This window comes from Cryptosporangium sp. NPDC048952 (assembly GCF_043197895.1).
Classification (GTDB): domain Bacteria; phylum Actinomycetota; class Actinomycetes; order Mycobacteriales; family Cryptosporangiaceae; genus Cryptosporangium.
The window spans coordinates 568,533-625,991 of sequence record NZ_JBICTY010000001.1; the positions used below are offsets into that span (position 1 = coordinate 568,533).

Below are 57,459 nucleotides of genomic sequence, written 5' to 3' on the forward strand. Positions count from 1 at the left end.
CCCACGATCGTCACGCGGCCGGTCGCGGTGTCCGAGGTCGGTGAGGTGCTCGCCGACGTGGTCGAGGCTCCGCCGGCGGAGCGGGCGCCCGACCTGTTCGGTCCGGCGGTGCAGAAGATGCCCGACATGGTTCGTCGCACGTTGCAGGCGCGCGGGGTGCGGGCTCTCGTCATTCCGGTGCCGTTGCCCGGGAAGGTCGGGGAAATGATGCGCTCGGGCCGGATGGGCGGCAACGGCGTCGGCCGGCGCAGCCATGAGACGTTCGACGAGTGGGTCCAGGGGGAACCGAGGAGGGCATGACCGTCTACGGCGTGCACGCGTCCCACGAACAGCTCCACCCGTCCGACCTGCTCGCTGCAGTGGCCAAGGCCGAAAAGCTCGGCTTCACCGCGGCCATGTCGTCCGACCACTTCTCGCCGTGGAGCGCCCGGCAGGGCCACTCCGCGTTCGCGTGGTCGTGGCTGGGCGCCGCCCTGCAGGCGACCGACCTACCGTTCGGCGTGGTCAACGCGCCCGGGCAGCGGTACCACCCGGCGATCATCGCGCAGGCGATCAGCACGCTCGGCGCCATGTTCCCGGGGCGGTTCTGGGCGGCGCTCGGGTCGGGTGAGGCAAGCAACGAGCACATCACCGGTGAGCCGTGGCCACGCAAGGACCTGCGGAACGCGCGGCTGCGGGAGTGCGTGGACATCATCCGGGCGCTGCTCGCCGGTGAGGAGGTCAGCCATCAGGGGCTGGTCACCGTCGACCGGGCGCGGCTCTGGACCCGTCCGGAGGTCGAGCCGGCGCTGGTCGGTGCTGCGGTCAGTGAAGAGACCGCACGGTGGTGCGCGGAGTGGGCGGACGGGTTGATCACCGTCGGGGCTCCCGTCGAAAAACTGCGCCGCATGATCGACGCCTATCGCGACGCCGGTGGGCGCGGGCCGATCAACCTGCAGATCCATCTGAGCTGGGCGGAGACGCACGAAGAGGCCGAGGCGATCGCGCTCGACCAGTGGCGGAGCAACGTGTTCGATCCGCCGGTGTGCTGGGACCTGGACATGACCGACCACTTCGACGTGGTGTCGGAGGAGGTCGGGATCAACCAGGTGCGCCGGGTGGTGAACGTGAGCTCGGACCTCGGACAGCACACCGCCTGGCTCGCGGAGTACGCGGCGCTGGGCGTCGATGGGATCTACCTGCACCACGTGGGGCAGGACCTCGACCCGTTCCTGGACGCGTTCGGGGCCAAGGTCCTGCCGCAACTGGACGTCACCAAGGCCCCGGAGGCCCGCTCCCTCCACGAAAAGCCCGAAGAGTCGACCGCCCCCGGCGGCCTCCAGTCGGGAGAGGGCCCTCAGCCAACAGGCCAGCCTGTTTCTTAGGGGGCGGCCCGCCCAGAACGATGCTGCCAGGCGAGCGCGGACCCTTGAGGATTACCTATACGCGGCGGGTCCGCGCTCGACTGGCCCCATCGCCCTGGGCGGGCTCCAGGTTAGGACTTGCGAGCGCCTTCGGCGCTCGGTCAGCGGCGCGCCCGGCGGCCGCGGTTCGCGTCGCTGCGGCGCGGGGTGGGGGTGGGTGGGAGGCGGCGGGTTGCTGGCCAGTGGACGGTCAGCTCTCCGCCGATGGGGAGGGCGCGCCAATCGGCTTCCGCGCGGCGGAGGGCTGAGACGGCCAGTTCGATGGAGGGGATGTCGGGGGAGTCGGGCCGGGTGGCGAACCATTGCTGGTGGAGCGTGGTGAGCTCGCTGTCCTTCGCATGAGCGGCGGCCTCGACGAACCCGCCGATCAGCTCGGCCCGCTGCAGCCGGTCCCGGTTCGCCCGGATGAGCTGAGCCGACCGCTCCGCGGCGTGCGGCGGACGACGTCCGGACACGTGCTTCATGCTCTGGAACACGACCCCGCCCGCGATCGCGCCCCAGATCCCGTCCTCGATCCGCAGCGCGTCCTCGACCGTGAAGTGCACCAGATCATGCGGAATCGCCGCCGTGATCGGGCCGCCACCCATCCGGTACACGACGTGGTCGTCACGCTCGATCAGAACGTGACCCCACTCGTGGTCCGGCAGCCGTACAAAAGTGACCTTCACCCCTCAATGGTCACCGGCCGAGCAAATCCTTTATGACGCCCAGCAGCCGATCGTCCGCACCGGGCGCCGAGCCCAGGAACAGATGCGGCTCGATCAGCTCCGCCTCCATGACGATCGGCGACCCGGCGTCGTCCAGTACGAGATCGATCCGTCCGTACACCGGAGTCTCCGGTGCAGCCGCCAGCACCGCCTGCGCCACCGCGTGCTCCGCGGCGGTCGGCTCGTACGACTGCACGTCCGGATGCGCGTGCTCCCCACGCACCCCGGTCACCGCCGAAAGCACCGCCCCCTTGACGATCGAGTGGCTGAACTCGCCACCGAAGTAGACGAGCGCCCGCTCCCCGTCGGTCTCGACCCGGTGCTGGAACGGCTGCACCATCGCGGTGTTCCCCTCGGCGTGCAGCCACTCGACGTGCGCGGGCGCCGCCGACAGGGTCCCGCCCCGGAACCGCCGGGCCATGCGCGCTCCGGAGCCGACCGTCGGCTTCACCACGAAGTCGCCGTAACCGGGCAGGGCCACCGGCTCGCCGGGCGCGAGGTACGTCGTCGGCACCGTCGGGACCCCGGCCGCGAGCAGGTCACCGAGGTACGTCTTCTCCGAGTTCCAGTGCACGATCCCGGGCCCGTTCACCAGCCGTGTCACGGCGGCTGTCGCGTCCGCCCACGCCAGGAACCGCTCGAGGTGGCTCGGGTAGTTCCACGTCGACCGGATCAGCGCCAGGTCGAAGTCGCCCCACGTCACCGCCGGGTCGTCCCAGCAGGCCACGTCCGCGGTGAGGCCCGCGCGTTCGGCGGCGGCCTGCAGAACCGGGAGTTCGACGTCCTCGGGGATCGGTAGTTCGGTGGCGGTCACCAAGACGATTCGCATACGTGCGACGTTACGGTGCGGACTGTGAGTGACCTTCCGGACCTTCCCGTGCGCTCGGCGCTGCCGCGCATCGTCGACGCGCTGGAGGGCGGCGGTGCCGCGGTGCTCGTCGCGCCGCCTGGCAGCGGCAAGACGACGCTGGTGCCGCTGGCGCTCGCCGCCCGTGTCGAGGGGCGGATCGTCGTCGCCGAGCCGCGGCGGGTGGCGGCGCGGGCCGCGGCGTCGCGGATGGCGTCGCTGTTGGGGGAGCGGGTGGGGGAGACCGTCGGGTACACGGTGCGCGGCGACCGGAACGTCGGGCCGCGCACCCGCGTCGAGGTCGTGACCACCGGTGTTCTGGTGCGGCGGCTCCAGCGGGACGCCGAGCTGCCGGGCACGAACGTCGTGATTCTCGACGAGTGCCACGAACGGCATCTGGACTCCGACCTGGGGCTGGCGTTCACGCTCGACAGCCGGGCTGCCCTCCGCCCCGATCTGGCGTTGCTGGCGACGTCGGCCACCGCGGCGTCCGAGCAGTTGTCGGCGGTGCTGGGTGGGGCGCCGGTGTTGGAGGTGCCCGGGTCGCCGCACCCGGTGGAGACGGTGTGGTGTCCGCCGCCCGTGCCGCTCGTCGGGCGTTCGGTCCCGCGGTTGCTCGACCACGTGGCGACGGTGGTGCGGCGGGCGCTCGGTGAGACCGCCGGGGACGTCCTGGTGTTCCTGCCGGGGGTTTACGAGATTTCGGCGGTGGCGCGTCGGTTGGCCGGGGTTTCCGTGGTGACGTTGCACGGGCGGTTGCCTGCACGGGAACAGGACGCTGTTCTCCGGGCCAGTGCGGAGCGGCGGGTGGTGCTGGCCACGGCGGTGGCGGAGAGCAGCCTGACGGTTCCCGGTGTGCGGGTGGTCGTGGATGCGGGGCTCGCACGGGTGCCGCGGTTGGATCAGGGGCGTGGGCTCGGGGCGTTGGTGACGGTTGCGGTGTCGCGGGCCACCGCGACGCAGCGCGCCGGGAGGGCGGGGCGGGAGGCGCCTGGGACGGTTTATCGGTGCTGGTCGGAGGCGGATCATGCGCGGTTGCCCGCGTGGCCGGAGCCGGAGATCGCGGCTGCGGATCTGACCGCGTTCGCGTTGGATCTGGCGTGTTGGGGGACACCGTCCGGGGAAGGGCTCGCGTTGCCCGATCGTCCGCCGGCGGCGGCGATGGAGGTGGCGACCGAGACGCTCCGGGCGCTGGGGGCGGTGGACGCGTCCGGGCGGGTGACGCCGCGTGGGCGCACGCTCGCGGGGATGGGTGTGCACCCGCGCCTGGCCAGGGCCCTCCTCGACGGCGCCCCCGCGGTAGGCGACCGCCGCGCCGCCGAGGTGGTCGCCCTCCTGTCCGACGACACCCTCACCGGCAACTCCAGCGACCTGGTCGCGGCGTGGCGCCTCCTCCGCGACGGCTCCGCCGCCGCACTGACACGCCGCTGGCGCGAAGAAGCAAAGCGCCTAGCCGCGTCCGCCGCGGACGCGCGCAGCGGCGCGGATGGCGCGGATGGCGCGCGCAGCGGTGCGGGTGGGGGCGGCGCAGGCGCGGGTGGCGCGCGTGCGCAGAGTGGCGCGGGCGCGGATGGGGGTGGGCGGCAGCCCGGCTCCGGGCTGCCCGATGACATCGCGGCTGGGTTGATTGTGGGGATGGCTTATCCGGAGAGGTTGGGGCGGGTTCGGGTGGGAGGTGGGCGGACCTACCTGATGGCCGGGGGGACCGCGGCGGATCTGGGGGAGGGGGCGGGGCTCGGCGGGGCGCCGTGGCTGGCGATCGCGGTCGCGGACCGGTCACCGGGGTTCGCCAACGCGCGGATCCGGCTCGCGGTCGCGATCGACGAGGCCACCGCGGTCGAGGCCGGGACCGCCCTCCTCACCTCGGAGGACGAGGTCCGCTGGACCGACGGCGAACTGATCGCCCGCACGGTGGACCGCCTCGGAGCGATCCAGCTCGCCGAACGATCACTGGATCCGGACGCCCACATACGGGCGGACGTCGTCCTGAATGGCGTAATCAAAGAAGGCCTGAACCGGCTCAAGTGGGGAACGGATGCGCGCGCCCTGCGGGAGCGCCTGGCGTTCTGCGCCGCGGCCCTCGGCCCGCCGTGGCCGGCGATGGACGACGAGTCGCTGCTGGAACGAGCGGACGAGTGGCTCGCGTCGGACCTCACCGATGTGCGCCGACGCGCGGACCTGCAGAAGATCGACGTGGTCGCGGCGCTGCGCCGCCTCCTCCCCTGGCCGCAGGCAGCACACCTCGACGAACTGGCCCCCGAGCGGATCCAGGTGCCGAGTGGCTCCCGGATCCGCGTCGACTACAGCGATCCGACCGCCCCGGTGCTCGCGGTGAAGGTGCAGGAGGCGTTCGGCTGGGCGCGGACACCGACGATCGCCGGCATCCCGGTGCGCCTGCACCTGCTCTCACCAGCCGGCCGCCCAGTGGCGGTGACCTCCGACCTGGAGTCGTTCTGGCAGAACGGCTACCCGAGCGTCCGAGGCGAACTCCGCGGCCGCTACCCGAAGCACTCCTGGCCCGAGGACCCTACGACGGCCACCCCGACTAGACGGACCCGCTAGCCGGCGGGGCGTAGTCGTCGAGGATGCCCAGCATCTCGGCGAGACTGCGCAGCTCCGCCTCGAACATCGGCCCGGCGTCGGACAGCGCGAACTTGAGCTGCCCGAACACCTCCATCGACACCGTTCCGTAGAGACGGATCCACGAGCTCAGGAACACCTGCGTGACGCCGAGGGGCAGCGGCTGCGGAAAGCAGTCATTCCACTCCTGGAGCTGGGCTTTCAGCGCGGGCTCGATCTCGCCGTCGGCCGGGATCGGAAACGGCCGGGTCAGGAACAGCTCGGTGATCAGCTCGCCGAACACGTTTCCGAACCGCTCACCGGTCGGGTCGACGCTGCCGTCCGGCGGCCGGTCGAGCCCGATCGCCGAGCTGGTGAAGACGAGCGTGAACTCGGCCGGGTACGCGACCGCCCAGCGGCGGAACTCCCGGCTCGTCGCCAGCAGCTTCGCGACCAGGTCGGGTTGGGTGTCGCGGACCTTCTCCAGCGACTCGGTGAGCTCGCCCTTCAGCTGATCGACGAGCGCCGCGATCAGGTCCTCGCGGCTGGCGTAGTAGCGGTACAGCGCCGGTGCGGACATCCCCATCGCCCGCGCGATCGCGCGGAGCGACAGGCCGTCGTAGCCGTCGGACACCAGCATCCGGCGTGCCGTGCTCTGGATCTCGTCGACCGTTTCGGCCCGGAGTCGTTCCCGCCGGGTGAGCGGTGCGGTGGTCATCCGGTGCTCCCTTCTGCGACGCAGGCCCGAAGCCTACGCGAACACCTGTTGTTCCGCGAACGGAAGTCTCTCTGCGAACAGGATTGCTTTAGTTAACGATGTATGCAAGGTTATCAGTCGTACAGCGGCTTACAGTGTTCGCGATGCGATCAGGGATCGCACTTAGTGCCCGAGGGGGCAGTGATGTTCGAGCGGTTGGGACGGACGATGGTCCGGCGCCGGTGGTGGGTACTCGGCCTGGCGGTGGCGTTCATCGCGTTCGCCGGCATCTGGGGCACCCAGGTCTTCGGCAAGCTGGTCGGCGGCGGGTTCGACGACCCCGCCAGTGAGAGCTCCCGCGCGTTGACCCGCGCCGAGGCCGAGTTGGGACGGGACGGCAACGACGTGCTCGTGCTGTACCGGAGCTCGACGCTCACCGCCGACGATCCGGCCTTCCAGCAGGCGGTCACGTCGACGCTGGCTGATCTGCCGTCGGACGTCGTGACGGGGACGGCCACCTACTGGTCGACGAAGAGCCCGACGTTCGTGAGCAAGGACAAGCACTCGTCCTTCGCGGTGATCACGCTGGCCGGTGACGACGAAGAGACGCGTACCGACCAGCTCGAGAAGATCGAGGGTGACCTCGCGGCGCCCGGTCTCGAGTCGGAGGTCGGCGGCTCCACCGCGATCAACCGGGACATCAACGAGCGGGTGTCGGCCGACATCGCCCGTGCCGAGACGCTCTCGATGCCGGTGCTGCTGATCCTGCTCGTCATCATCTTCGGCAGCCTGGCCGCGGCGAGCCTGCCGCTGGCCGTCGGCGGCCTCGCGATCCTCGGCGCATTCACGGCGCTGCGAGGGCTGAGTTACCTGACCGACGTCTCGATCTTCTCCGTCAACGTCGTGACGATCCTCGGGCTCGGTTTGGCGATCGACTACGGCCTGTTCATGGTGGGCCGGTTCCGGGAGGAGCTCGGCCGGGGCCTCTCCGTCGAGGACGCGGTGGCGCGGACCATGGGCACCGCCGGGCGGACGGTCGCTGTGTCGGGGGTGACGGTCGCGGTCTCACTGGCCGGGCTGTTGATCTTCCCGATCACGTTCCTGCGCTCGATGGGTCTCGGTGGCCTCTCCGCGGTGCTGATCGCGATGGTGGCGGCGCTGACCGTGCTGCCGGCGCTGTTCGGGGTGTTGGGGCATCGGGTGGATGCGCTGTCGGTGCGCCGGCTGTTCCGTCGTTCGCGGGCGTCCTCCGAGGTCGAGCACGGCTTCTGGTACCGGCTGGCCCGCAGCATCATGCGCCGCCCGGTGATCTACACGGTCGGTGTGCTCGCGGTGCTGCTGATCGCCGCGACGCCGTTCCTGCGGGTCGAGTTCGGCGGTATCGACGCCAGGGCGCTGCCGGCCGGCACCGAGAGCCGGGTCGTCTCCGAGACGCTCAACCGCGACTTCGTCCAGAACAGCCAGGCTCCGATCGACGCGATCGTGACGTCCTCGTCCGGGCTCGACCAGTACGTGGCGGACGTTCAAAAGGTCGACGGCGTCACCGGGGCCTCGGTGACCGCAGCCGAGGGTTCCACCGCTCGGGTTTCGATCACGTACGACGGCGATCCGATCTCGGCGGAGTCCCGCGAGCTGGTTTCTCGGATCCGGGACGTTCCCCCGCCGCCCGGTGGCGAGGTGCTGGTCGGTGGGCAGACCGCCGCGCTGGCCGACCAGCTCTCGACGGTCGGCGACCGGCTGCCGTGGATGGCGCTGATCGTGGTCTCCGCGACCTTCGTGCTGTTGTTCCTGGCCTTCGGCTCGCTGGTGCTGCCGGTGAAGGCGATCATCATGAACGTGCTCTCGCTGGGAGCGTCGTTCGGTGCGCTGGTGCTGATCTTCCAGGAGGGTCACCTCTCCGGCCTGCTGAACTTCACGTCGACCGGCACGCTCGAGGCGACGCAGCCTATCCTGGTGCTCGGGATCGTGTTCGGGCTCTCGATGGACTACGAGGTCTTCCTGATGTCGCGGATGCGGGAGGAGTACGACCGCACCGGCGACAACACCCAGGCGGTCGCGATAGGCCTGCAGCGCAGCGGCAAGATCATCACCAGCGCCGCGCTGCTGATCCTGGTCGTGATCGGGCTGTTCTCGATCTCCGGCATCACGTTCATCAAGCTGATCGGCGTCGCGATGCTGATCGCGGTGCTGGTGGACGCCACGATCGTGCGGGCGCTGCTGGTGCCGGCCACGATGCGGCTGCTCGGCGATCTGAACTGGTGGGCGCCGGGGCCGCTGCGCCGGGTGTACGCCCGGTACGGGATCCACGAGGAGGGGCCCCCGGCGCCGCCGGCGGCACCCGTCCCGGTCGGAGCCAGTAGCTGACAGTCCGTACCCCTTCGCTGCGGCCCCGCGCTTCGTGTGCGGGGCCGCAGCGCGTGGTGTCCGGCGTCCCGCCGCGCCGGACGCGAACGTGAGGGTTTCGCTCAGATTTTGGAATTTCCGGACGAACAGGAGAATTGGGGACGTGTCCGCTCCCCACGCATGCGGGAGGGTGGATGAGCTCGCGACCCTCGGCCAGGGCCGCGGTGTGGCCCGCACCGGCCTCGGCGGCGACCGGGTGGTCCCCGCAGCGGCACCTGCTGGTCACGATCGCGTGGTGCTTCGGGGCGCTGGTGATGGTCGTCCACACGGCGTGGATCTACGCCGGGCACCCCGAGGTGTCCCCGGCGCGTCTGTGGTCGGACGGTGCTCCGTTCGCCGTGACGCTGCTGCTGGCGGCGGCCGTACTCGCCGCCCGCGCGATCACGGTTCGCTACCAGCGCCTGGCCTGGACGTTCTTCGCGGTCGGTGTCGGGCTCAACGGGGCCGGCTACTTCGTCTACGACGTCGTCGGCTGGGCCGGGCGGGTGCCTTCCGCATCGCTCGCCGACGTCGTCTGGTTCCCGGTGCTGCCCTGCTTCACCGCGGGCATCTGGACGCTGGCCAGGGCGCGCGTCGGGGCGGTGCGACCCGAGGTGTACGTCGGCGCTGGTTCGGTAGCGCTGCTCGCGGCGTCGATGTTCGCCGCGTTGGTGGGGCGCGAAGTGCTCGCCTGGGACTCCGACGGCCTGCGGGCCACGGCCGTCAACCTGTACTACCCGACCGTCGACATGGTGATCATCGGCTCGGTCTCCGCGGTGCTGACGCTCGCCGGTGGCCGGCTCGGCCGCGCGTGGGGCCTGATCTACGTCGCCGTGGTGCTCACCGTGTTCGGAGACGCCTGGCTGGCCCGCCTGGTCGCCGAGGGCGGCACCGGCGTGGAGCGGCTCGACCCGCTCTGGTCGTTCGCCGGGCTCCTGATCGCCGCGGCGGCCTGGCAGGTTCCGCGTCGCCTCACCCACCAGCCGCTGGGGCTCACCGAGCTGCTGACGCCGCTGGTCAGCATGGTGGTGGCCGTGCTGATGCTGATCGTCGCCGAGTTCGCGCACCTGCCGTCGACAGTGCTGGTGCTGGCCACCGGCGCGATCGTGCTCTCCACCGTGCGCATCGGGCTGAGCCTGCGTTCGATCCTGGTCGCCGCGGAGTTCCACCGGCTCGCGCTCTCCGACGACCTGACCGGTCTGTACAACCGGCGGGGCTTCCTGCGTGGCGTCGAGGAGGCGCTGGCCGGACGGGCGCCGACGGCGGGTGTCCGGGCGGTGCTCATGCTCGATCTCGACCACTTCAAGGACATCAACGACGGGCTCGGGCACCAGACCGGCGACAAGGTGCTGTCCGCGGTCGGCGCCCGGCTGGCCGGTGCGCTCGCGCCCGAGGACCTGATCGCCCGGCTCGGCGGCGACGAGTTCGCGATCCTGACGACGGTGCCGGCCGGGCAGTCGTTCGAGGCTGTCGTCGCCGGTCTGTTCCAGGCCGTGCGTCAGCCGCTGCAGGCCGGCCGGATCTCGCTGCCGATCGACGTCAGCATCGGGGTCGCTGTCGAGTCGGACGCGCCGGACGGGACGCCGGAAGAGCGCGCGCTGGAGCTGTTGCGCTGCGCCGACATGGCGATGTACCGGGCCAAGGCCGAGCGGCAGGGCTGGGCGCGGTACGACCCGCTGGGCTCCGACCAGCAGCGGGACTCGCTGGAGCTGGCCGGTGAGCTGCGCGCGGTGCTCACCGGCACACCGCTGACCCCGGCGGTGGCTGCCGACCCGGAACGGTCGCTGGCCCCGCACAGCGCCGACTGCGGCTGGCTCGAGCTGCACTACCAGCCGCTGGTCGCGGTGTCCGGAGCAGAGGGGATCCGCGCCGAGGCGCTGGTGCGGTGGGTGCACCCGCGGTACGGGATGGTGCCGCCGGACCGGTTCGTCGGCCTCGCCGAGCGCATCGGCCTGGTGCCGTACCTGACCCGGCACGTGCTGCAACTGGCGCTCGACCAGGTCGCCCGGTGGCGGGCGGAAGGTGCGCCGGTGACGGTCTCGGTGAACCTGTCCGCTTCCGACATGGCTTCGCCGACGCTGATGGACGAGGTGCTGGACGGGCTGGCCGCGCGGGGGTTGCCGCCCGAGGCGCTCACCGTGGAAATCACCGAGCAGACCGCGATCGGTGACCTCGACACCGGCCGGGACGCGCTGGCGGTGCTGCGCCGGGCCGGGCTCGGGGTCGCGATCGACGACTTCGGCACCGGGTATTCGGCGCTGTCGTACCTGCAACGATTGCCCGCCACCGAGCTGAAGCTGGACCGGTCGTTGACCACGAAGATCCTCGAGGACCCGGCCGCGGCGGCGATCGTCCAAGCGTGCATCGACCTGGCCCACACCCTCGGGCTGGAAGTGGTCGCCGAGGGGATCGAGACGCCGGAGCTGGCGGACGCGCTCGTCGACCGCGGGTGCGACTGGCTGCAGGGCTGGCTCTTCGGCCGTCCCACGCCGGCCGGCCCGACGCCGGCGGTACCGGTCTACACGCGGGCGCCGGCCGCCGATCGGGTGGCGAGCGGGGCCTGACTCCGCGGGCCGACGGGCGCTTCGGAGGCGCGCTACCGTGGGTGATCGGATTGCAGAACCCGAGGAGCCCGCGTGGACCATCTGGTCGCCCACGTGCGCGGGCTCGACCGGGACGCTCTGGCCGCGCTCATCGCCGCCCGTCCGGACGCCGCTGCGTGGCCCGAGCCGCGGACGCTCACCGACCTCGCCCAGCGCCTCGGCGCTGTGCACTCGGTGCAGCGTGCGCTCGGCCGGGTGAACCGCGCCGGCCTGCAGGTGGCGGAGGCGATGGCGGCCCTCGGTGGGGTGGCCACCGAGGAGCGGCTGTCGCAACTGCTCGATGTGGACGACGTCGAGCTGTTCGCCGAGACGCTGGCGACGCTCAGCGCACTGGCCCTGGTGGTTCGTGCGGAGGACGGCTCGCTCGTGCTCGTCGCGCCGTTGCGTCTGCTCGCCGAGCCGCTCGGGCTGGGGGTGCGGCTCGGTGGAGTGTTGCCGTTGCTCACGATCGATCGGCTCCGGGCGATCGCCCAGCTCTGGGTGCCCTCACCTGCTCGGCGCAAGGACGACGTCGTCGAGCAGGTGCTCGCCGCGGTGGCGGACCCGGCGCGGGTGCGGGAGGTCGTCGCCGGGTTGCCGCCGGACGTGCGGGAGCTGCTGCACGGCCTGGCGTGGAACGGGCCGCGGGCGGCGACGTTCGATCGGTCGTACCACTGGTGCGTGGAACGGGGTCTGCTGACGCAGATCAGCTGGGACTACGTGGAGCTGCCCGGGGAGATCGGGCTCGCGCTGCGGGGGCCCGACTACCGTGCGCCGTTCAGCGTGCCGCAGCCGTCGCCGGTGTCGGGGGTCGTCTCCGCGGAGGATCTGATCGCGGCGGGGACCGCCGCTGTCACCCAGACGTTGGCTGACACCGAGCGTCTGCTCGAGTTCTGTGAGCGGACGCCGTTGGCGACGACGAAGGCCGGGCGGGTGACGGTCCGGGAGACGAAGCGGGCCGAGAAGGCGGTCGGGGGCGCGTTCGGGGCGCTGTTGCCGGTGGTGCTCGCGGCGGGGTTGCTCGGGACGTCCGAGGGCGACGTGACGCTCACCGAGCGCGCCGACGCGTGGCGGGACGCCGAGCCGGCTTCGCGGCTCGCGACTCTGGCGGCCGGGTGGTGGGAAAGCCCCGACGACGTGGTGTTGCGGCACCGGTTGGTGTCTTATCTGGCGTCGCTGCCGGAAGGTGCCCGCGCGGACGACGTCGACGCTGTCGCGGCGGTGTTGTCGTGGCGTCATCCGATCGCTGTCGCGCCGACGCCCGTCGACCAGGAGACGGTCGCGGCTCGCGCCGCGGTAGCGCTGTCCGAAGCCGAACGCTTCGGCGCCGTCGCACTGGGCGCCGCCACCCCGGTGGCCCACGTCTTGGCCTCCGGCGTCCTCGACGGGCTGGTGGCTGCGGCGGGGGTATTGGTGCCGGAGCCTGTGGCTGTGGTGACGTTTCAGTCGGATTTGTCGGCCGTGGTCGGTGGAGTGCCGGCGGGGTGGCTGGCTGCGTTGCTCGATGGGGTTGCCGAGCGGGAAGCGGCTGGGGCGGCGTCGATTTGGCGGTTCTCGCCGGCTGGCGTGCGTGGGGCGCTGGACCGCGGGGTCGACGCGGATGCCCTACTCGCCGAGCTCGCGCAGGTAGCGACCGGCGACCTGCCGCAGGCGCTGGAGTACCTCGTGCGTGACGTCGCCCGCAGGCACGGGCACGTGCGGGTGGCACCCGCCGCGAGCGTGGTTTGCGCGGACGACGAGGCGCTGCTCGCCGAGCTCGTGGCCATGAAGTCGCTGCAGGCGTTGCGGCTGCGCGCGGTCGCCCCCACCGTGCTGGTGTCGGCCGCGGACCCCGACGAGACGCTCGCCGCCCTCCGCGCCGCCGGATACGCCCCGACCGGCCTGACCGAGGGCGGCGGTGCCATGGTCGAGCGGCAGGTCCGCAGGCGGGCGTCCGCCCCTCAACCCTGGACACCGCACTCCGAAAACCCCCCACCCGATGCCGAAGCCCTCACCGACCGCTTGCTGTCCGCCCAAGAAGCCACCGCGACCGCAGCCACCGCGACCGCGGCCACCGCGACCGCAGCCGCCGCCCGCGACGCCGCTGCGGATCCGGCCGCGCGAAGGGCCGCCGCGCGCGGGAGCGCCGCGCGGGAGAGCGCTGATCCGTGGGTGGGTGCTCCGCGCACGGCGGCCGAGGCGCGGGCGGACCTCGCGGCCCGCCACCCCGACCTCGTCGTGTCCCGCCAAACCGACACCCTGACCCCGCACGAACGCGAAATCCTCCTCGACGCCATCGAGACCGGCGCCGCGATCCGCATCGACTACGTCAGCGCAACCGGCCGAAACACGTCCCGCGTGATCGAAAAAGCCGAGCTCACCGGCGACGCGGTGATCGCCTGGTGCCACCTGCGAACCGCCGAGCGCATGTTCGTCCTGTCGAGGATCCAGGGCGTCGAGCCCGCCTGAGCCCCACACTATTCACTGAGTAACTAGTTGACGCCGCTATTCACTCAGTGAATAGTAGAGCCGTGTCCACGCCACAGGTCCTGCTCGCGCTCCTGGCAACAGGAGCCCGGCACGGCTACGACCTCAAGCACGCCTACGACGCCCGCTTCCCGAAGGCGCGCCCGCTCGCGTTCGGGCAGGTCTACTCCACCCTGGAGCGCCTGACCCGCGACGGCCTCGCCAGCGAAGCGGGCGTCGAACGCGTCGACGGCCCCGACCGCACCGTCTTCGCGATCACCGACGCCGGCCGCGAGTCGCTACGCAACTGGCTCGACGTCGTCGAGCCCCCTGCCCCGCACGTCACGAACGCGCTCTTCATGAAAGTCGTCGCTGCGCTCCTGGTCGACGAGGCGCCCGGCGCAGAGGGCGGCCTCGCTGTCACCTACCTGCGCGCACAGCGTCGGGCACACCTCGCGCGGATGCGCGACTTCACGGCGGTGAAAACCGCCGACGGCACCTCGGTCGGCGAGGTACTCGCCGCCGACTACGCGCTGGCCCATCTCGACGCGGACCTGCGCTGGATCGATCTGACCCTGTCTCGGATGACGGCGCTGCGCCAGGAGGTACTCGCATGACCACGAACGTCCTCACCGGCACCGATCTCGAGCTGGCCTACGGCAAGACGCCGGCGTTGCGAGGTGCCTCCTGTGCCGTGCGGGCGGGTGAGATCGTCGCGATCACCGGCCCGTCCGGGTCCGGGAAGTCGTCGCTCCTGCTCTGCCTGGCCGGCGTCCTGGTTCCGGACGCCGGCAGTGTGATCTACAACGGCAGCGGCACCTACGACGGTCGGCGCATCGACCAGCTCTCGGAGGGCGACCGCTCCCGGCTGCGCCGCACCGAGCTGGGCGTCCTGTTCCAGTTCGGACAGCTGGTGCCCGAACTCCCGATCGCGGAGAACGTCGCACTCCCGCTGTTGCTCTCCGGCGCCCGCCGGAAGGCGGCGCTGGCAACGGCGACGGAGTGGCTCGACCGATTTGGCGTCGCCGACCTGGCGGCCCGGTACCCCGGCGAGGTCTCTGGCGGTCAGCGGCAGCGGGCCGCGGTGGCCCGCGCCCTGGTCACCAACCCCCGGGTGCTCTTCGCCGACGAACCGACCGGTGCGCTCGACTCGCTCGCCGGCGAACAGCTGCTCACCCAGCTGACGCGGGTGGCCAGGGAAAACGGCACCGCGGTGCTGATCGTCACGCACGAGGCCCAGGTGGCGGCGTACGCCCAGCGCGAGATCGCGCTCTGGGACGGCGCCGTCGTCGACGACGGCCTGACCGACGACGACGTTCCGCAGCCCGTCGCCACGTTCGACGACCCAGACACCAGGGAGGGCTGACCCGTGCGACTTCCCGTGTTGCTCCGCCTTGCCGTCACCGGCAGCCGGCTCGACGGTTTCCGCATCGCGCTGACCACGTTCGGCGCGGTGTTGGCGACGCTCCTGCTCCTGTCCGCGGCCAGCGTCCTCGCGATCGAGGGCGACGCCGACTACACCAACGGCCTGCTCGCTCAACCCGGCCTGCGCCCCGGTGTCGTCGCGGCGCTGATGCTGCTCGGCATCCCGGTGCTGTTCTTCGTCGGGCAGTGCGTCCGGGTGGGTGCCCCGGCCCGGGACCGGCGGCTCGCCGAGTACCGGATGGCCGGTGCGACGCCCGGTCAGGCCATCAAGCTGGCCGCCACCGAGACCGGCGTGTCCGCCGCGGTCGGCATGGTGATCGGTCTCGCGGTGTTCCTGATCGGTCGCGTCGTGCTCGACCGGGCCGATCCGCCGCGTCCACTGCCGACCGACGTGCTCCCGGCCTGGTGGGCGTTTCTCCTGGTGGTCGTCGCGGTTCCGCTGGGCGGCGCGCTGGTGGCCGCGTTGGCGCTGCGTCGCAGCACGCTCAGCGCGTTCGGCGTCGTGCGGAACCGGCCGGCCCGGGCGCCGAAGATCGCGCCCGCGGTGATGTTCTTCGGTGGCGCCGTCGCGCTGGTGATCCTGGTCTCGACGTCCCGCTACCTCGACGGTGGCGCGGCGTGGTGGGCCGCGATGCTCGCGTTCCTGCTGCTCGTCGTGACGCTGCTCGGGCTGGTGCTGGGTGGTGCGGCGCTCTCCGCGATGATCGGCGGCCGGGTCGCGGCCCGGGCCAAGAGCCCTGCGCTGCTGCTCGCCGGGCGTCGGCTGGTGGCCGATCCGTGGGCGGCGAGCCGTACGCTGCCCACCGTGCTCGCAGCGGTCGTGATTGGCGCGGGTGCGATCTCGATGCGTGCGGCGGGGGCCGCGGACCAGGCCGCGCAGAGCAGGCTGTACGGCTCCGACGCGGGCCCGGTGGACCCGTTCTACGACCGGGCTTTCGCGCTCGCTCAGCTCGCGGTCTGGGTAGCCGTCGTGGTGGCGGCAGGTGGGCTGCTGGTCGCCACTGCAGAACAGATCCTGGAGCGACGTCGGACGCTGGCTGCGCTCAGCGCCCAGGGCACACCGACCGGGGTGCTGGCCAGGGCGCTGCTCTGGCAGACCGCGTTGCCGCTGGTGCCGGGGGTGGTGCTGGCGACAGCTGTCGGGGCGGTCGTGGTGCGGGCCCTGTACGCGTCGAGTTCGTACACGCAGGACGTCGACGGGCGCCAGGTCACCGTCCACCTGGAGAACCTGACGCCCTGGGCCGGGCTGGTCGTGCTCACGCTCGGCACGGTGCTCGTGACGATGGCGGTCTGTGCTCTCGGTCTGCTCCTGCTGCGGCGCGCGACAGCTGTCGACGAGCTCCGCGCCACCTAGAAGGACCTGCCCATCTAGAAGGACCGCAGGGCCTGGCTCAAGGCGACCGCTTCGGGGGTGGTCGGCGCGGTGCGGCGGAAGAACGTCGTGAGCGCACCGACCGGGTCGTCGGTGGAGGCCGTGGCGGCGAGCGCCTGCTCGCCGCCCGGCTTCAGCCAGGGGGCGAAGATCGGTGGGCCGCCGTCCGGGCCCGGGAGACTGGTGCCCGCGAGCACCAGCGCCGCCTCGTCGGGTGGGATCACCCACTCGGTGTCGGTGGCTTCGGCCAGGTCGCGGCCGTGGATCAGGATCTCGGCGAGGATCACGGAGCTGACCGGCGTCACCGTGGCGCGGGTGCCGCCGTGGAAGCGGAAGCTCATCTCCGAGGGGAACGCGCGGAGCACCGCGAAGCCGGCCGGACCGTCCTGGTCGAGCAGCTCGGCGAGCACCGTCAGGTCGCGCTCCGGCGTCTCCGCCAGGACCGTCGCGTTGAGCGCGGCTGTCTCCGCCGGCGACGCACTCCGCCGCCGGTCGCCCAGCGCGCGCCGATACACGGTCAGTACATGAGCCACCAACTCGCCCACCGTCCACTCCGGCGTAGCCGCCACCCGCCGGCCCGCCAACCCGGGGTCCAGTTCCCGCACCAGCGCGACGAGCCGCGCGTGCGCACGAGGCAGCGCGCTCTCGATCTCCTGACGGAGATCGACAGCACGCGCGCCCCGCGCGGCGGGGCCATCTGCCGCGCCGCGCGCGGCGGGGCCATCTGCCGCGCCGCGCGCGGCGGGGCCATCTGCCGCGCCCCGCGCGGCGGGGCCATCTGCCGCGCCCCGCGCGGCGGGGATCTCTTCGCTGCCGACGGCGGCGGAATTGTCAGTGGGCATGTCGGCCTCCCGATGCTCCAGGGTTGAGTAGGGGCAGCGTCTACTCAACTCTGGAGTAGTGTCAAGCTCCGATGCCTACCGAACCCACCACCAGCTCCTACGCGCTGCTCGGCCTGCTCGCGATCCACCCCTGGACCGCGTACGACCTCACCCGCCAGGCAAAACGCAGCATGCGGCTGTTCTGGCCGCGCAGCGAGGCTCACATCTACGGCGAGGTGAAACGCCTGGTCGGCTGGGGCTACGCCACTGCTTCCACCGAGCGCACCGGCAACCGTGAACGCACCGCGTACGCGATCACCCCCGCGGGCCGCGACGCCCTCCGCACCTGGCTCGCGACCCCTCCCGCCGGGCCACAGCTGGAGATCGAGGGCCTGCTCCGCCTCCTCCTCGCCGACCAGGGGGACAAGTCCGATGCGCTCCGAGCCGTGCGCACCACCCGCGACGCGGTCACCACCAGCTACGGCATCGGCATCGAGCAGATGCGCGCCTATGTGGAGGGCGACGGCCCGTTTCCGGACCGTGTGCACCTGGTCGCCCTCCTCGCCCGCTTCTACGCCGACTTCGCCGAGGCGATGCTCGACTGGTGCGACGTCGCGGAGGCCGAGATCGACGCCTGGCCGGACGTCCGCGGCGTCGGACTGACCGAACCCACCCGCCACGCGCTCGAGGAGGCGATCGCCCGGTACGACCGCCGTGCGCACCGTGCGCGTCAGATGACGTAAATTCTCGCTCGTCGCAAGGACACGAACTCTGGTTGTGCACTCCATCCAGCGTTGGTCAGTCAGGTGGCCAGCGAGACCTCATCCGGCCGGATGAGGAAGCGCCGGACCCCTGCCGTCCGGACGGGGTTCACCGGTACGGTCGGCCGGAGGCCGGTGGGGGATCGAGAGGCGCTAGTGACGGCGGTGTTTCCTGTGGCGGCGGCGATCGGCCGGGTCGAGGCGTTGCGTAGTCGGGTATCCCGTTTTTCCGACTACCTATCTGCCGTTCGTGCGCTCTCTGCTCGCCCGGCGAGAACCCTCGAGGCTGCCGAGTCGGCCGTCTGGCATTCGGCGTTACCCGCCGGCAAGCCCGGCTGCTGGATGGCCGGCTCCCCGACGTCGGCAGAAGAACAAGAGCAACCCCGCGCCGACGAGTGCTGGCTGGAACTGCGCCGGCCGCCGCGGCCGCGGCCGCCGGACCTCCCGGCCGTCGTGCGGTCGCTCCTGGACGGGCCGGTCGACGACCCCCGCCGGGAACCAGTGCTGCGCGAGGGCTGGCGCGAGATCGCCGTCCAACGCGACGCGGACCTCGATCTGGACGCCGTGGAACCGGCCGTCGACGAGTGGCTGCAGCGACTCTGGCGCCCCTGGGCGGACACCGCAGCCGAGGCCGATGCCGTCCGCAGCGCCTACTCCCGGCTGATGGAGCTGCGTCAGGCCGCCGTCCGGCTGGAGGCCTCGCACGAGCTCGTCTGGGGCTTCGGCGTGTTCACCGGCGTCATTGGTGACGTGTCGATCGAGGATCCGCTGCTGGCGGCGCCGATCGGCATCGAGGTCGACGCGGAGAGCGGCGCGCTGACCGTCGTACCCACCGGCGAGCTGCGGTTGCAGACCGACGCGTTCGAGGCGCTGCCCGACGCGCCCGGCGCCCGCCTGCACGACCTGGCCGGGCCCGGGGGAGCGGTGACGCTCGACCCGTGGGAGCAGTCCGGCCGCACCGAGTTCTATCGGTCGGCGCTGCGTCGGCTGGGGTTACCGCCGCGGGTGGTCCGCGAGGGCGCCGAGGTCGAGGAACCGCACGTCCGCGACACCGGCGCGATCCTGCTGCGCCCGCGCCGCACCGCGCTCTCCGGCTTCCTCGCCGACTTCGGCGCCGCACTCGCCGCCGGACACGTCCCGTCGGGATCGCTGGCGGCGCTGCTGGCGGACGACCCGTCGACGCTCGACCTGCCCGACGACCCGTCGGAGCAGTGGCAGCCGATCGGCGAACGCCTGCTGTTCCCGCTGCCGGCCAACCTCGAGCAGGAGACCATCGCGCGGCGACTGGCCCGCCAGCGGATGGTCGCCGTTCAGGGGCCGCCCGGAACCGGCAAGACCCACACGATCGCGAACCTGATCTGCCACCTGGTGGCCCACGGGCGGCGCGTGCTGGTCGTGTCGCACCGCGACGAGCCGCTCGCCGAGGTGCGCGACAAGCTGCCCCCGGCGCTGCGCCCGCTGGCGATCAGCGTGATGGGTTCCAGCGCGAAGCAACTCGGTCAGCTGGAGATCGCGGTGCGCCAGCTGCAGGCCGAGGCCGGTGCGCTCGACCAGGACGTGGCGGCCGAAGCCGTCGACGAGCTGTGGGCCGCGCTCGACACAGCCGAACAGGACCTCTCCGCGAAATACCACGCGCTGCGCGCGGTCGCCGACCGTGAGGGCGGCACGTTCCTGCTCGACGGTGTCGAGGCGACAGCGGTCGAGGTCGCGGAGTGGCTGTGGGCCAACGAGTCGCGGCTGGCTTTCGTACCGGACACGATCGACCCGAACACGCCGTTCCCGCTCACCGACGCCGAGCTCGCCGAACTCACCGAGCTCACCAACACCTACCGCCCCGAAGACCTGGTCGACGCCCAGCGTCGCCTGCCGGAGCGCGAGTCGCTGCCGGACGGCAACCGGCTGGCCCGCGCCGACGAGCACGCGGAGTCCCTGCGTCAGCGCGTCAATGCGCTCGCGTCGCGGGGCGTCGACCTCGCCGCCGTGCGCAACGTCGGCCGCCCGCCGGTCGCCGCGCTGGCCGACGAGATCTGGCGCATCGCGCACCGCGCCCGCAGCTACCAGCCCTGGCAGTTACGGCTGGCCGGTCGGCTGGCCGTCTCGCCGGCGTGGCGCGAGACCTGCCAGGCCGAGGTCGCCGGGTGTTCGGAGATGCTCACCGAAACCGCCCGCTGGCGCAGCGTCCTCGCCGGCCGGGCCGTGCAGATCCCCGACGAGTTCTGGGCCGATCCCCGCCAGCTGCGGGCCGACCTCGACATGCTGCGGATCCGCCTGGTGGAAGCGCGCGGCGTCAGCCGGCTGATCCACCGGCGGTTGGCCCAGGTCAGGGACGACATCCGGGTCGACGGTGCACCGCTGCGCACCGTGGACGACGTGGACGCCGCACTGGCGACCGTGCGCCTGGACTGGGCCCGGCGGCGGCTCACCGAACGCTGGAACCACTTCGTCGCCGAGCTGGACGGCCCGCAGGCGCCGGACGATCCCAGCACGGTCGAGGTGATCAGCGGCTACCTGCGCGAGGTCGGCGACGTCGTCGACATCGGACTGCGGTACTGGCCGACGCTGCGCGACCGGCTGGCCGTGTTCCTGCGTGCCGGTACCCCGGGTGAGGCCGACTGGGCCGACCCCAACGCGCTGGCCGGCGTGGCCGGGCGGGCCGCCGAACTCGTCGCCGTGTTCGAGAGTGACGAAGCCGAGCGGGAGGGCATCCAGGTCCGCGCCGTCCTCGACGAGGCGCTGCTCGACGCGAACGCGTCCCCGCTCTGGCGGGAGCTCGACCGGTCCTGGGCCGTCGGCGACTACGCGGCCTGGGAAGCAGCGCTGGCCGATGCCGATCGGCTGCGTGCCGCCGGCCCGGCGATGCAGCGCTGGCAGGAACTGCACGCCGGCCTTTCGACGATTGCGCCGCTCTGGGCCAGCCGCATCGCGCTGGAGGGCGACCTGCCCGACCCGACGGTCAGCCAGCAGGCCTGGAACTGGCGGCGCGCCGACACCTGGCTGCGCATCGTCATCGGCGTCGAGGACACCGGTGCGCTCGGACGGCAGGCCGACGCGCTGCGCGACCAGGCCCGTGAACTGGTCGGCGAGCTCGCGACCCGGTCGGCCTGGCTGGCCGCCGCCCGCCGGATGGACGACCGGGCCCGCGACGCACTGGCCGGATGGGCGTCGGCGCTGCGCAAGGTCGGTAAGGGCTCCGGACGCCGGGCCGCGGGCTGGACCGCGCTGGCCCAGCAGCACATGCGTGAGGCAGTGTCCGCGGTGCCGGTGTGGGTGATGTCGGTCGAGCGTGCGCTGCAGCAGTTCACCGGTGGTACGACGCCGTTCGACGTCGTGATCGTCGACGAGGCGAGCCAGTGCGGACTGCTCTCGATGCCCGTGTTGTCGCTGGGTACGCGCGCTGTCGTCGTCGGTGACGATCGGCAGATCGGGCCGTACGCGATCGGCCTGGCCCACGACGACGTCGCCCGGCTCGGCCAGGAGCACCTCGGGGACCTACCGTCCTGGCCGTTGTTCGACGTCACGACGAGTCTCTACGACCACGCGGTGCGGCGGTCGCCCGAGCCGCTGATGCTCACCGAGCACTTCCGGTGCGTGCCGGAGATCATCTCGTTCTCCAGCGACCAGTGGTACGACGGCACGGTGCAGCCGCTGCGTGCCGACCGCGGACGGCTCGATCCGGTGCGGGTGGTGCGGGTTCCCGGTGCGCGGGAGCGGCGGGACCGGTACGGCGAGGTCAACCTCGCCGAGGCCGACGCGCTGGTGGCGACGATTTCACGGCTGGCCGCCGACCCCGATTACGCCGGCTTGACGTTCGGCGTCGTCAGTCTGCTGGCGAGCAGTGGGCAGGCGCAGTACATCAACGAGCAGTTGGTGCGGCACCTGGGTGAGCAGGAGATGGCCCGGCGTTCGTTGAAGGTCGGGGACTCCTACACGTTCCAGGGCGCCGAGCGGGACGTGATGTTCATCAGCCTCGTGGTGTCCGACCGCGACGATCATCGGGCTGCGTTCACGGGCGCGGACCATCACCGGCGGGTGAACGTGGCCGCGTCGCGGGCCAAGGATCAGATGTGGGTGTTCCACTCGGTTGGTCCGGAGAACCTGCATCCGGACGACGCTCGGGGCGCGTTGTTGCGGTACTGCGCGGCGCCGCGGTTGGGGTTGGCCGCGCTGGCGGCGGAGCCGGTGCCCGACGAGACGCTGTACGCGGCGTGCGAGTCGGAGCTCGAGCGGTCGGTGTTGCGGGAGCTCCTGAACATCGGGGTGCGGCCCGCGGTGCAGTATCCGATCGGGCGGCACCGGGTCGACTTCGTGATCCCGACTGCCGACGGTCGGCGGCTCGCGATCGAGTGCGACCACGGGCGGTACCGCGGTGCCGCGCGGTGGGCGGAGGAGATGCGTCGCCAGGCCGTGTTGGAGCGGGTCGGCGGGTGCGTGTTCTGGCGGGTGCGCGGGACGTTGTTCGCGCGGGATCCCGATGCCGCGTTGGCCGGCTTGTGGCCGTTGATGGACGAGCTCGGGTTGTTGCCCGAGGAGTACCGGGAGTATTTGTTGCCTCCGGTCGCGGAGGCGCCCGAGTTCTCGGTTGATCTCGTCGCGGACGCCGAGGACGAGGTCTCGGAGTGGGTCGAGGACTCCGCGTGGGACGAGTCCGGGGAGTGGGTGGAGGAGGTTCCGGAGGAGCCGGTTGCCGCTGCTCCGGCCGGGTTGACCGATCTCACCGTGGTGTTGCCGTTCGTGCGGTTGCCGGAGGACGAGGAGGCCTCGGACGAGGCCGAGGAGCGGTGGGGTGGGGATGCTCCGACCGTGATCCGGTTGGAGGACCTGACCGACGCCGCGTCCGAACCGCCCGCGAACCCGTGGGTCGGCGACGCCCCAACGATTCCGACGGTCGAGTCCCTCCCCGAAGACCACCCCGCCCGCCATCTCCCAGGCCTCCAACCCCGCCCCGTCCCGGTCTCCCCGGCACCGCCCGAGCCGGTCTCCCCGGCGCCCGAGCCGGTCTCCCCGGCGCCGACCTACTCCGCGCCCGAGCCGGTGTCGCCGGCGGCGCCGGTGGCGCCTGTTGCGCCGGTCACGGCGCAGCTCGTTCCGCACCCCGCTCAGCGGGTGCGCCAGATGGCCCAGCAGGCCCAGTCCGCGTCCCAGCCGACGCCCGCCGAGCCCCAGCCAGCGCCCTACGACCTGCGCCCCGAGCCCCAGGCGGAGCCCCAGTCCGCGCCGTACGACCTGAACCCCGAGGGGCCGCAGCCCGCGCCGTACGACTTGAACCCCGAGGAGTCCCAGCCCGCGCCGTACGACTTGAACCCCGAGGAGTCCCAGCCCGCGCCGTACGACGTGCATTCCGAGCCCCGGGCGGAGCCACAGCCCGCGCCGTATGACGTGCATTCCGAGCCGCAGGCGGACCTACAGCCCGCGCCGTACGACCTGCGGCCGGAGCCGCAGGAGCGGGCTGCGGCCAACGCGGCGCGGCCGGAGCAGTACGACGTGCGGCCCGATGCGGCGCAGGCGCAGCAGGTGTCCCCGGCGCCGGAGATGGCTGCGCCGCAGCATGGGCTGCCCGCGGTGGCGCCCACCTCCCCGGGCGGCTCCCCGGTCAGCTGGTGGAACCAGGCCCCGGGCACCCCGACCCACGACCCCCGCTCCACGGAAGCAACTCGCCCCCTCCCGGTGGTGGAACCACAACCCACCAACTACCAGGAGGTAGGCGCCATCCGCGTGGACGAAGCACGCGCCGCCCTCCAGGCCTACCGCTCGGGAGTAGACACCCCGGTGCAGTCCGGCGGCAAGATCGTCGGCTGGGCGTGCTTTTACCCCGACGACTCGATCGAAGCCCTCCGCAACCGCGCCAACGTCGAGGTCATGCGCCAGGAAGAGGCCCTCACCGAAACCGCCGGCTGGCTCACCAACCCCGAAGCCACCGCGATCGTCGCGGCCGCCGAACAACGCCGCGACGTCCCCGTCGTCGACCCGAAGTACGGCGAGGTGGGCCTCGTCCGCTTCACCCCGGACGCCCTCACGCTCCTGAGGCGCTAACCCCCCAACAGCACGAGCAACCGATGCAACGCCGGCAGCGCGGCGGCGAGCGCATCGACGTCGGCCTGATCGAGCTGATCAGCCGCGGAGATCGCGATCCGCCGCCGCCGGTCGGTGTAACCGTCGATCAGATCGGCAGCATCCGCCGTCAGCGTGAGCCGCACCGCACGCCGGTTCCCCGGATCGGGAGACCTGTCCAGGTACCCACCCGCCGTGAGATCCCCGACCAGCGTGCTGACCGTGTTCGGAGCCGTCCCCAACGCCGCAGCGACCGCCTTGACCCCGATCCCGGGCTGCGCGTGCACCACGCGTAAGACTTCCATCTGGGCGGCGGGAAGCGGTTCGTCCGGCTGGTCACTCCGGGCCGCTCGGCGCAACGTCCGATGTAGCCGACCGAGCAGCGCACTCAACTCGTCGGCGACCGCTCCAGGGGTGGCCGCCATGGCACTCCTTTGTGGTCACGTGGCCTGCGAGAAGGGAATGATCGCGGGACTTCGGGCAAACCCGCAGTCGTCCGTTCAGACCGGATCCCCCGCCGACCGGATCCCCCGCGGGAGACGCCGGAAGCGCCAGGGAGTCCCGGTCCGTGACGGACCGGGACTCCCTGTGCAGGGCGAATCGCTCTATCCGATGAGGATCCTCTCCCCGGGGTGGATGACGTCCGGGTCGGCGCCGATCGCTTCGCGGTTCTTCTCGTAGATCGCCAACCAGTTGACCTTGTAGGTCGTGGCGATCGTCGCCAGGCTGTCGCCCGGCCGTACGAGGTAGCTCAGGACGCGTGGTGCGGCGACCGCTGGACGCTGGTCACGGGTGAACTGGCGCTGTGGAACGAAGTCGAGCACTTCCACCGGGCGGACGGCCACGGCGTGGGCCGTGCCCTTCTTCGGTACCGCCAGTGCGGTGTAGCGGTGCTGCTTCGACGTCCGGTGCGACCGGTTCTCGGTCGGCCGGCTCTGCCAGGACTTCTTACCGGACCAGCGGTAGCTCTTGGACCGCTCGGACCGGTAGCCGGTGTGCTCGCCAGAGGCCTTCTTGGTGTAGCTCTGACGCTTGTAACTGCGGCTGGCCTGCTGGGACCAACCCCGGCTCTTCGAGTAGCCCTTCCGACCGCAGGTCGGCCAGGCGCCGATCCCTTGGCCGCGGAGGACCTTTCTCGCCACGGTGATCTGCTGCGACCGACTGGCCTGGTGGGCGCTACCGGCATACTGCCGCCCTCCGTAGGCCCGCCATGTCGACGGGCTGAACTGCAGTCCGCCGTGGTAGCCGTTCCCGGTGCTGATGTTCCATCGACCACCGGACTCGCACTGCGCAATCGCATCCCAGTTCACGTCCGCGTGGGCCGGTGAGGCACCGATTACCAGCGGTGTGATTCCCGCGAGTCCGGTGACCACGGCGAGTGCCAGGCCCCGTCCGAGCGGGCTCAGGCGCCGAGGCGCCCTGTGCCGTCCACCCGCACGAGGCGAGCTTTCGGCGCTGAGCTGGGTGGGATGGGAAGACTCCTTAGACATATCCGACCCTCTCCACGCCTACGAGGTGAGCTGTCGGGTTCGGGCTGAGATGGCCCGGCCACGCGTGAGTGGCTTCACCCCAAGACGTCAACTTCGACGCCAGACGTCGAACTGCGACGCCGGAAAGTGGTTCCCCCGCTCCTGCCCGAGGTTCAGAGTCCTCGTCGCCCGGGGCAGGATTCGGCGTAGCCGGGCGCGAGGTCCGCGGTGAACGGACGAAAACGACAGAACCATAAAATCGGACGAATGCCAAGTTACCGTGCCGTGATAGGCGAAAGATTTCGTATCTGGCCATTAAGGTCGTGGCAGTCGTATTAGGTTCAGTCCGAATCGGTCGTGTAACTCTTCGAGGTCGGTTCACTTCTCCCAGTGAGGATCCCTTAATACCTCACTAAGTGACGCGTGTGGCTCTGGGCGTGAGTTGTTTGCGCCGGTCAAGATAGGCGCCATGACCGACGCTCCACGTGCCGGCCTGCTCTCCAAGGCCGGTCTCCGCGCCGGCCCGTACCTCGCTCGGCATCGCCGTGAACGTGCGAACGGCCGAGCACGCACCGCAACAGTCGGCGCCGCTGCGCTCGGCTCGATCGTGGTGATCGGTGGTACCAGCCTGGTCGCCGCAAACGCCACGTCCGATCCCGACCATTCCTGCACGGCCGCGTACACCGTGTTGCGCTCGTGGTCGACGGGCTTCTCCGCCGAAGTCGCAGTGCAGAACACCGGCGAGGACGCGGTCAAGAACTGGAACGTCAACTGGTCTTTCAAGAGCGGCCAAGCCGTCGTGAAGGGCTGGGAGGGCGGCGACTGGAAGCAGGAAGACGGTCTGGTGACCGTCGGCGCCAACGAGGACAGCGTCCGCTTGGAGCCGGGCAAGACGTTGACGCTGCGGTTCAGCGGCTGGCATCCGCAGGGCGAGGCGCCCGAGGCGTCGGACTTCGCGCTGAACGGCGTCGAGTGTGGCGTCGACGAGCAGGACGACGACAAGAAGGAACGGCCGACGGAGAGCGCTTCGCCGGAGGAGTCGTCGATCGCGCTGCCCCCGGGCTTACCGGGACGGCCGGTCCCGTCGCCCTCGAAGAAGCCGCCGACGTCCGGACCGCTCGGATCGCTGTTCGTGGACACCGAAGGCCAGGCGGTCGAGTGGGTCCAGGAGAACTCCGGCGACCCGCGCGCCGCGGTGATCCGCGACCGCATCGCCGAGCAGCCGCAGGCGCACTGGCTCGCCGCGAACAACCCCGGCGAGGTGGGCAGCGACGTCCGCAGCTACGCCAGGAAGGCGCACTCGCGGGGCAAGGTGCCGGTGCTGGTGGCCTACAACATGACCAACCGTGACTGCGGCGGTGCGAGCGCCGGTGGCGCCGACAGCGCCGACGGCTACCGCACCTGGATCAGCAACTTCGCGAGCGGGCTGGGGTCCGGTTCGTCGATCATCGTGCTGGAGCCCGACGCGCTCGGTCACCTGACCACCTGCCTCTCGTCGGATCAACAGCAGGAGCGGCTCGACCTGCTCCGCTACGCGGCCAAGACGATCAAGCAGGCCAGCCCGAAGGCCCGCGTCTACTACGACGTCGGGCACTCCGCGTGGATCGCCGCCGGCGAGGCCGCGGACCGGGCCCGGCGCGCCGGTGCCGCCGACTACGGCGACGGCGTCGCGCTCAACACGTCGAACTACAACACCAACAGCCAGGAAGTCGCGTACGGCAAGCGGGTGTTGTCGGCGCTCGGCCGCGGACAGATGGTCATCGACACGTCGCGTAACGGCGCCGGACCGGCCGGTGGCGAGTGGTGCGACCCGGCGGGCCGCAAGCTCGGCAAGTACCCGACGACGGCCACCGGGGACGCCAAGGTCGCCGCGTTCCTCTGGGTGAAGCGTCCCGGCGAGTCGGACGGGTGCAGCGGGCAGGCGGGGCAGTTCATCCCGGACACGGCCTACGACCTCAGCTCCTGACCAGCGCGGTACCGTGTAAGCGGTGCTTCCCACGATGTATTTCCTCGGCCACTCCACCGTGCTGGTGGAGACAGAGGGCGTCCGTGTGCTCACCGACCCCGTGCTGCTGCCCCGGGTGGCGAACGTGCTGCGCCGGGCCGCCGCGCCGCTCGATCCGGCGCTCCACGCCGACGTCGACGCGGTCTGTATCTCGCACCTGCACGCCGACCACCTCGATCTGGCCTCGCTGCGGCGTCTCGGTCACGACACGCTGCTGATCGTGCCCGAGGGCGCCGGTGAGCTGCTCCAGCGCAAGGGCTTCCGCGACGTCGTCGAGCTCGCGCCGGGTAAGTTCCACGACGTCGGCAAGGTGCGCATCACGGCGACGCCGGCCGTGCACGACGGCCTGCGCACCCCGTTCGGCCCCCGGGCGCTGGCGCTCGGCTACCTGATCGAGGGCTCGGCCAGCCGCGTCTACTTCGCCGGTGACACCGATCAGTTCGATGAAATGGACGATCTGGGTGCTCTTGGTCTCGACGTCGCGTTGATTCCGGTCTGGGGATGGGGCCCGAACCTCGGCCCTGGTCACCTCGACCCGCGCGGGGCTGCCGAGGCCACCGGGCGGCTCCGACCACGGTTCGCGGTGCCGATCCACTGGGGCACGCTGCACCCGTACGGCATCGGCCGCTGGATGCGTGCACACCTGATCGACCCGCCGCGCCGCTACGCGCAGGCGGTCGACGAACTCGGCCTGTCCACCCGCGTCCTGCACACGGAGCCGGGGTGCCGGGTGGAGACAGGATGACGGCCACGCTCGCGTCGGCCGAGGTGCTCGCCACCGCCTGGCCCGACCGGATCGCCGACGCCGCGTCCGCGAGTTACCCGGTGCTCATCATCGCGGTGCTGCTCGGCGCGATCGTGCCGGTGATCCCCACGGGGGCGGCGGTGAGCGCTGCCGCGGTGCTGGCCGTGCACAACGGTGGCGTCTCGCTGATCGAAGTGATCGCGTTGGCCGCCGTCTCGGCCTGGCTGGGTGACTGCGTCGTCTACGCGCTGTTCCGCTGGGGCCGCCGCGGCGTGACCCGGTTCATCGCGCGTCACCCGGTGGACACGCCGGAGGCGAGTGCGAAATTGGAGGAGACCCGTCGTCGGTTGACCGAGAACGGCACCCAGGTGCTGGTGGTCTCCCGGCTCATCCCCGGCGGCCGCCTGCCGACGATGTTCGCGGCGAGCGCGATTCGCTACCCGTGGTCCCGTTATGTGACCGGCGCGGGCGTGGCGGCGCTCGTCTGGGCCATCGCCTACGCCGTGATGGGTCTGCTCGGCGGCAGCCTGTTCTCGAACCCGCTGGTCGGTATCGCGGTGACCGTGATCGCGACGCTGCTCGTGTCCCTCGTCGCCAGATACGTGCAGAAATGGCTGGCCAACCGGCAGGCGGCCCGCGAGAGTTCAGCGGCCGACCCGGTCGGCTGACCCGACGTGAAGAGTCTCCGGCTGCTGCGCAGCGGCGGACGCGGCCTGGTCCGGGGCGGGCGGACCGCCACCCGAATCGTGCTGGTGTGGTCGGTAGGTGCCGGTTCGGTCGGTGCACTGTCGGTGACGCTGCCCGGCTTCGACATCGGGCGGCCGATCAATGCGCTGATCGTCTCGGCCACGCTGAGTGCGCTCAACGCGATCGTCTGGCCGTTCCTGATGCGCTTCGCGCTGGCGATCTCGGTGCTGACGCTGGGCCTCGGCTCGTTCGTTCTCAACGGACTGCTCGTGTACCTCGCGCTCGGCGAGGTCCCGGACGTCCGGCTGCCGGGCCCGCCCACCGGCGTGCTGGTCGCGTTGACGGTCTCGGCCGTCACCGGGCTCACCAGCAGCCTGGTCGCGGTCGACGAGGACGAGTTCTTCCACCGCCGGGCCCGGCGCCGCGCCAAGCGACGCCTCGGGACGCCGACCAGCGTCCCCGGGCTGGTGATGGTGCAGATCGACGGGCTGGGCCACGACGTCCTGCAGCGGGCCATCCGGGACGGGGACGTGCCGACGCTGGCCCGGTGGCTCACCGCGGGCAGCCACCGGCTGATCCCGTGGACGACCGACTGGTCCTCGCAGACCGGTGCCTCGCAGTGCGGCATCCTGCACGGCTCCAACCGGGACATGCCGGCGTTCCGATGGTACGAGAAGGACCACGGCCGGCTCATGGTGAGCAACCGCCCGGCGGACGCGGCCGAGATCGAGCGGCGGCACTCCGACGGGCGCGGGCTGCTGCACGACGACGGGGCCAGCCGCGGCAACCTCTTCACCGGCGACGCCGTGCACAAGAGCGTCACGCTCAGCAGTGCCGGGCGCCGCAAGGGCCGGCTGGGAGCCGGCTACCAGGGCTACTTCGCGAACCCTTTCAACGCGGTGCGGACGCTTACCGGCGCGCTGATCGACGTCGTCCGTGAGTTGATCGCCGCGACCGTCCAGCGGCAGCGCGACGTCCGTCCCCGGGTGCCGCGTGGCGGGATCTACCCGCTGGTGCGTGCCCTGTCGACGGTCGTCACGCGCGACCTGGTCATCGAGGGCATCCTCGACGACATGATGAGCGGCCGCTCGGTCGTCTACGCGGACCTGACCGGTTACGACGAGGTCGCGCACCACTCCGGCATCGAACGCTACGACGCGCTGGCCGTGCTGCGCTCGATCGACCAGCAGATCGGTCGCCTGGCCAGGGCCGCCGAGTTCGCGCCCCGGCCCTATCAGCTGGTCGTGCTCTCCGACCACGGACAGAGCCAGGGCGCGACGTTCGCCCAGCGCTACGGCGTCACGCTCGAGCAGATCGTGCAGGCCTCCTGCGGGCAGCAGCCGCGTACCACCGAGGACAGCGTCACCGGCCCGGACGGCAGCGCGCTGGGCTTCGCCGCGCGCGCACTGCGGCGCCTGGTGCCCGCCGCCGAGCACAAACCGGCGATGGCCGGCGAACGGGTCCGCAGCGCCGAGGAGGAAGCCGCAGCGAAGGAGGGCGTCCTGGTCCTCGGCTCCGGCAACCTCGGGCTCGTCTACTTCACCGAGCAGGCCGAGCGGCTCACCGTCGAGCAGATCCAGGCGACCTACCCCGACCTGCTGCCGACGCTCGTCGAGCACCCCGGCGTCGGATTTCTGCTGTTGAGCACCGAATCCCGGGGCTCGGTGGTGCTCGGCCGTCATGGCGCCCACTACCTGGAGACCGGCGAGGTGCTCGGCACCGATCCGTTGGCGCCGTTCGGGCCGCACGCCCCGGCGCAGGTGCGCCGCGCCGACGCCTACCCGCACGTCGCCGACATCATGGTCAACAGCCTGCACGACCCGCAGACCGACGAGGTCGCCGCGTTCGAACCGCTCGTCGGTTCGCACGGTGGCCTGGGCGGCCCGCAGACGACCGCGTTCCTGCTGTATCCGGCTGATCTACCGACACCGGTGGAGCCGCTGGTCGGTCCGGAGGAAGTGCACAAGGTGCTGCGCGCGTGGCTCGCCTGGCTCGGTCACGACTCCTATGCCGACGCGGTGGCGGCCACTGCCGCGGTCGAGGAACCCGGTCCGCCGGTCGTGCCGCTCGAGCTGGACCATCTGCACGTCGGCGAGGCGAAGTTGCTCTGACGCGCTGAGCTATCCGAAAGAAGGGCGGGCCCTTTCGGGCCCGCCCTTCGTCATTCAGCTGGCGCGGCGCTTGCGGCCTCCGCTACGCCAGGTGAACGGACCCGGCAGGTCGTAACGCTGCTCCTTGGTGCGGGAGTTCCAGGACCAACGACCCAGCTTGAACGACCACGAGGACATGCCGTTCTGCGTCATGTTGATCTTGAAAGGCCCGAACGAATGCTGCTTCCGGTACTGAACGGGCATCGGTCTCTCCTCTTCCGCCGCTGACTGACTTGAGCAACCAGTACCCCATGTCGTTTGTGGCCGAACATGAGTTCAGTTGGTGATCACCGTTGTCGTGACGGCAGCGGTGGTGGCGGCCATGAGCGCCACCTGGATCGCGGCGATCGCGTCCTTCACGGCCTTGGCCGCCCAGTCGCCCTCGGAGATCGCGGTGAGCCGCGCCTTGACCTCCTTGGCGGGCAGGTCCGGGAACAGCTTCGGTCCGAGTTCGACGGCGTGCACCAGCGACGCGAGCGCGGCGGTGTGGCGTCCAGAGAGGTCGTTGTGGCGGACGGCGGCGTCGAGGCGGCCGTGCGCGGCGGTCTCCGGCGCCGGGTTCAGCGCCGGATAGCGGACCGCACGGAACAGCCCGAGTACCCGGCTCTCCTCACGCTCGACGACGCCGGTCTCCACCAGGCGGTCGAGGATCCGCTCGCGCAGTCCCTTGGCCAGCGGGGCGAGCCAGCTCTTCGGGTCGCGCGGCTTGGACGCGGCGCGGATCCGGTCGAACGCGGCTTCGGCGACCGGGTCGTCGACCGGCGACGGGTCGAGCACCCGCACCTTCTTGTCCTCGACCGCGATCCGGCCGGCGAGAGTGAGCTCGACCAGGACGGCGCCCGCCAGCCCCAGGTCGAGCGTCGTCGTGGAGACCAGGGGCTTGCCTGCCGCGTCGTCGTAGGCGAGCAGCAGCAGCTCGTCGGGCAGCGGGAGAACAGTCATGGTTTCCACGGTAAATGCGGAAGGCCATCGGAGCACTTCTCCCGGGCCGCTCGCACCCAGTGCGGCGCTCCGATCAGCTCCGCGACACGGACGGCGTCCTCGTAGTGCGCGCTGGCGGCGTCCGGTTTCCCGAGATAGGCGGCCAGGTCGCCGAGGATCACGGCGGTCGGTTCCAGCGTGACCGACCCGCTCGCCAGCCCCGGCAGCGTCCCGGCGTAGGGCAGCAGGGCGCGGTAGCAGTCCTCCGCGGTGTCCCTGGCGTCGAAGCCGAGCGCGTTCTCGGCGCGGAACGCCATCCAGAGCAGCCAGTAGTAGTCCGGCGAGACCGGGAGCTCCGGCTGCCACACCGCGCGCGCTTCGTCGACGCGTCCGGCGTGCAGCAGCAGCCGGGTGTACGGCTCGGAGATCTGGTACGGCTCCTGGGCGTGCAGCGCACCGATCGGTTCGACCAGGCCGAGCACCTGCGCGTGATCACCTCGGGCGCGGGCCACCGCATAGAACGTCAGCTGTTCGGTTCCGGTCGCGTTCGGCGCGCCCAGCAGACGCATCTGCGCGATCACCTCGGCATACGCGTCGGCCGCCTCGTCGAATCGGCCGGCCACGAGTGCCCGCAGACCGCGGAACATCCGGACGACGCCGAGCGCGAGTCCGAGCTGGCCGGTGTCAGCGTACTCGACGGCGCGGTCGACCTGGTACTGCGCCGGTTCCAGGTCGTCGAGGTAGGGGCGGCTCAGCGCGTGCTGGAACAGGATGTGGTGGGACTGAGCGCGGTAGCCGGTCAGTCCCGCGCGCATCGCGGTGCGTTGCAGCTCGGCGCCGAGTTCGCCCAGCAGGTGACGGCGGTCCGGGGCGACGTCCACGTAGTACCGCGCGCTCATCGCCCGGCAGAGCAGGTCCGGATCGTCGAGCCGCCGCGCGATCGTGAGCGCCTCGTCGCTGCTGCGGTCGGCCAGGGCGGGGTCGACGCCTTCGATCTCGACGGTGAGCGTCGCGAGGAGCTGCGCACGTCGTTCTCCCTGTTCGTGGGGAAGCTCCCGCAGCACCGATTCCAGGCCGTCGACGAACGGCCGGTCGACGCTGCGGTTCTCGCGCACGCTCCAGATGACCGGTGCGTCGAACGACGCGTAGGCCTGGGCGAGCGCCGCGATCGTGCCGACGTGCTTCGCGGTTTCGATCGCCCGCATGCGGGTGCGCCGGGCCTCGATCACGTTGCCCGCGTAGCCCTGGGCGGAGACCAGCGCGCACAGCAGATCGAGCCGGGTGCTCGGCTCGACCGGCGTGTCCGCCAGGTCGAGCGCGCTCAGCGCGCGTCGGAGCAGCGTCTCTGCTTCCTGATGGGCGAACAGTGCCGACGCCGAGCGAGCGGCATCGGCGGCCAGGGACGCGGCACGGGCCGCGGTGGCCGGTGTCGCCGCCGCGAGCGCGTGGTGCGCGAGCCCGGCCCGGTCGCCGGGGCGTACCTCGCCCAGCGCTTCGACGGCCCGGCCGTGCATGCGCGTGCGCCGCAGCCGAGGAATGTCCTCGTAGAGCGTGTCCCGCACGAGCGCATGCGCGAACCGCACGGTGTCGGCCGTGGGCTCGGGTTCGGTGAGGAGGCCGGTGAGGATGCCGGCTTCGAGGGCGTCGAGCACGGTGTTCTCGTCTTCGGTCTCGAGGGCGAGCAGCACGTCGACGTCCACTTCGACGCCGAGGACGCTCGCCGTGCGCAGCACGGAGCGAGCCGGCGCGGGAAGCCGTGCGAGGCGCCGCCGCAGGACGTCGCGGACACCGGCGGGCACCGCGTGGGCGGCGGCTCCGGCGCCCTCGGCGGCGATCAGCCGGGCGGTCTCGGAGACGAACAGCGGGTTGCCGCCGGTGCGGACCGTCACGAGCTGCACCAGCGCCGCGTCCGTTGGGGCGCCCTGACGCCGCAGGAGCTCGGCGACGTCGTCAGCGGGCAGCCCGGCGAGGTCGATCCGGTCGGCGGAGGCACCGGCGAGCGCGGCCCAGCACGTGCTGAGCTCGTCGGTGACCTCGGCGGGGCGGTAGGTCGCGACCACCAGCACCGGCCGTCCGGCCAATTCGGACGCCACGTGCCGGAGGAGTTGCAGCGTCTCGCCGTCGGCGCGGTGGACGTCGTCGAGCACGACGAGGAGCGGACCGGCGGCCGTGAGCCTGGTGAGCAGGTCGGCGATGGCCCGGCCGAGCCAGAACGGGGGCACCTCCGGCGCGGGTGCCGCTTCCTGCTGGAGCAGCGGACCGAGGCGTTCGATCAGCTCCTCGTCGATCCGGTCGATCGTCGAGCGCACGACCTCGCTCCAGGCCCAGGCGGGCGGCGCACCATCCACTTCGGGGCAGCGCCCCCGCAGCACCTGCCATCCCGCCCCCGCCAGCACCCCCGCCACCGCAGCAGCGAGCGCCGACTTCCCGGCCCCCGGGTCCCCACCCACCCAGGTGACCCGGAACTCCCCCCGAGCAGCCCGCCCCGCCACCTCGACCAACCCCGCCACCTCGACCCGCCGCCCCACGATCCCACTCCCGACCGGCCCGGCGTCCGTTCCACGCGGGGGTCGGGGCAGCTCGACGGTGACCGGTGCGGGACGCAGGTCGAGGGCGGGGGAGTGGGTCAGGACGTCGGATTCCAGGGCGCGGAGGGTGGGGCCGGGGTCTACGCCCAGGTCGGTGGAGAGGCGGGTGCGGGCGTCGCGGAGTGCGGTGAGGGCGTCGGCCTGGCGGCCGGCGCGGTAGAGCGCGAGCGCGAGCAGTGCGACCGCGTCCTCGCGCAGCGGGTAGGCCCGCACGTGCCGGTCCAGGTCGGCTACCGCCTCGGCGTTGCGCCCACCGGCCAGCATCGCCTCGGCGCGCCGCTCGACAGCGACCCGACGCAACTCCTCGAGGCGCTCGGCCTCGGGAACCGCCCACGGCTCGTCCGCGAACTCCGCATACGCGGGCCCGCCCCACTGCGCCAACGCCCGGTCGAGCAATCCCACGGCGTCACCGGGCGACACCCCCGCCGACCGTTCCAGCAACCGCTCGAACCGCCACGCGTCCACGGCGTCGTCCTCGACCCGCAACGCGTACCCGGGCGCAGCGCTCACCAGCACCCGCGCCGGCGTCCGCGGCGCCCGCCCGGGCTCCAGCACGCGCCGCAGGTGTGACACGTACACCTGCAGAGCGCCGAGCGCCTTCGGCGGCGGCTCACCCAGCCACAGGTCATCGACGAACCGTTCCGTCGACACCACGTGCCCCCGCGCGCTCACCAACCGCGCCAGCACGGCCCGCTGCCTCGGACTGCCCAATTCCACCGGCTGATCGGCGACCTCGGCCCGTAGCGGGCCGAGAACGCTCAACCGCACCATGGCCCGGAAGCCTACGGGCGGTTTCCGCACGTCGGCGACCACTGTCCGGTGCCGGACTTCGCACGCCGGGGCCACATCGCCCCGAAACGGGGTCTAGTACCCGGTCGCGCTCTGTTGAAACACTGAGTGCACAAAATTGGTCAGGAGCTGTCATGCCCTACGTTTCGTCCGCGGTTCGGCAGCGGCAGATCGTTCTGGCCGCCAGACGAGTGGTGGAGCGCGAGGGCCTCGCGCACGCGTCGCTACGCGCCGTCGCCGACGAGGCCGGTATCGCGCTCAGCACGCTTCAGCACGTCTTCAAGACCCGCGAGGCGCTGTTCGGCGCCGTCGTGGAGGATCTGCTGTTCGGGCAGAGCGTCGCGCCGGTGGCGCTCGATACCACGGACCAGCGGTTCGGCGACTGGCTGAGCGACACGCTCCAGGCCCTCTGGCAGCACGTCGTGCGCCAGACCGCGGAGTCCCACCTCGGCCGCCTCGAAGTGACGCTCTACGCGGTGCGCGGCGGGCTCACCCAGGAGTTGGCGCGCTGGCAGGACGAACGGATCCGGCTCTGGGCCGGAAAGACCGCCGCGCTGGCCGGCTGGAGTTTCCTGATCCCGGTCGACCAGGTGGCCCGACTGGTCATGGCGATGATCGACGGCCTGCTCATCCAGTTCCTCGCGGACCCCGACCCAGAGCGCGTGGCCACCGACCTCCGCAGCGCCGCCCGCGCCGTCGCCTGCGTAGCGGAGGCACCGGCCTAGCTCGCGCGGATCTCGGCGGGGGCCGGGGTGGCTTTTCCGAACAGCGTGGCCGAGAGGTCGCTCAAGGTGTGCGCGCCCTTCTCCAACGAGTCCTGGCCGGGCGGCATCGAGTACATCTCGGCGATCACGTAGCGCTCGTCGTCGCCGGCGAAGCCGACCGAGCTCGTCAGCCAGTGCTCCTGCCCGTCGTCCTTCTCGACCGACCAGCCGTTCTTGTTGCCCGGGTCGACGTCCGGCCCGGCGGACCACACGCCCCAGTGCTGGATGTCGTCGGTCTGGCGCATCCCGGTCACGACGAAGTCGCGGTCGGCGGGGCCGAGGTTCTCCAGGATGTAGTTCATCAGCGTGACCAGGTCACCGGGGGTGCACTTGACGAAGCCCCAGTACTTGTCGAAGCCGTTCACGTAGGTCGCGCGGCTCATGCCGTATCGCGACCGGAACCGCGTCAGCAACTCCGCGCGGCCGTACTCGCGCCACAGCGCGTCGGCCGCGTCGTCGGAAGAGAACGCCAGAATGTCGCCGATCCGCTGCGTGTCGGTGTCGGAGAGGTGCCGGGCGCCGGTGCGTGACTGCTCGAGCGCGGTCGCGACGAGCCCGAGCTTGATCGTCGACCCCGTCCAGAACAGATGGTCGACGTCGCCGGTCTGCCACCGGTCGCCGGTCCGGCGGTCGAGCACGACGACGCCGAGTTGCCCGGGGGCGTTCTCGGCGATCGCGGAGGCCGCAGCCAGCCGCGGTGCCCACTCGCAGCCCCAGCCCGCGGAGTCGTCGCATCCCGACGGACTCGCCGACGCCTCCGCGGCGGGCGCCGGCGCGGTCGAAACCCCTGACGCGCGTGCCACCGGGGCGTCAGCGTTTCCCGACGAACAGGCAGCAGGCGCTAACAGCGCGAATGCGGCAACCACCACCGCGAAGACACGAGTCCGCATGATGCGCACGCTAGCCCCGAGGTACGACCCGCGATGCCCCGGTAGCACCGTCCGGGCGAACGTCCGCATGCCCGGGACAGCTTGTCCCGGTGGCGCGGGCGGAAAGCCCAGGACGATTGGTCGCACAGCTGATCAGGTTTCACATCTGTCACCGACAGAATGAGGTCACACACAGCACGACCACATAACGCACGACGACGTCGGCCCGGTGCGAGGGGTACCGGGCCGACGCTCGTGTGTTCGGGCTCAGCGGGCGGTGGCGAGTTCAGGTTCCGGGGCCACCGTCGGCTCGACCTGCTCCGCGTGCGGGTCCACTTCCGGCAGCACCCGGTCGAGCCACTTCGGCAGCCACCAGTTGAGCCGCCCCAGCAGCGCCATCGTCGCCGGCACCAGGATCATCCGGACGATCGTCGCGTCCACCGCGACAGCGACCGCCATCCCGACGCCGACCATCTTCACCGTGATGTCGGTGTCCATCCCGAACCCGATGAACACCGCCACCATGATCAGCGCCGCACCCGTGATCACCCGGCCCGTCGACGCGAGCCCGCGGACCACGCTGCCGTGCGCGTCGCCGGTACGCAGCCAGTCCTCCCGGATGCGGGAGAGCAGGAACACCTCGTAGTCCATCGACAGTCCGAACAGCACCGCGAACATCAGCAGCGGCACCCACGTGGACACCGGAACCGCGTGCGGCAGCCCGAGCAGTTCGGCGCCCCAGCCCCACTGGAACACCGCGGTCATCACTCCGTAGGCCGCCGCGATCGACAGCAGGTTCATCGCCGCCGCTTTCAGCGGAACGATCACCGATCGGAACATCAACAGCAAGAACACCAACGACAAGGCGACGACGACGCCGACGACGTACCAGAGCCGATCGGACAGCAGCGCGGAGATGTCGCGGAAGATCGCGGTGATGCCGGTGATCTCGGCGCCTGCCGGGAGCACGTCCGTGCGGAGGTGGTCCACGAGCTCGGAGGCGCGCTCGTCCTGCGGTCCGTACTTCGGCTCGACGCTGACCACCGCGGCCTCGCCGCTGGGCGCGACGACGGCCGGGGACACGGTGGCGACTCCCGGGTCGTTCGCGAGTCGGGCGGTCAGCGCGGGGAGCGAGGATTCCGGCACTCTCGCGAGGTCCACGGCGACGAGAAGTGGCCCGTTCGCGCCCTCGCCGTACTCCGCGGCGATCAGGTCGTAGGCCTGGCGGGTCGTGTTGCTGGTCGGCTGACTCCCGGCGTCCTGCGGCCACGTCCGCATCCCGACCATCGGCGCCGCCAGCACGACCAGCACCGCCAGCGCTCCGACAGCCCACGGCAACGGCCGCCGACCCACCCGCTCAGCCCACCGCGCCGTTGCCGTCGGCCGCTCGGCCACGGTGCCGGTCGGGGCAGGCCTCCCGGCCGTCACGAGCGGCGGTTCGAGTGCGCCCGCGCTGCTCGGCGCGGTCACAGCGGTGGGTAGGGCCGGTTCGCCGCTCTCGGGCCCGCCAGCGGTGGCGCTGTGGGCGGCGTAATTCTGGCGTTGGGTACGAGGGAGGGCGCGGCGGCCGGAGAGGGCGCAGAGAGCGGGGACCAGGGTGATCGCGGAGATCACGACCACGGCCACCACCAGCGCGGTGGCCGAGCCGAACGATCGGTAGATCGGAAGGCCGGCGAACGCGAGGCCGAACAGCGACAGAAGCACTGTCGCGCCGGCGACGACGACCGAGACGCCGGCGGTGGCGGTCGCAGTGGCCGCGGCGACGCGGGGTTCGAGTCCGGAGCGAACGCCCTCGTTGTAGCGGGTCACGAGCAGCAGCGCGTAGTCGATGCCGACCCCGAGCCCCACCATCGATGCGACCGTGGGGGCGGTCGTGCTGACGTCGGTCACCGCGGCGAGCAGCGTGATCGCCCCCGTGCCGATGCCGAGTCCGACGAGCGCGACAGCGATCGGCAGCCCGGCCGCGACGATCGACCGGAACGCCAGCAGCAGGATCACGAGCGCGGCGACGATGCCGATCGCCTCCGCGACCCCGCTGATCGCGCCGATGTTCTCGGGCACCTGGCCGCCGAACTCGCCCCGGAGTCCGGCGTCGACGGTCGGCTTCGCGGCCTTCTCGAGTGCGTCGACGGCTTCGGAGCCGGAGAACTCGGTCACCGGGACCGTGTAGGTGAGGGAGATGAGGGCGGTGTCGCCGTCCGCGGACATCCGGGGCGGGGACACCGTGCCGACGTGGTCGAGGTCGGCCAGGCGCTGGGAGAGCGCGGTCAGTTGCGCGGGATCGAGACGGTCGCCGTGGACGACGATCCGGGCATCGGTCCCGGACATGTCCGGGAACGCCCGGGCCAGCAGGTCGGTGCCGCGTTGGGACGGTGTCCCGGCGACCTCGTAGTTGTCGTGTGTCGTGCCGCCGGCGACCCCGGAGACGGCCAGTACGGCGACGAGTGCGGCGAGCCAGACGGCGACCGTCCGCCACGGGTGGGTGGCTGCCGCACCTCCGAGCCGGTACAGGAAGCGGGACATCGGTGAGTACCCCTTAGCGCGAGATGGTGTCGGGGTGACGTTCTCGCGGGGCGCTTTCTGGTCACTTGGTGCTGACTTGGTGCCTAGCTGGTTCAACTCAGCTAGTGCGTCGACCACGAACGTTCATTGATCCCGCAGCCTCCCGGGAGACGACCAACGCCACGCGCCTTCATCGGGCGGACCTCCCTGCGGCAGTGCCCGCTACCGGCCGTCGCCGTCGCCGGCAGCGACGACATCGAGGGCTCCCTCGAGGTATGTCGTGAGCCGATCGACGTCGGCGTGTTCGAATGCGGTATTGCCGATGATGTTGCGGAACATGCGCACCCCGATGCACATCGACAGCAGGAGTGCCGCTCGCGCCGTCGCATCGTCTCCGGCGAGTCGCTCGGCGAGCTGTCGCTGCGAGCTCATCTCGAGGCGCTCGCGCATGATCTCCGCCGCCTGCGGGTTCGACGCGGAGCGCAAGATGAGCAACATCGGGTCGGGGTCGCCGCTCTCCGCGGTGAGTGAGTCCCGAGCGGCTATCCGGTTGGTGCCGCTCACGCCGATGAGCGGCGTCTTGAAGAGCTCGGCCACCACCTCGGTGAACAGGGCTTCCTTCGACCCGAAATACCGGGTGATCAGACGCGGATCGACTCCAGCGTTCCTGGCGATCTCGCGCGTCCCGGTGCCGTCGAATCCGGAGCGGCTGAACGCGACCAGCGCGGAATCGAGGATGGCCCGCTTGGTTGCCGCGGCGTCGCGCACGCGTGCGCGACGGGGCGTGGTCTCGGCCATTCGTCGAGGCTAACGCACGAGATGCGCAATGTCTCCTGCCGGGGACTTGTGATGTCCTCGCGTGGGGACTTATGTTGTCTTCAGTCGGGGACTTAGCGGCGCGCTCCGCTGCGCCGCTCCCGGCAGAAGGAGGCACGACCATGACTGGAGCAATTCCCACCCGCGCACTAGGTATCGAGCGTCTGACGGTCGGTTCCGTCGGATACGGAACGATGAGCTTCGCTGATTTCTACGGTCAGAGCGGCTACGACAAGGACGAGAGCGCGCGGGCCGTCCTGGCCCGCGCCGCGGCGCTCGGGGTGACGCTGATCGACACCGCGGACGTCTACGGCCCGAGCGAGGAGATCCTCGGACGGGCGCTCGACGGGCATCGGGACGAGTTCGTCGTCGCGACCAAATTCGGCATCCGGATCTCCACCGGGCCGAACCCGTCCCGGAAGATCGATGGCACCCGTGCGTACATGCGTCAGCAGATCGAGCAGTCACTGCGCCGCCTCGGCACCGATCACGTCGACCTCTACTACGCGCATCGCATCGACCCGGATACGCCGATCGAGGACACGGTCGGCTGGATGGCGGAACTGATTGCCGAGGGAAAGGTGCGCCACCTGGGGCTGTCCGAAGCGCCGGCCGCCACACTGCGTCGAGCCCACAGCGTCCACCCGATCACCGCCGTGCAGACCGAGTGGTCGTTGTGGGAGCGCGGCATCGAGGACGAGGTTCTCCCGACTGCACGAGAGCTCGGCATCGCCGTCATCCCCTGGTCCCCGCTCGGCCACGGCGCGCTCACCGCGACCATCACGTCCCGCGATGAGCTGGCCGAGACCGACATCCGCCGGCAGGTGCCGTACTTCTCGGAGGAGCACTTCGACGCCAACCAGGCCACGCTCGAGACCGTTCGCCGGATCGCCGCCGAGGTAGAAGCAGAACCCGGGCAAGTCGCGCTGGCCTGGCTGCTGCACCAGGGCGACGACGTGGTCCCGATCCCGGGAACGCGTCGCCAGCGCTACCTCGAGCAGAACGCCGCAGCAGCGTTCGTCACACTGAGCCCAGGCCAACTGGCCGACCTCAACACCATCCGTGCCCACGGGCCGCGCGCCGAGGAAATGGAGGCGCGTAAATAGTCTGACGACCAGTGCCGACCGACACCGACATCGGGTCCGGGTCGCGGACCCGCTCCGGTGTGTCACCCAACCGGCCAGGGCCTAGCTCGTCTTGAAGGGGAAGTAGGCGGTGCAGCCGTGCATCTGCTTGGTGTCCCAGTCCATGATGCAGACCTTCGCGCGACCGGTGGAGCCCTCGGCGTAGTTCTTGTTGCAGGCGCCGATCGTGCCGTTGCCCATGGAGTTGGCGCACTGGCCGGAGCGGGTGCCGAGTTCCCAGAAGACGACTGCGGAGTGGCTGTCGCCCTTGGTGTCGTAGACCCACCAGAGGTCGCCGTAGGTCTGGTAGCAGCCGTAGCCGCCGACGAGTTTGGCCGAGCAGGGGCCTGCGCCGCGTTTGCCGGACTTGGCGACGGCCTTGTCGATTTCCGGCGCCTTCTTGACGGGAGCCTTGGTCGCCGGTGCTTTGGTCGGTGACGGCTTGGGCGCCGGGGCCGCTGGGGCCTTGGTGGGTGGCGCCGGGGCCGCGGGTGCTTCGGTAGCGGGAGCGCTGGGCGCTGTCGTGCTGGGCGACCTCGTGCTGCGCGTGGTTGCGCTGGGCTTCCGAGTGCCGGGCTCCCGAGTGCCGGGTTCGGCGGTCGTCTCGGCCGGAGCCGGTGCGGGACCCGCTGCCGTCTTGTCGGAGTTCGACTGGTCGCTCGGAGCACCGCCGGAGTCCGACTCGGCACCGAGCGCGACCGCCCCACTCGCCGCCGCGGTCGGCTCGGCGCGGAGCAACTCCGGCTCCGCGCCCGGACGTAACACGAGCGTCGTCGTGACACCGGCCACGACGATCAACACCGCCGCGATGGCCCCCACCAACACCGCCATCCGCGTCCGTCCCCGCGGCCCAGGCGCCACCGAAGCGGGCGCCAACGTCGCCGGCACGGGTGGCAGCGTCGCCGGCACGGGTGGCAGCGCCGCAGCTGGGGGCGCCGACGGGAACGCCCCAGGCGCAGGCGGGGGTGGCGTTGGGGCTGGACGCAGATCCATCAAGGGGGCGTCCTGGGGCGGGCGCCAGGCTGAGGACTGGTTGGGGAGTGGGGGCGTCGACCAGCCCGGCACCGGGTCTTCAGGCTGCACGCCCGCCACGGTACCGCTCAGCCGTCATTCGAGCCCGCCGTTGCCCAACGCTCAACGGTCGTCGTCGACCAGGTGCACCGCAGCTTCCTCGGCACTCGCGCCCGCCCCGTCGACACCTGCGTCGACCGCGTACGCCTCGTCGTCCTCGTCCTCGTGCGCCCCTTCGTCGGGCTCGACGAGCCGACCGGCGCGCTCCTGCGTCGTCGAGCCGGGGTCAGCCGGAACGTCCTCGTCCTCGTCGTCGTACTCCGCGGTGACGTCGGGCTCCTCCTCGGCCAGCAGCTGGTCGAGACTCTCGCCGCGCGACTGCTCCTCCGCCGTGGTGCCGAACCGGTCCGACGCGCGGTACCGGTCGCCGGCGTCGACGCCCCGGTCCAGCACGTCGCTGCGCAGGTCGTCGTCGTCCAGGCTGTCGGCGGGGTCGAGCACGCCGTCGTCCTCGGCGTCGTCGATGTCAGGCCGGGTCTCGCTCATCGCGTCCTCGATCCGTTCCGGGATTCTGTTCCGCGCCGGATCGTACGACCTGCCCGTGCAGGCGGCTCAATCCGTCCAGGAAGGCAGTGAGCGCCAGCTCGAAGCTGTCCCGGTCGATCTCCTCGTGCCCGGCCAGCAGGTGCGCCTGGCTCAGGTTCGGATACCGACCGACGTACACCTCGACGTCGTCGGCGAACCCGCCGGAGAACGACGTCATCGCGGCGCCCACCACGAGGTACTTCGTCGAGGCGCCGATCATCGTCGCGTACCGCGGTGGCCACCCGGCGCCGGTCAGCCCTCCGTGCACCGCGTCGGCGTGCCGCAGCGCCTGCGGACGCCGACCGGGGGAGTGGGCCAGGAACGGCACGAGGTTGGGGTGGGCAGCCAGGGCCTCCCGGTACGAGCGTGCCCACACCGTGAGCCCGGAGCGCCAGCCCGCACTGAAGCCGCTCGTGTCGACGCCCGCCAGTACGTCGTCGGCCAAGTCTGTGAGCAGTTCGTCTTTGGTGGCCAGATACCCGTAGAGCGACGCGGCGCGGACGCCCAGGTCGGCAGCGAGGCGCCGCATGGACAGCCCGTCCAGGCCGTCGCGGTCGATCATCGCGAGCGCGGCGGTGCGAATCCGATCGCGTGTCAGCAATGGGCTGCTGGGGCGGGCCACAGGGGATAGCCTAGCGGCTAACTAACAGTGTTAGGAGACGCCGGTGGTCGACTTCGCCTTGTCCGACGAACAGCGGGCGGTCCGGGACTGGGTGCGGACGTTCGTGGAGCGTGAGCTCGTACCGCTCGAGCCGGAGGTGCTCCGCCGGGAGCGCTCGGGCGAGCCGGGGATCACCCGCGAGGAGTCGCGGGCGCTGCAGCTCAAGGCCCGGGAGTCCGGTTTCTGGGGCATCCTGACCCCCGAGGAGTACGGCGGCATGGGGCTCGGCGCGATCACCGCGTCGCTGCTGGAGGCCGAGCTGGGCCGCACGTTCGTGCCGTTCCGGTTCGGTGGCGCCGCCGACAACATCCTGTTCCACGGCAACTCCCAGCAGAAAGAGCGGTATCTGCTGCCGACCATCGAAGGCGAGCGGATTTCCTGCTTCGCGATCACGGAGCCCGGCGCGGGCTCGGACGCACGCGCGATCCGCACCTCGGCCCGCCGCGACGGCGACCACTGGGTGATCAACGGCGAGAAGACGTTCATCACCCAGGGCAACGAGGCCGACTTCGTCATGGTGTTCGCCGTGGCCGAGGAAGGCGTCACCTGCTTCCTCGTCGACCGGGACATGGGTTGGAAGTCCGAGCCCATCCAGACCATGGGCCAGTGGGGCCCGGCCGCGCTGGTGTTCGACGACGTCCGGGTTCCGGCCGAGAACGTGCTGGGCGAGGTCGGCGGCGGTTTCGCCCTCGCGCTCCAGTGGATCGGGCAGGGCCGCTACCTGCTGCCGTCGCGGGCGATCGGTTCCTGCGAGCGGCTGATCGAGATGGCGGTCGCACAAGCCAATTCACGGACGACGTTCGGCGAGCCGCTCGCCGAGCGCCAGGCGATCCAGTGGATGGTCGCGGACTCGGTGGTCGAGTTGCAGGCGCTGCGGCTGCTCGTGCTGCACGCCGCGTGGCAGGTCGAGGCCGGTCACGACTCGCGGCAGGCCCAGTCGATCGCCAAGCTGTACGGAGGCGTGAAGGCGAACGAGATCGTCGACCGGGTGCTGCAGATCCACGGCGGCATGGGTTACACCCGTGAGCTGCCGATCGAGCGCTGGTACCGGGAGCTGCGTCTGCTGCGCATCTACGAGGGCACCGACGAGATCCAGCGCCGCACGATAGCCCGCAACGTCCTCAAGGGCCACGTCCCGGTGTCCGCCCAGTTCTGACGGGTCACCGACCGGGTGAGGTTGGTACGGCGTGTAGTGCCGCCGTCGTCGCAGCGAGCAGCGCGGCGACGGCCGCTACCCCCTGTGCTCCCCAACCGACGATCCAAACCAACAGTGTGGTGATGATGGTCAGAAGCAACGCGATGTGCACGACGACGATGACGCGAACGACTCGCCGCGGTACCGCGATGTGCTCATCGTCGTGCGGTAACTGAGGGGTTGGCATGGCCGGTTCGTGCTCCGATCTGATTCGCACGGACTTGATTGTTTCCGATGCTGACCGATCGATTGACGGACGGCGAGTGTGAACGCATGAGGGATGAATCGTTCGCCGGGACGGCGACGATGTGCTGTCGGTTGTAACAAAGGGCCGCGGGTCTCGGCCAGTTCGATTGAACAGCGATTCCGCGGGGGTGCATGCTGCTAGGTAGCAGCATGCACGCCTACAAAATGAGTTCGCGTATCGGAGCGCCTAGCGGCCGAACTCTCCGCTGCGGAGTCCATGCAGGAAGTTAGCCCAGGTGGCTTGGGGGAAGATGAGCGGTGCGGTGCCCGGATTCGAAGAGTTGCGCAGCAAGATTCCCGACTCCGCGACGGCCGCTTCGACGCAGGTCTCCCGAAGGCAGTAACTGCTCTTACGCCAGGCTGGCTGCCGCTGTGGATACCTCAAGGTGATGCGTGGTCCCCTCCGGTGAAGGGGGCCTCGAAACCCCCTGATCGACTCGTCGAGGAGAGCTTAGTCAGCGCCATCCTGAGATGCTGACCTGGTCTCGAGGCTCTGCAGCCTGCTGATTTCCGCATCGATCAGTGACACCGACTCCTCGGAGGAAGCGGCGATCTCGGTGAGGTCGGTGAAGACCTTGACGAACGGGTCGACGATATCGGGATCGCTGATGGACAACTCCTGTGGTGCGTCACCCAGGTAGAGGCCGCGATCGGCCGCACCACCGAAGTCGAGAAGCGTAAATGGCCCGGCCATGCCAGCGTGGGCGTCGCGGTCGAACGGGATCAACCGGATTGAAACGTTCTCCTGAAGGGAGAGGGTCCGCAGTTTCTCCAGCTGTGCCCGCATCGCAGCGGGCCCGCCGACGTGTCGGCTGATCACCGCCTGGTCGAGCAGCACCACGAGGCGGCAACGGCGTCGCTCGGACCAAAGCTGCTGGCGAGTGAGCCGGATGCGGAGAAGTCCTGCCTTCCTGCCCTCGTCGTCGCTCGGCTTGGCGAACACCTCGATCATCCGGCGCGCGTAGTCAGGGGTCTGGAGTAAACCAGGAACCGCCACCGATTGGTACTCGCGAATTATCGCCGCGGACTCCTCGTACTCCAGGTAGCGAATGACATCGGCGGACAGGAGTTCGTGCTCGGCCTGCCATCGGCTGGCCCGCCGTCGTGAGGGAGCACCACCCCAGAGGTCCTCAAACTTGTACTCTTGTCCGTACAGCCTCAAGAGCATGCGCAGATCGTTTTTGCCTATCCCGACCTTGGCCTGCTCTATTCTGCGTACTTTGCTCTCGTGCCAACCCATCTCTCGGGCGACGTCGCCCTGAGTGATTTCCGCCTCTTTACGCGCGTCCCGTAACTCCTGTGCCAAACGGCGTCGCGCAATCGCGGGATCAGGGCTGTCCGGCATTTCGGCCCCCGCGTTCTGCTCGCTAGCACGATACGACCAAGCACCTTACTGGATTGCAAAATAGCATCATGCGGCCACCGGTCTCGCGACGTCGCACGGTCCTCTTCGAAGGATGTTAAAGAAGTCGTTTCGCTATGCCGCAGTAGCCGGGTGAATCGCCTGAATGAGGAATGAATTCCGACCGGCGCGGGAGCAGATGGTTACGGGAGTAGGGCGCCCTCGCGTTTGAGGGTGCGCACTATCGGGTTCAGCTCGATGTGGTGGATCGCCGGGATGGCCGAGACCTTGCTGGTCAGGTAGCCGTAGAGCGCCGCGACGTCCCGGCACACCACGCTCGCGACGAGATTCGTCGGCCCGGTGGTCGCGGCGACGAACGGCACCTCGGCGTGCTCGGCCAGCGTCTCGGCCGCCTCGACCATGCCGTGCGGCGCCACCGACAGCCACATCATCGCGGCCATCTCCAGGCCGAGCGCAGGCCCCGGGACGTCGACCTCCAAGAACAGCGCGCCGCTGCGTCGCAGCTCGGTGAGTCGCCGACGGACCCTGGTCTCCGACCAGCCGGTGGCGGCCGCGAGCTCGGGCAGCCCCGTGCGCCCGTCCCGGGCCAGCGCCGTGACCAGCGCACGATCGCCCGACTCGATCTCCGGGACGTCCTCGTGGGGATCGCCGGCCCAGGGCGGCTGCAGCGCCGCGACCTGGTCGTCGGTGAGCACCTGCACTTTCCGGAGGAACGACTCGGTGCCCCCGTAGTACATGTGGATCAGCGCGTGCGCGCTGATGCCGACGATGCGTGGCGTCCGGTGGAGCTTGTCGAGCAGCAGGGCGTCGGTGTCGGCGCGCGACCGGGAACGTGTCACGCAGCTGATCTCGGTGCCACCGGACACCAGCCGTACCCAGGCGGTGTCGGACCGGCGGGCCAGCGCCTCGGCGATCGACAGCGCCGCGTCCGGCGTGCACTGCAGCCGCAGGTACCAGGACACGGCGCCGATCCGCCACGTGTTGAGGCTGCCGATGATGCGGACGCTTTCCTCCGACCGCAGCCGCCGGTAGCGCCGGGCGACGGTCTGGTCCGAGACGCCGAGCACGGAGGCGACGCGGCTGAACGCCACCCGCCCGTCGATTTCGAGCGCGTGCACGATCTGCCGGTCCAGTTCATCCAGCATCCGACGAGAGTATCCGGCAGAAAACAACGGCAGATGTCGAGATCCGTCGCCACGCCGGTTCTGGATGGCGAACTCGGCATCGGACAGGGACAGTTGGCTCGTGCAAGGGCGCCCCGCCCCGGCCCAATGAGCCAAGGATCGAAAATGCGTAAGTGGTTGCCGCTGATAGCGATCAGCCTGGGCACCTTCATGCTGCTCGTCGACGTCACGATCGTGAACGTCGCCCTCCCCGACATTGCCGCTGACCTGCGGACCGGTCTCGGGGACCTGCAGTGGGTGATCGACATCTACGCGCTGGCGCTCGCGGCGCTGATGCTCGGGGTGGGGTCCGCCGCCGACCGGTTCGGGCGCAAGAAAATCTATCTGATCGGCATGGTGGTGTTCGCGCTCGCGTCGCTCGGGTGCGCGCTGGCCGACAGTTCCGGTGCGCTGATCACCGCCCGCGCCATCCAGGGCATCGGCGGCGCCGCGATGTTCGCGACGACGATCGCGCTGATCAATACGGCGTACGCGGGCAAGGACCGCGGCATCGCGTTCGGTGTCTGGGGCGCGATCAACGGTTTCGCCGCGGCGGCGGGCCCGATCGTCGGCGGCCTGCTCACCGAGCAGTTCGGCTGGCCGTCGATCTTCGTGGTGAACATCCCGGTCAGCGTCATCGCGTTCGTGGTGGCGATCCGGGTGATCCGTGAGTCGAGCGACCCCGCCGCGAAGATCGACCCGGTCGGCGTCGTCACGTTCACGCTGGCCGCGTTCGCGCTCACGTACGGCCTGATCCGCGCCGGTGAGGACGGCTGGACCGCGTCCACGGCGCTGATCGCGTTCGCGGTCGCCGCCGTCAGCCTGGTGGCGTTCGTCGCTGCCGAGCGGATGCGTGCCTACCCGATGCTCGACCTGGCGCTGTTCAAGCGCCCCGCGTTCACCGGGCTGATGGTCGCCGCGCTCGCGGTCAACCTGGCGGCGTTCAGCGCGATGGCGTTCGCGTCCCTCTGGTTCCAGTCGGTCCTCGGGCTCGGCCCGATCGCGGCCGGCGGTGTGTTCCTGCCGCTCAGCCTCGTCTCGCTGGTGTGTTCGATCCTGGCCGGCCGGGTGCTCCACGACCGGGTCGCGCCGGGCCTCGTCATCGGCGTGGGTCTGCTGCTGATCGGCGTCGGCAGTGCGCTGCAGGCCATGATCAGCAGCGACTCCTCGTGGACCGTGCTCATCCCCGGTCTCGTCGTGACCGGCGTGGGGGTCGGCGTCGTCATGCCGACGCTCTCCTCCGCCGCGCTGGCGGCGGCTCCCCGCGAGCGGGGTGGCATGGCCGGCGGCACCGTGAACACGTTCCGGCAGCTCGGGCTCGTCCTCGGCATCGCGATCCTCGGCGGTGTGTTCGCGCGCCGCGTCGAGAGCGTGGTGGGCGACCGACTGCCCGACGCGCACAAGGTGGCCGACATGCTCACCGGCGGTCAGGCCCGGGCCGTGACCGGCTCCGCACCCGCCGAACAGCGGGCCGCTGTCGACGAGATCGTGCACGCGGCGTTCGCGTCCGGGCTGCGCTGGTCGTACCTGCTGTGCGCGGCCGCCGCGCTGATCGGCGGCGTTTTGACGATCCTGCTGACGCGTTCCCGCAAGCCCGCGACGACCCCCGAGCCGGTCGGCGCTGCCGCGTGAAGTTGTAATTCGGGAGCACTTAGATAGGTGCATGGACCGCCGATCGGTGTTCCATGCCCTCTCTCGCCCAGGCGTTCTCCGGCCTTCAGATGAAACACCGGCTGCTCGCGCTCGGAGTGGGGGGCGTCGTCGCCACGGCGATCGTGCTGGTGATCGTCGGCGCCTGGCAGACGAACGCGTTCAGCGCGCACGCCCGCGACAACGTGTCGGCGCTGAGCACCGCGGACCTGGATCACGTCGCCCAGGGCGTCGACCGCCTGACGACTACTGCGGGCGACGCCATTCAGGCGCAGGTCAACCAGGGGATGACCGTCGCGCTGGCCGAGTTGCGCCAGCGCGGCGGCGTCCAGCTCTCCGGCACCACCGCGACCTGGACCGCGACGAACCAGACCACCCAGGCCAAGCGCAGCGCGACGCTGCCCCGCCTGCTGGTCGGCGGCACCTGGCTCGGTCAGAACCGCAACCTGGCGGTCCGCACACCGCTGGTGGACGACATCTACGGGATGGTCGGCGGCACCGTGACCGTGTTCCAGCGCATGAACAGCGCCGGTGACCTGCTGCGCGTCGCGACGAACGTCAAGGCCAAGACCGGCAACCGGGCGATCGGCACGTTCATCCCCGCCACCGCGGCCGACGGCACCCCGAACGCCGTCGCGGCCGCGATCAAGGCCGGCAAGCCGTACCGGGGCGTCGCGAAAGTCGTCGATACCTGGCAGGTCAGTGCCTACAACCCGCTGAAGAACGCATCGGGGCAGGTCATCGGCGCGATCTACGTCGGGACGCCGCAGTCGGAGGCGACCGCCTCCCTGCGCGACGCGATCGCCGCCACCAAGGTCGGCGAGAACGGCGGCGTCACCGTCTACAGCACGCTCACGGCCGACAAGGGACGCGTGATCGCGGCCACCGCGGCCGACCGGGTCGGCGCCGACGCGCTGGAGGAGCAGGACGCCGACGGCAAGGCCTACGTGCAGGACATCATCGAGCGGGCGACAGCGCTCGACGCGAACCAGACGACGAACGCGTTCTACCGCCTCCCCGGCATCAGCACCGACACCCCGGCGCGCACGCAGGTCGCGATCTCGTACTACGCGGCCTACGGGTGGGCGATCGAGGTCGCGTCCTACCTGCCGGACCACGCCGCCGCGATCGACGAGATCAACTCCGGCCGGACGACGATGCTCTGGGCGTTCGTCATCGCCGGGCTGCTGCTGGCGCTGATCGGCGGGGCGGTCGCCTGGATCTGGGCACGCAGCATCTCGGCGCGGATGGAACGCCTGACCGGCGCGATCGTCGGCCTGTCGCAGCGTGACCTGACCGTCGACGTGTCGGTCGACGGCGGCGACGAGATCGGCCGGATGGGCTCCGCGCTGCGCACCGCGATCGTCGAGCTGCGCGGCTTGCTCAGCGGCATCAGCGGCGCCTCCACCGAGGTCGCCGGCGCCGCCCAGCGGGTCACGGCCGCCGGTAGCGCGCTCGCCGGTTCGTCGAACCGGGCGTCCGAGCAGACGGGCGACGCCACGCACGCCGCGTCCGAGGTCAGCCAGAACGTCCAGCTGGTGTCCGAGAGCTCGGAGCAGATGGGTGCGGCGATCGCCGAGATCACCACGAACGCCCAGGAAGCCGCCGCGGTGGCCCGGGAGAGCGTCTCGCTGTCCCAGCAGGCGGGCGAGGTCATCGCGAAGCTCGGTGAGTCCGGCAACCGGATCGCCGAGGTCGTGAAGGCGATCAACGGGATCGCCGAGCAGACGAACCTCCTGGCGTTGAACGCCACGATCGAGGCCGCGCGAGCCGGCGAGTCGGGTAAGGGGTTCGCGGTGGTCGCCAGCGAGGTCAAGGACCTCGCCCAGGAGACCGCACGCGCCACCGAGGACGTGACCGCGCGGGTCGAGGAGATCGCCGCGGACACCCGGCTGGCCGTCACCGCGATCGAGGGCATCTCGGAGTCGATCGCGCGGGTGAACGACTTCCAGACCGCGATCGCTGCGGCGGTGGAGGAGCAGACCGCGGCGACCGGTGAGATGAGCCGGAACGTGAACGTGGCGGCTGACCGGAGCAACGAGATCGCCCGGAACCTGGGTGACGTGCTGGAGACCGTCGACACGACCCGCAACGCGGTGCAGGATTCGCAACAGGCGGCTGACGAGCTCAACGGGACCGCTCGTCACCTCACGGACCTGGTGGCACGCTTCCGTCTCTGAGCGCCGCGGCGCGGCGGGCGAACAGGGCGCGCTCGACGTCGTTGCGCGTCAGCGCGGCGGCGCGCTCGAACTCGGCAGCCGCCTCGGGCGCGCGGCCGAGCTGGGCCAGGAGCTCACCGCGCACCGCGGGGAGTTGGGGGTAGCGGCGGAGCTCGGCGGCGAGTGCGTCGGTGATCGCGAGGCCGCGCTCGGGGTTGCCGGCCTTGCCCACGGCGACTGCCTGGTTCAGGCGGACGACCGGTGAGGGGCGGACGTAGGCGAGCACCTCGTACAGCGCCCCGATACGTGTCCAGTCGGTGGTCGCGGCGCCGACCGCCCTCGCGTGACACGCCGCGATCGCCGCCTGGAGCGTGTAGAGGCCACCGCCGAGCGTCTCCGCCCGGTCCAACGCGGCCAGCCCGCGCCGGATCAGCAGCCGGTCCCAGCGGCGTCGGTCCTGGTCGTCGAGGAGCACCGGGCGGCCCTCGGCGTCCGTCCGGGCCGGCAGCCGGGACGCCTGCAGCTCCATCAGCGCGACCAACCCGTGCACCTCCGGCTCCTCGGGCAGCAGCCCGGTGAGCACTCGCCCGAGGCGCATCGCCTCCCGGCACAGCGCCGGTCGCGTCCAGTCGGATCCGCTCGTCGCCGAGTACCCCTCGTTGAAAATCAGATACAGGACGCCGAGCACCGCGCCGAGCCGCTCGGCTGTCTCCGCCGGGGTGGGCATCGCGAACTCGACGCCGTTCTTCGCGAGCGTCTTCTTCGCCCGAACGATCCGCTGGGCGGCCGTCGCCTCCGGGATCAGGAACGCCCGCGCGATCTCCTCCGTGCTCAACCCGCCGAGCAGGCGCAGTGTCAACGCGACCTTGCCCTCCGTGGAGAGCACCGGGTGCGCTGCCGTGAACATGAGCCGGAGCAGGTCGTCGCCGATGTGGTCGTCGAGTTCGTCGACGAGGTCGTCGGTCAGGTCCCGTTCCGAGACGTCCGCGCCGAGCACCGCGAGTTTCTCGGTGTAGCGCTGCTGCCGGCGCAGGACGTCGATCGCGCGGTGTTTCGCGGTGGCCCGCAGCCACGGCCCGGGGTCGTCCGGGATGCCGTCCCGTGGCCATTGCTCGAGCGCGACGACCAGCGTGTCCTGCGCCAGCTCCTCGGCCAGCCCGACGTCGCGGACGAGGCGGGCGATCCCGGCCACGATGCGCGCACCCTCGATGCGCCAGACGGCATCGAGGGTGCGGCGCACGTGTTCTGTCACGGGGTGGGGAAATCCTCCGGGCCGAACAGCTTCAGGACGTCGACGTCACCTTCCCAGCCGGGCCACAGGTCGCGGTGCACCTTGAGGAAGCGCGACGCCCACTCCACGGCTTCCTCCTTCGAGTTCACCTCGTAGACCGCGTAGCTGATGACCTCCTTGGACTCCGCGAACGGGCCGTCGGTGGTGGTCAGTTCGCCGCCGCTGAGCGAGACCCGCGCGCCGGCGGCGCTCGGGGCGAGTCCGGACGTGTCGAGCAGACTGCCGGACTTCGTCGCCTCCTCGCCGAGCGCCATGATCGCGGCCATCAGTTCGGGCGGGGGAGGGGTGGTGGAGTGGGTGCCACGCAGCAGGGTGAGGTAGCGCATCAGAGTCCTTTCCAGAAGACGGTCGAAAGCCAGGCGGACGCGAGGATCACGGCCGCGGTGAAGGCGAGCAGTGCCCAGGCGGCGCCACCGGTGGCGGCCATCGCCACGAACGTGACGCCGAAAAGGGCGCCGGTGACGCGCGAGAAGGTCGTACGGACCAGGAAGCAGGCCGTTACGAGCCCGACGAAGCCGATGCCGCCGCAGACGAAGTGCAGGATTCCGTGGGTGGTGACGTCGACGGTCTCGGGTGTGCCGACCGGAAAGCCACGGCCCGGATCGGCGGTGAAGAAGCCGGCGCCGACCAGGCCCGCGCCGTACAGCGCGATACCGATCCGTACCCACCGGCGCTGGAGCCCCAGCGCGCCCAGGATGACCAGCAGGCCCGAGACCACGAGGTTCGCGCTGTGGATCCAACCGAGGTCCCCGTTGGCCAGCTGACTCCAGGCGTGCCTGGTCTGATCGAACCCCTCCCGCGTCACCACCTCGACCAACGAGACCCCTACGTACAGCGGCCCTGCGACAGCGCCGGCTACGCGCGCCCCGGCGCGCGGCTCAACGGCGAGGGGGCGTGCGATCGATGCCGCCATCGCTTTTCCTCTCGAGAGGGGGCCGGTTTCGGCCCTTCACTCTGTCTCTCGAACGGGAGGGTGCCGGATCGACACGGCGGCGAAAAAACTTTCTACAGCCGTACGACGCGGTCCGCGCGATCGCGCGTCGCCGCGATGAGGTCGGCGTTGCGCTGGTCGGTGCCGTGGCTCCAGGACCGCGCGGTCTCCGGGTCCTTGCCGAACGCGATGTGCCGCGCGACCAGACGGTCCAGCCGCACCTCCTCGTCCACCTCGAGGTACCAGACCTCGTCGAGCAGTCCGCGCGCGGCGGCCCAGGGCCCCTCGTCGACCAGAAGGTAGTTGCCTTCCGTCACCACCAGCGGAACCTCGGCGGGCACCGGAAGCGAACACGCGATCGGTTCCTCGATCTCCCGGGCGAAGTACGGGGCGTACACGAGTTCGTCGGCCGGGTCGCGGAGCCGGCGCAGCAGCGCCACGTACCCGGCCGCGTCGAACGTGTCGACTGCGCCCTTGCGGTCGCGCCGGCCCAGCCGGATCAGCTCGGCGTTGGCCAGGTGGAACCCGTCCATCGGCACCAGCACGGCCCGCGGGCCCAGGGTCGCCACCAGCGAGGCGGCGAGCGTCGACTTACCGGCGCCCGGCGCGCCGGTGAGGCCCAGGATCCGCCTGGGCCCACTCGCCAGCTCCTGCGCCCGCGACAACAGTTCCGAAGGGATCACAGCTGCTCCAACCAGGCTCGCGGGCCGGCGACCGAGCACCGCAGCGCGGCGACCCGGGCACCGTGGACCAGGGATCCCTGGAACGACGTCCCACCCGCCAGCGCGTAGGCGAACGCGCCGTGGAACGCGTCCCCGGCGCCCAGAGTGTCCTGTACGTCGACCGACGGTACCGGTATCTCCCCGGAACTCCCTTCCGACCACCAGAGCACCGGATCCGGCCCCCGGGTCACGGCCACGTGCGGTACCTCCAGCGACGCCGCATCCGGGAAAACCGCCGAACACACCGCGTAATCGACGAGGGGCAACAGCTCGGCGAGCACCGGTTTCCAGCTCCCTCCGTCGAGTACGACCGGCACCCTGCCATGCGCGCCGGCGGCCCCGGGCGGTTGCGACGCCGCGCGCGCCGCGGCGAGCGCCAGGAGAGGGTGGTGGCCGTCGACCAACACGACGTCCGCGGCGGCCGCCAGCGCGGCGAGGCCGGACGGCGGCTCGGCGGGATGCGCTGCCCAGAATGCGCCCGCGTTGATCGACGACACCTGGCGGTCGCCGGTCGAGTCGAGAACCTGGATCGCCGACACCGGCGGCGCCACCGTGGCGTCCGGCGCGGCATCGACCACGCTCACACCGTGCGAGGCGAGTTCAGCAGCCACGTACCGGGCCAACGGGTGCGAACCCAGTGCTGTGACGAGCGTCGCCTCCCCACCAAGGCGGGCAAATGTGACAGCCGCGTTTGCGGCAGGCCCACCCGCGGCGATCTCCTGACCGAGCGCGGTCACCTTCTCGTTCGGCCGGACCAGTCGTTCCAACCGATGGACGACATCGACCGTGGCGACCCCGACGAACACCCCACGTGCCACAGAAGGAAGCCTATGGTCTCGGATTCGTTGGTGCGCCGCCGTCGGCTGGAACCGCTCGACTGGGTCGGCCTCGGACTTTTCGCGCTGGGCCTGCTCGGAATGGCCACCGGCATCGTCCCGCTCCGGGACGCAGAGGGCACGATGCACCGCGTCGTCCCGCTGCTCCTGTTCCTCGGCACCGTGATCGTGCTCGCCGAACTCACCGCCCGCGCCGAGGTGTTCGACGTCGTCGCGACCTGGCTGGCCCGCCTCGGCCGCGGCCGCTACCCGGTGCTGTTCGCGCTCTGCGTGGGCTTCGCGACGCTGGTCACCGCGATCCTCAACCTCGACACGACCGCCGTGCTGCTCACCCCGGTGATGCTGGCGCTGGCCACCCGTCTGGGCGTGTCCCCGCTGCCGTTCGCGATGACGACGGTCTGGCTCGCCAACACCGCCAGCCTGCTGCTGCCGGTGTCCAACCTGACGAACCTGCTGGCCGCCGACAAGATCGGCCTGTCCCCGGTCGGGTTCGCGCTGCGGATGGCGCTGCCAGAACTGGCGTCGGTGCTCGCCACCGCCGCCTGCCTCTGGCTCCTCTACTGGCGACGTCAGTCAGGTGCGCGGTACGAGGTTCCCGACACCCACCGGCCGCCGGATCGGACGCTGACCGGGATCGCGGCGGCAGCGTGCGTGCTGTTCGTCGTGCTCGTGCTGGTGGGGGTGCCGCTGGAGGCCGCGGCGCCGATCTGCGCGGTGATCGTCGTGGGGGCGTTCGTGGCGCGTGACCGTTCCGCCCTGCGGTGGTCACTGGTGCCCTGGCAGTTGCTGGTTCTCGTCACCGGACTGTTCCTGGTGATGGACGCGATCGGTCGGCTGGGCCTGTCGGATCTGCTGCGGGCGATGCTCGGCGACGATCCGGGCATCGGGCAGGTCGCTGCGGCCGGTGCGGTGCTCGCCAACGTCGTCAACAATCTGCCCGCGTACGTGGCGGTGGAAGCCGTGGTGCCGCCCGACGCCCTGTTCGGCCTCCTGGTGGGCGTGAACGTCGGTCCGATCGTGGCGCCGTGGGCCTCGGTGGCGACGCTGCTCTGGTACGAGCGGTGCCGCTCGGCCGGCGTGCCGATCTCCTGGTGGCGCTTCGCAGCCACCGGCCTGCTGACCGCCGTGGTGGCGTTGGCCGCCGCGATCGGCGCGTTGATCCTCGTGCGCTGAGCGCGTGGCTGCGGGGCGTGCGGCGCCAGGCGACGAGGATCGGCGCGCTGATGGGCGTCGGCTAGAGCTTTTCGGGGCGGAGGCCGATGCCGATCAGGCGGGCCGGGATCACCTGGAGCGCCGGGAACCGGCGCAGCATGCGCAGCGGGAACGGAGCCGTCACCGGACGGCCGCCGGAGAGCACCGGCCGGATGACGGCGTTCTGTGCGATCCGCTGGAACAGCTGCGTACCGATCGTGGGTGGGGTGCGGCGCCGCTGCACCTCCGCGAGGACGGTGCTGGAGAGCCGACGCTCCTTCAGCGGCGCGGCCAGGATGCGTGCCGTGGCGACCGCATCCTGCACGGCGAGGTTGATACCGACGCCGCCGATCGGCGACATCGCGTGCGCCGCGTCGCCGATGAGCAGCGCGCCCGGCACGTGCCAGCGCTCGAGCCGGTCGACGGTGACCGTGAGGACCCGGACCGCGTCCCAGTCGGTGATCTCGTCCACGCGGTCGCCGAGGAACGGTACGAGGTCGGTGACCGACGCTTTGAACGCCGGTAGCCCGTCGCGCTTGACCTGCTCGAACCCGTTCTTCGGGAAGACGTACGCGGACTGCCAGTAGTCGCCCCGGTCGATCGTGATCAGGATGCGGCCCTTGCGGACGTGACCGACCAGCCCGTCGCCGTCGGACTCGCGGCGCGACAGACGGAACCAGGCGACGTCCATCGGGGCGCCGAAGTCGCGCGACCGCAGGCCGAGGGCGCGGCGGACCGTCGAGTGGCGGCCGTCGGTGCCGACGGTGAGCCGGGCGCGGATGTCGCCGTCGGTGGTGCGGACGCCGGTGACGACGCCGTTCTCACGGATGACGTCGGTGACCTCGCATGCGCGCAGCAGCGTGAACGTCGGGTATTGGGCGGCCTCGCGGGCGAGCAGTTCCAGCAGATCCCACTGCGGCACCATCGCCAGGTAGGGATGGGGGTTGGACAGGCGGGTGAGGTCGCCGAGGGGCCAG

At 71.1% G+C, this 57,459-nt stretch carries 46 protein-coding genes and 1 riboswitch (2 of these 47 running past the window's edge); of the genes, 21 read left to right on the forward strand and 25 right to left on the reverse strand.

Translation table 11 applies throughout. The features are described from left to right. Window positions 1-300, forward strand: the final stretch of a protein-coding gene (locus ACGFY5_RS02640; protein WP_392716544.1) for an SDR family oxidoreductase. 483 nt of this gene lie to the left of the window's left edge; the window shows 300 of its 783 coding nt (coding positions 484-783); the start codon falls outside the window, past its left edge; the stop codon is at window positions 298-300. Continuing rightward, the gene (locus ACGFY5_RS02645) at window positions 297-1,364 is read left to right on the forward strand and encodes a TIGR03885 family FMN-dependent LLM class oxidoreductase (protein ID WP_392716546.1); all 1,068 of its coding nucleotides are present in this window, start codon (window positions 297-299) and stop codon (window positions 1,362-1,364) included. Before ACGFY5_RS02640 ends, ACGFY5_RS02645 begins: the two co-directional genes overlap by 4 nt. Window positions 1,365-1,504: 140 nt before the next feature. On the opposite strand, the gene ACGFY5_RS02650 is transcribed toward ACGFY5_RS02645, so the two are convergent. Further along, the gene (locus ACGFY5_RS02650) at window positions 1,505-2,071 is read right to left on the reverse strand and encodes a hypothetical protein (RefSeq protein WP_392716548.1); all 567 of its coding nucleotides are present in this window, start codon (window positions 2,069-2,071) and stop codon (window positions 1,505-1,507) included. Window positions 2,072-2,081: 10 nt separating this feature from the next. After that, a complete protein-coding gene (locus ACGFY5_RS02655; protein ID WP_392716550.1) occupies window positions 2,082-2,939 on the reverse strand; it encodes a RimK family alpha-L-glutamate ligase in 858 nt (285 codons plus the stop codon). A gap of 24 nt (window positions 2,940-2,963) precedes the next feature. Between ACGFY5_RS02655 and ACGFY5_RS02660 the strand changes: the two genes are divergently transcribed. Continuing rightward, window positions 2,964-5,519, forward strand: a complete 2,556-nt coding sequence (locus ACGFY5_RS02660) for an ATP-dependent RNA helicase (RefSeq protein WP_392716552.1) — start codon at window positions 2,964-2,966, stop codon at window positions 5,517-5,519. On the opposite strand, the gene ACGFY5_RS02665 is transcribed toward ACGFY5_RS02660, so the two are convergent. Continuing rightward, window positions 5,503-6,234: a TetR/AcrR family transcriptional regulator gene (locus ACGFY5_RS02665; RefSeq protein WP_392716554.1), complete on the reverse strand. Its 732-nt coding sequence runs from the start codon at window positions 6,232-6,234 to the stop codon at window positions 5,503-5,505. The two genes, ACGFY5_RS02660 and ACGFY5_RS02665, sit on opposite strands and share 17 nt — an antisense overlap. Window positions 6,235-6,417: 183 nt before the next feature. On the opposite strand from ACGFY5_RS02665, the gene ACGFY5_RS02670 reads away from it, so the two are divergent. The 6 genes from ACGFY5_RS02670 to ACGFY5_RS02695 all read left to right on the forward strand — a co-directional run bounded on the left by ACGFY5_RS02670 (window position 6,418) and on the right by ACGFY5_RS02695 (window position 16,401). Then, a complete protein-coding gene (locus tag ACGFY5_RS02670) occupies window positions 6,418-8,577 on the forward strand; it encodes an MMPL family transporter (protein WP_392716556.1) in 2,160 nt (719 codons plus the stop codon). 173 nt (window positions 8,578-8,750) lie between these two features. Next, complete coding sequence (locus ACGFY5_RS02675; protein ID WP_392716558.1) at window positions 8,751-11,159, forward strand: putative bifunctional diguanylate cyclase/phosphodiesterase; 2,409 nt, start codon at window positions 8,751-8,753, stop codon at window positions 11,157-11,159. Window positions 11,160-11,231: 72 nt separating this feature from the next. Beyond that, entirely contained in the window at window positions 11,232-13,625 is a 2,394-nt protein-coding gene (locus tag ACGFY5_RS02680; RefSeq protein WP_392716560.1) for a helicase-associated domain-containing protein, read from the forward strand. Between the two features lie 62 nt (window positions 13,626-13,687). Then, window positions 13,688-14,239: a PadR family transcriptional regulator gene (locus ACGFY5_RS02685; RefSeq protein WP_392716562.1), complete on the forward strand. Its 552-nt coding sequence runs from the start codon at window positions 13,688-13,690 to the stop codon at window positions 14,237-14,239. After that, window positions 14,236-14,988, forward strand: a complete 753-nt coding sequence (locus ACGFY5_RS02690) for an ABC transporter ATP-binding protein (RefSeq protein WP_392716564.1) — start codon at window positions 14,236-14,238, stop codon at window positions 14,986-14,988. Before ACGFY5_RS02685 ends, ACGFY5_RS02690 begins: the two co-directional genes overlap by 4 nt. Before the next feature lie 3 nt (window positions 14,989-14,991). Further along, window positions 14,992-16,401, forward strand: a complete 1,410-nt coding sequence (locus ACGFY5_RS02695; RefSeq protein ID WP_392716566.1) for an FtsX-like permease family protein — start codon at window positions 14,992-14,994, stop codon at window positions 16,399-16,401. A 14-nt stretch (window positions 16,402-16,415) separates the two neighbouring features. Here the strand turns inward: ACGFY5_RS02695 and ACGFY5_RS02700 are convergent, their stop codons facing one another. Next, window positions 16,416-17,261 carry a maleylpyruvate isomerase N-terminal domain-containing protein gene (locus ACGFY5_RS02700; RefSeq protein ID WP_392716568.1) on the reverse strand — a complete coding sequence of 282 codons (846 nt, stop codon included), beginning with the start codon at window positions 17,259-17,261 and terminating at the stop codon, window positions 16,416-16,418. 71 nt (window positions 17,262-17,332) lie between these two features. Here ACGFY5_RS02700 and ACGFY5_RS02705 point away from each other — a divergent pair, with 71 nt between their 5' ends. Further along, window positions 17,333-17,983 (forward strand): PadR family transcriptional regulator, encoded by a 651-nt coding sequence (locus ACGFY5_RS02705; protein ID WP_392716570.1) that lies wholly within the window; start codon window positions 17,333-17,335, stop codon window positions 17,981-17,983. Window positions 17,984-18,175: 192 nt separating this feature from the next. Then, the gene (locus tag ACGFY5_RS02710; RefSeq protein WP_392716572.1) at window positions 18,176-24,031 is read left to right on the forward strand and encodes an AAA domain-containing protein; all 5,856 of its coding nucleotides are present in this window, start codon (window positions 18,176-18,178) and stop codon (window positions 24,029-24,031) included. Here ACGFY5_RS02710 and ACGFY5_RS02715 read toward each other — a convergent pair. Together ACGFY5_RS02715 and ACGFY5_RS02720 are read right to left on the reverse strand one after the other, a co-directional pair. Further along, window positions 24,028-24,474, reverse strand: a complete 447-nt coding sequence (locus tag ACGFY5_RS02715) for a MarR family winged helix-turn-helix transcriptional regulator (RefSeq protein ID WP_392716574.1) — start codon at window positions 24,472-24,474, stop codon at window positions 24,028-24,030. The genes ACGFY5_RS02710 and ACGFY5_RS02715 overlap by 4 nt on opposite strands. A gap of 180 nt (window positions 24,475-24,654) precedes the next feature. Beyond that, on the reverse strand, window positions 24,655-25,539 hold the full coding sequence (locus tag ACGFY5_RS02720) for a transglycosylase family protein (protein ID WP_392716576.1): 885 nt from the start codon (window positions 25,537-25,539) through the stop codon (window positions 24,655-24,657). Window position 25,540: 1 nt separating this feature from the next. Then, a riboswitch (cyclic di-AMP (ydaO/yuaA leader) is annotated at window positions 25,541-25,707 on the reverse strand. Window positions 25,708-25,987: 280 nt separating this feature from the next. Here ACGFY5_RS02720 and ACGFY5_RS02725 point away from each other — a divergent pair. The 4 genes from ACGFY5_RS02725 to ACGFY5_RS02740 are packed head-to-tail and all read left to right on the forward strand — an operon-like array spanning window position 25,988 to window position 31,066. After that, window positions 25,988-27,484 (forward strand): glycoside hydrolase family 6 protein, encoded by a 1,497-nt coding sequence (locus ACGFY5_RS02725; RefSeq protein WP_392716578.1) that lies wholly within the window; start codon window positions 25,988-25,990, stop codon window positions 27,482-27,484. 22 nt (window positions 27,485-27,506) lie between these two features. Then, window positions 27,507-28,268 (forward strand): MBL fold metallo-hydrolase, encoded by a 762-nt coding sequence (locus tag ACGFY5_RS02730; protein ID WP_392716580.1) that lies wholly within the window; start codon window positions 27,507-27,509, stop codon window positions 28,266-28,268. Continuing rightward, window positions 28,265-28,936 (forward strand): DedA family protein, encoded by a 672-nt coding sequence (locus tag ACGFY5_RS02735; protein WP_392716582.1) that lies wholly within the window; start codon window positions 28,265-28,267, stop codon window positions 28,934-28,936. Before ACGFY5_RS02730 ends, ACGFY5_RS02735 begins: the two co-directional genes overlap by 4 nt. Before the next feature lie 6 nt (window positions 28,937-28,942). Continuing rightward, window positions 28,943-31,066, forward strand: coding sequence for a phage holin family protein (locus ACGFY5_RS02740; protein ID WP_392716584.1), 2,124 nt, complete (start codon window positions 28,943-28,945; stop codon window positions 31,064-31,066). A gap of 54 nt (window positions 31,067-31,120) precedes the next feature. Here the strand turns inward: ACGFY5_RS02740 and ACGFY5_RS02745 are convergent, their stop codons facing one another. The 3 genes from ACGFY5_RS02745 to ACGFY5_RS02755 all read right to left on the reverse strand — a co-directional run bounded on the left by ACGFY5_RS02745 (window position 31,121) and on the right by ACGFY5_RS02755 (window position 35,385). Next, a complete protein-coding gene (locus ACGFY5_RS02745; RefSeq protein WP_035848384.1) occupies window positions 31,121-31,309 on the reverse strand; it encodes a hypothetical protein in 189 nt (62 codons plus the stop codon). Between the two features lie 72 nt (window positions 31,310-31,381). Next, entirely contained in the window at window positions 31,382-32,047 is a 666-nt protein-coding gene (locus tag ACGFY5_RS02750) for a GPP34 family phosphoprotein (protein ID WP_392716586.1), read from the reverse strand. Then, on the reverse strand, window positions 32,044-35,385 hold the full coding sequence (locus ACGFY5_RS02755; protein ID WP_392716588.1) for a BTAD domain-containing putative transcriptional regulator: 3,342 nt from the start codon (window positions 35,383-35,385) through the stop codon (window positions 32,044-32,046). The genes ACGFY5_RS02750 and ACGFY5_RS02755 overlap by 4 nt, the downstream gene beginning before the upstream one ends. Before the next feature lie 152 nt (window positions 35,386-35,537). Here ACGFY5_RS02755 and ACGFY5_RS02760 point away from each other — a divergent pair, with 152 nt between their 5' ends. Continuing rightward, window positions 35,538-36,128: a TetR/AcrR family transcriptional regulator gene (locus tag ACGFY5_RS02760; protein ID WP_392716590.1), complete on the forward strand. Its 591-nt coding sequence runs from the start codon at window positions 35,538-35,540 to the stop codon at window positions 36,126-36,128. Here the strand turns inward: ACGFY5_RS02760 and ACGFY5_RS02765 are convergent. The 3 genes from ACGFY5_RS02765 to ACGFY5_RS02775 form a co-directional block, all read right to left on the reverse strand. Further along, window positions 36,125-37,057, reverse strand: coding sequence for a hypothetical protein (locus ACGFY5_RS02765; protein WP_392716592.1), 933 nt, complete (start codon window positions 37,055-37,057; stop codon window positions 36,125-36,127). The two genes, ACGFY5_RS02760 and ACGFY5_RS02765, sit on opposite strands and share 4 nt — an antisense overlap. A 246-nt stretch (window positions 37,058-37,303) precedes the next feature. Beyond that, the gene (locus ACGFY5_RS02770) at window positions 37,304-39,559 is read right to left on the reverse strand and encodes an MMPL family transporter (RefSeq protein WP_392716594.1); all 2,256 of its coding nucleotides are present in this window, start codon (window positions 39,557-39,559) and stop codon (window positions 37,304-37,306) included. A 201-nt stretch (window positions 39,560-39,760) separates the two neighbouring features. Beyond that, window positions 39,761-40,336, reverse strand: a complete 576-nt coding sequence (locus ACGFY5_RS02775) for a TetR/AcrR family transcriptional regulator (RefSeq protein WP_392716596.1) — start codon at window positions 40,334-40,336, stop codon at window positions 39,761-39,763. A 140-nt stretch (window positions 40,337-40,476) separates the two neighbouring features. Between ACGFY5_RS02775 and ACGFY5_RS02780 the strand changes: the two genes are divergently transcribed. After that, a complete protein-coding gene (locus ACGFY5_RS02780) occupies window positions 40,477-41,460 on the forward strand; it encodes an aldo/keto reductase (RefSeq protein ID WP_392716598.1) in 984 nt (327 codons plus the stop codon). An 81-nt stretch (window positions 41,461-41,541) separates the two neighbouring features. Here ACGFY5_RS02780 and ACGFY5_RS02785 read toward each other — a convergent pair whose 3' ends face one another. From ACGFY5_RS02785 to ACGFY5_RS02795, 3 genes are all read right to left on the reverse strand, one after another. Further along, window positions 41,542-42,366, reverse strand: coding sequence for a hypothetical protein (locus tag ACGFY5_RS02785; RefSeq protein ID WP_392716600.1), 825 nt, complete (start codon window positions 42,364-42,366; stop codon window positions 41,542-41,544). 246 nt (window positions 42,367-42,612) lie between these two features. Further along, window positions 42,613-43,035, reverse strand: a complete 423-nt coding sequence (locus ACGFY5_RS02790; protein ID WP_392716602.1) for a DUF5709 domain-containing protein — start codon at window positions 43,033-43,035, stop codon at window positions 42,613-42,615. After that, complete coding sequence (locus ACGFY5_RS02795; RefSeq protein ID WP_392716604.1) at window positions 43,016-43,696, reverse strand: TetR/AcrR family transcriptional regulator; 681 nt, start codon at window positions 43,694-43,696, stop codon at window positions 43,016-43,018. Before ACGFY5_RS02795 ends, ACGFY5_RS02790 begins: the two co-directional genes overlap by 20 nt. Window positions 43,697-43,739: 43 nt before the next feature. On the opposite strand from ACGFY5_RS02795, the gene ACGFY5_RS02800 reads away from it, so the two are divergent. Beyond that, window positions 43,740-44,891, forward strand: coding sequence for an acyl-CoA dehydrogenase family protein (locus ACGFY5_RS02800; protein WP_392716606.1), 1,152 nt, complete (start codon window positions 43,740-43,742; stop codon window positions 44,889-44,891). 4 nt (window positions 44,892-44,895) lie between these two features. On the opposite strand, the gene ACGFY5_RS02805 is transcribed toward ACGFY5_RS02800, so the two are convergent. The 4 genes from ACGFY5_RS02805 to ACGFY5_RS02820 form a co-directional block, all read right to left on the reverse strand. Beyond that, a complete protein-coding gene (locus ACGFY5_RS02805; protein WP_392716608.1) occupies window positions 44,896-45,117 on the reverse strand; it encodes a hypothetical protein in 222 nt (73 codons plus the stop codon). 246 nt (window positions 45,118-45,363) lie between these two features. Continuing rightward, window positions 45,364-45,561: a DUF397 domain-containing protein gene (locus ACGFY5_RS02810; RefSeq protein WP_392716610.1), complete on the reverse strand. Its 198-nt coding sequence runs from the start codon at window positions 45,559-45,561 to the stop codon at window positions 45,364-45,366. Between the two features lie 66 nt (window positions 45,562-45,627). Continuing rightward, window positions 45,628-46,521 carry a helix-turn-helix domain-containing protein gene (locus tag ACGFY5_RS02815; RefSeq protein WP_392716612.1) on the reverse strand — a complete coding sequence of 298 codons (894 nt, stop codon included), beginning with the start codon at window positions 46,519-46,521 and terminating at the stop codon, window positions 45,628-45,630. A 200-nt stretch (window positions 46,522-46,721) separates the two neighbouring features. After that, entirely contained in the window at window positions 46,722-47,684 is a 963-nt protein-coding gene (locus ACGFY5_RS02820; protein ID WP_392716614.1) for an Lrp/AsnC family transcriptional regulator, read from the reverse strand. A gap of 144 nt (window positions 47,685-47,828) precedes the next feature. Here ACGFY5_RS02820 and ACGFY5_RS02825 point away from each other — a divergent pair, with 144 nt between their 5' ends. Both ACGFY5_RS02825 and ACGFY5_RS02830 read left to right on the forward strand, forming a co-directional pair. Further along, complete coding sequence (locus tag ACGFY5_RS02825; protein ID WP_392716616.1) at window positions 47,829-49,334, forward strand: MFS transporter; 1,506 nt, start codon at window positions 47,829-47,831, stop codon at window positions 49,332-49,334. A 53-nt stretch (window positions 49,335-49,387) separates the two neighbouring features. Beyond that, the gene (locus ACGFY5_RS02830) at window positions 49,388-51,532 is read left to right on the forward strand and encodes a methyl-accepting chemotaxis protein (RefSeq protein ID WP_392716618.1); all 2,145 of its coding nucleotides are present in this window, start codon (window positions 49,388-49,390) and stop codon (window positions 51,530-51,532) included. On the opposite strand, the gene ACGFY5_RS02835 is transcribed toward ACGFY5_RS02830, so the two are convergent. The 5 genes from ACGFY5_RS02835 to ACGFY5_RS02855 form a co-directional block, all read right to left on the reverse strand. After that, window positions 51,501-52,763 (reverse strand): RNA polymerase sigma factor, encoded by a 1,263-nt coding sequence (locus tag ACGFY5_RS02835; RefSeq protein ID WP_392716620.1) that lies wholly within the window; start codon window positions 52,761-52,763, stop codon window positions 51,501-51,503. The two genes, ACGFY5_RS02830 and ACGFY5_RS02835, sit on opposite strands and share 32 nt — an antisense overlap. Beyond that, window positions 52,760-53,128: a YciI family protein gene (locus ACGFY5_RS02840; protein WP_392716622.1), complete on the reverse strand. Its 369-nt coding sequence runs from the start codon at window positions 53,126-53,128 to the stop codon at window positions 52,760-52,762. The genes ACGFY5_RS02835 and ACGFY5_RS02840 overlap by 4 nt, the downstream gene beginning before the upstream one ends. Continuing rightward, a complete protein-coding gene (locus tag ACGFY5_RS02845) occupies window positions 53,128-53,715 on the reverse strand; it encodes a DUF998 domain-containing protein (RefSeq protein WP_392716624.1) in 588 nt (195 codons plus the stop codon). Before ACGFY5_RS02845 ends, ACGFY5_RS02840 begins: the two co-directional genes overlap by 1 nt. A 92-nt stretch (window positions 53,716-53,807) precedes the next feature. Next, complete coding sequence (locus tag ACGFY5_RS02850) at window positions 53,808-54,416, reverse strand: nucleoside/nucleotide kinase family protein (protein ID WP_392716626.1); 609 nt, start codon at window positions 54,414-54,416, stop codon at window positions 53,808-53,810. Further along, the gene (locus ACGFY5_RS02855; RefSeq protein WP_392716628.1) at window positions 54,413-55,273 is read right to left on the reverse strand and encodes a PfkB family carbohydrate kinase; all 861 of its coding nucleotides are present in this window, start codon (window positions 55,271-55,273) and stop codon (window positions 54,413-54,415) included. Before ACGFY5_RS02855 ends, ACGFY5_RS02850 begins: the two co-directional genes overlap by 4 nt. Window positions 55,274-55,285: 12 nt before the next feature. On the opposite strand from ACGFY5_RS02855, the gene ACGFY5_RS02860 reads away from it, so the two are divergent. Then, window positions 55,286-56,464, forward strand: coding sequence for an SLC13 family permease (locus ACGFY5_RS02860; protein WP_392716630.1), 1,179 nt, complete (start codon window positions 55,286-55,288; stop codon window positions 56,462-56,464). 61 nt (window positions 56,465-56,525) lie between these two features. Here the strand turns inward: ACGFY5_RS02860 and ACGFY5_RS02865 are convergent, their stop codons facing one another. Continuing rightward, a protein-coding gene (locus tag ACGFY5_RS02865; protein ID WP_392718625.1) for an FAD-dependent oxidoreductase crosses the window boundary here: on the reverse strand, window positions 56,526-57,459 show its 3' portion. 245 nt of this gene lie beyond the right edge of the window; the window shows 934 of its 1,179 coding nt (coding positions 246-1,179); the start codon falls outside the window, past its right edge; its stop codon occupies window positions 56,526-56,528.

Excerpts from the sequence above, each read along its gene's own strand:
- ACGFY5_RS02790 (WP_392716602.1), bottom strand. The coding sequence starts at position 43,035 with ATGAGCGAGACCCGGCCTGACATCGACGACGCCGAGGACGACGGCGTG.
- ACGFY5_RS02775 (WP_392716596.1), bottom strand. The coding sequence starts at position 40,336 with ATGGCCGAGACCACGCCCCGTCGCGCACGCGTGCGCGACGCCGCGGCA.
- ACGFY5_RS02720 (WP_392716576.1), bottom strand. The coding sequence starts at position 25,539 with ATGTCTAAGGAGTCTTCCCATCCCACCCAGCTCAGCGCCGAAAGCTCG.
- ACGFY5_RS02830 (WP_392716618.1), top strand. The coding sequence starts at position 49,388 with ATGCCCTCTCTCGCCCAGGCGTTCTCCGGCCTTCAGATGAAACACCGG.
- ACGFY5_RS02690 (WP_392716564.1), top strand. The coding sequence starts at position 14,236 with ATGACCACGAACGTCCTCACCGGCACCGATCTCGAGCTGGCCTACGGC.
- ACGFY5_RS02860 (WP_392716630.1), top strand. The coding sequence starts at position 55,286 with ATGGTCTCGGATTCGTTGGTGCGCCGCCGTCGGCTGGAACCGCTCGAC.
- ACGFY5_RS02700 (WP_392716568.1), bottom strand. The coding sequence starts at position 17,261 with ATGCCCACTGACAATTCCGCCGCCGTCGGCAGCGAAGAGATCCCCGCC.
- ACGFY5_RS02770 (WP_392716594.1), bottom strand. The coding sequence starts at position 39,559 with ATGTCCCGCTTCCTGTACCGGCTCGGAGGTGCGGCAGCCACCCACCCG.
- ACGFY5_RS02705 (WP_392716570.1), top strand. The coding sequence starts at position 17,333 with ATGCCTACCGAACCCACCACCAGCTCCTACGCGCTGCTCGGCCTGCTC.
- ACGFY5_RS02760 (WP_392716590.1), top strand. The coding sequence starts at position 35,538 with ATGCCCTACGTTTCGTCCGCGGTTCGGCAGCGGCAGATCGTTCTGGCC.
- ACGFY5_RS02645 (WP_392716546.1), top strand. The coding sequence starts at position 297 with ATGACCGTCTACGGCGTGCACGCGTCCCACGAACAGCTCCACCCGTCC.
- ACGFY5_RS02765 (WP_392716592.1), bottom strand. The coding sequence starts at position 37,057 with ATGCGGACTCGTGTCTTCGCGGTGGTGGTTGCCGCATTCGCGCTGTTA.
- ACGFY5_RS02750 (WP_392716586.1), bottom strand. The coding sequence starts at position 32,047 with ATGACTGTTCTCCCGCTGCCCGACGAGCTGCTGCTGCTCGCCTACGAC.
- ACGFY5_RS02840 (WP_392716622.1), bottom strand. The coding sequence starts at position 53,128 with ATGCGCTACCTCACCCTGCTGCGTGGCACCCACTCCACCACCCCTCCC.
- ACGFY5_RS02815 (WP_392716612.1), bottom strand. The coding sequence starts at position 46,521 with ATGCCGGACAGCCCTGATCCCGCGATTGCGCGACGCCGTTTGGCACAG.
- ACGFY5_RS02825 (WP_392716616.1), top strand. The coding sequence starts at position 47,829 with ATGCGTAAGTGGTTGCCGCTGATAGCGATCAGCCTGGGCACCTTCATG.
- ACGFY5_RS02715 (WP_392716574.1), bottom strand. The coding sequence starts at position 24,474 with ATGGCGGCCACCCCTGGAGCGGTCGCCGACGAGTTGAGTGCGCTGCTC.
- ACGFY5_RS02670 (WP_392716556.1), top strand. The coding sequence starts at position 6,418 with ATGTTCGAGCGGTTGGGACGGACGATGGTCCGGCGCCGGTGGTGGGTA.
- ACGFY5_RS02780 (WP_392716598.1), top strand. The coding sequence starts at position 40,477 with ATGACTGGAGCAATTCCCACCCGCGCACTAGGTATCGAGCGTCTGACG.
- ACGFY5_RS02805 (WP_392716608.1), bottom strand. The coding sequence starts at position 45,117 with ATGCCAACCCCTCAGTTACCGCACGACGATGAGCACATCGCGGTACCG.
- ACGFY5_RS02655 (WP_392716550.1), bottom strand. The coding sequence starts at position 2,939 with ATGCGAATCGTCTTGGTGACCGCCACCGAACTACCGATCCCCGAGGAC.
- ACGFY5_RS02725 (WP_392716578.1), top strand. The coding sequence starts at position 25,988 with ATGACCGACGCTCCACGTGCCGGCCTGCTCTCCAAGGCCGGTCTCCGC.
- ACGFY5_RS02735 (WP_392716582.1), top strand. The coding sequence starts at position 28,265 with ATGACGGCCACGCTCGCGTCGGCCGAGGTGCTCGCCACCGCCTGGCCC.
- ACGFY5_RS02675 (WP_392716558.1), top strand. The coding sequence starts at position 8,751 with ATGAGCTCGCGACCCTCGGCCAGGGCCGCGGTGTGGCCCGCACCGGCC.
- ACGFY5_RS02755 (WP_392716588.1), bottom strand. The coding sequence starts at position 35,385 with ATGGTGCGGTTGAGCGTTCTCGGCCCGCTACGGGCCGAGGTCGCCGAT.
- ACGFY5_RS02845 (WP_392716624.1), bottom strand. The coding sequence starts at position 53,715 with ATGGCGGCATCGATCGCACGCCCCCTCGCCGTTGAGCCGCGCGCCGGG.
- ACGFY5_RS02665 (WP_392716554.1), bottom strand. The coding sequence starts at position 6,234 with ATGACCACCGCACCGCTCACCCGGCGGGAACGACTCCGGGCCGAAACG.
- ACGFY5_RS02820 (WP_392716614.1), bottom strand. The coding sequence starts at position 47,684 with ATGCTGGATGAACTGGACCGGCAGATCGTGCACGCGCTCGAAATCGAC.
- ACGFY5_RS02745 (WP_035848384.1), bottom strand. The coding sequence starts at position 31,309 with ATGCCCGTTCAGTACCGGAAGCAGCATTCGTTCGGGCCTTTCAAGATC.